Origin of the sequence: Methanoregula sp., from assembly GCF_041645475.1 — an archaeon.
Taxonomy (GTDB): Archaea; Halobacteriota; Methanomicrobia; order Methanomicrobiales; family Methanospirillaceae; genus Methanoregula.
Genome location: NZ_JBAZQA010000005.1, coordinates 112,831 through 163,407 on the forward strand (window position 1 = coordinate 112,831; position 50,577 = coordinate 163,407).

Below are 50,577 nucleotides of genomic sequence, written 5' to 3' on the forward strand. Positions count from 1 at the left end.
AGCGTTCAGAAGTCGAAGCTGCGCTGCGCAACAACCAGGATGGGGCTATTCTTAAGGTAAATACCGGCATCAAGAGCCTCAACCAGCAGTTCCGGAATACCGTCAGCGATTACCGCACCAGCCTGGAGATCCAGATGAAGGGTGCTGCAATCCTCGCGATGAACACATAAATCGGTTCTTTTTTCTATAACCAAGCCTCTTCCGATATCCTCTTCTCCCACGGTACTGACACTTGTGTATGCAGCAACAGGATGGGTCTGGAAACCGGATCTCCTTCTCTCCTATCGGAATAGTCCGTTCACCCTTTCACGATATTGCCGGGATGCCGATCCAGCCGAACGGTGCCCGGGGTGTGCGGGGAACCGTGGAAATTGCAGACCGGTATGTTGACGGCCTGCGGGATCTTGACGTGTTTGCCCGGATAATCCTGATCTATTCCTTCCACCGGTGTACCGGTCACGATCTGCACGTGAAACCGTTCCTGGACACAACCCTGCGGGGGATCTTTGCCACCCGGTCCCCCCGGCGCCCCAATGCAATCGGCCTCTCGGTCGTGCGCCTGGTTTCGGTGAACGGCTCAACACTTGTTGTGGAGGACGTGGATGTTCTTGACGGCACCCCGCTTATCGATATCAAGCCGTATGTGCCTGCGTTTGATGCGTATCCGGAATCGTGCTGCGGGTGGCTTGAACCGGTTGCCAAAAATGCCGGGTCTGTCCGGTCGGATGGACGGTTCCGGTGATTAATTGGCATTAAGCACCTGATTCGGGGGCAATCCTTTATCGGGATTCATGGCTGACGCTATGATACCATGACCTCACCATCCCCCTTGACCGGTGTCACCGGGATCCTGCGCCCGTTCAAGGAATATCTCCAGTCACTTGGCCTGTCCCCGGGCGACCAGATCGTCTATTACGGCTGCGTTGGGACCTGCACGCCGTTTGTGGAACTGCTTGCCATCGCTGTACGGGGCCTGCACCTCGAACAGGTATATGTCCCGCTGCTCGATGAGGGAAAGGCAAAAAAACTGTACGAGGTGCCTGATGCAGGTATGCAGGTGAGCAGTGAACCCGCCGTGCTGAACCCCCGGGTTCTTGTCATCATGGGGGGACTTGCAATGCCGTACATGCCGGTTACTAAAGAGCAGGTACGCGATCTTTCCGTCCGCCATAACAATGCGAAACTGGCCGGGGTCTGCTTCCAGAATATGTTCGAAAAAGCCGGCTGGCTGGATACCGTGAAGTTCGATCTGCTGATCAATGCCATGATCGAACCGGTGACGGTGACGCGACGGGAACACTAATCTGAATCACCTGGGTCAGATGACGGCAGGCCAGTTTCTCTCTTCCTTTTTTTATCGCCCGTCTCGGTGCCCATGAACGAACGTTCACACCCGGGCCGTGAAAACCTTCTGATGGAAAAGTTTCCCGCTTCACCGCCTCTCCCGGGGGGTACGGCAGGACAAGGGAGTTTTCATTGGGGGTCACTGATCCGCCGCTTATAACGCCCGTGCGGGTGCGTCATAAAAGATCAAATGGTTTCTCAAAGGAATCCATTTCAATTGGGGTCTGCTGAAATTATTTCAATCAAGGTCTGGTTGATCCGGAATCGGTTTTCAAACGCAATCATGATCGCGATGGACTTTTTGAAATCAAAGCTTGACTGAAAATTAAAAAACCATAGTCCGCTGAAAAAAAATTTGTCAAAGTTTGATGATGAAATGTTAAGTACCTGTACACGAAGGTACACCAACCGTTTACGACGGAGGTCCGTTCACAGGTACGGTTTTCAATCAAACCTTGATTGAAAATAAAAAATCAAAGTCTGCCGAAATTACAAAGTCCATTGTGGAATAAATAGACATTTTCATAAACCCCTACTGCAAATAATCCCGTATGGGAAAAATTGCCGATTACCTGAAAAATTACAGTAATCAAGGAACGGCACAAGGCTACAACTCCGCTATCTTTCGCTTCATCGATTTTATCTATGGAAAACAGCGGGAATTTGTCAAAGTCACCGCCGAAGAACGCGTAAAATACGAGAAACTGGTTGATAAATACCTCAAAGAAAAGCGGAATTATTCAGAGGATATGGCAAACTTCGTCGTATCCCTTCACTCCAGCCCCCCCTTGACAGCTCGACACACATTCATCTACGTAAAGGAGTTTTTCAGTTATTACGACAAGGAATTACCGTCGAAGGAATTGAAATTTATTCGCAATAAATTACCGAAGGGAAACGCAAGAACCGTCGAAAAGGACATGGACATCGAAACAATACGAGTAATCCTTCAACATCTCGACGTAAAAGGGCGCGCGTTAATTCTTACCCTGGCATCATCAGGAATGAGAATTAATGAGGCGCTCTCGGTAACTCTCGATGATGTTGATCTGAAAACTATACCTGCCTGTATCACGGTTCGTGGTGAAACTTCGAAAACCGGAGATACCCGAATATCCTTCATATCATCAGAAGCAACGCAGGCTATTAACGAATGGTTGAAGGTTCGGCCGGATTACATCAAAACCTCTGCAAAACGGAATAACGGCCTTGTAATGAGCGGGAGAGGTAATCTAAAATCGGGAGAGGATGACGGGCGGTTATTCCCGTTCACGGACCAGAACGCCAGCGTATTATGGGAAAATGCGCTGACGAAGGCAGGGTTATTATCACACGATAAAACGACGAATCGAAAACAATTGCACTATCACCAGTTCCGAAAATTTTTCATCAGCCAACTGTCGTTAATTGTCTCCAAAGAAATTCCTGAAATGCTGGCAGGCCATGCTGGATACCTGACAGGCTCGTATCGGCGATATACCAAGAAACAACTGGCCGAAGAATACCTGAAAGGACAGCATTTGTTGACGATTCAAGCCCCCAAGGAATTACAGGAGATTGAATCGGAGTTCAAAGCCAAGATGCAGACTCACAGCGAGATTATTGAAAGCCTCGTGAGGAAAAACATCGCGCTGGAACAATTGGTAATAGCCAATGAGGAGAAGTTTACCAAGGAGATTCGAAAAATCCAAGAAGAAGACCGCATGATGGCTTACTTTAAGGAGTGGTTTGAGGAAAAATGGAAAAACGCATCGCCAGAAGAACGGGATGAATTAATGAATCGGATTATCGAAATCAGTGAACCTGTCGATGAAAAGTTAATGGATGCCATAGACCAATCTGAAGAAAATTACCGGAAAAGCATGGATTCCGAACTGACCCAGTCTCTCATTCCTACGGTTTCCCGCCGCGCCCCAAAGGAACGTAATGAAAAGCCCCATCAGGGGCTATCCTAATGCAGAAAACACCCTGACGGCATCTTTGGGGGCCTTGCCGCCCCCAATACGGGCCGTCTTGGTGTGTTGTTCTGCCGTCAAACTCTTAAATTCACAATTCCTCCCTAGCCTCATCAGAGGGTAGGGGGGCGGGGGGCGGCCCCTTCGGGGCAGTCCCCCCTCCCTCTCGGCTCATTTAGAATAAGTCGTAAAATAAATAAAAATGTCCGACGTGGAATAAGTAAACGAGTTTCCGGAACTACGACGTAATTTACCACTGGGCTCATATAGAATAAGTCACAGCAATTAAAGCAAAACGAACCTTCGATGTATCTATTTAACCTATAATATTCATAATTTATTTTATGCCGCCTGAATTGTTTTATAAGCCGCATCCGTTCAAAGAACAATCAATTACAGTTACACTCAGAAGAAATACTGATGATTCATCAAACTATCTGTATGAAATTATTCATAAATCTGATTCTTCAAAACATTATGAGCGATTTGACACTCAAGAAAGCGCAGAAAAAGCAATTATGAAAATTAACTCTGAAATCAGAAATATAATTGTCGATATGAGGAATAATGAGATTGAAGAAGAGGCATTAACTAAACAAGCAAGAGACAAGATTATTGCTGATAATAAAGAAGAAAAATATTTATAATTTATTTTTCGTTAATCACATTTAATTGTATATTATTAAAAAAATGAATGAGCACATCAAAAATCTGAATAATCGAAATTAACAATTTAATTCCACTACATCAATTTTAGAACATGAGTTTTGTTCATAATTCAAAAATTCTAAAAAAGTCTTAAAATTCACAGTTGATTGTGTATTTCCTGCTGAAATTTTTTTCATCAGGGTTTGATGGAAAAATAAAAATCAAGGTTCGATTGATCCGGATCCGGTTTTCAATCGCGATCATGATCGCGATTGAATTTTTTTTGGCAGGTTTGGTTGAAATGGGGTATTGAAAATCCAATCTGGGATTGGCGTTTACTCGGGGGGATGGTCAGGCACCCTCTCTTGAGAATCCGCAAACAATATGAAAAGGGGATGTCGACAACTCCGCTCACCTCTTTCATGAAATGATGTCATTGTCGTGACGTTTTTTCTTGCCCGGGTATTTTTCAGGCACTTATCGGGAATCCCATTCACGTTCGCCGGTTCCCGGGGCAACTTGTTTTTGTCTCGTTATCCCTCCTTTTGGCCGGGTATCTCGCGGGTTTAGATAAACCCACCGGTGGTTTATTGAACAATTTGGGGTGATAATCTGTTTTTTTATTCCCCCTGAAGAGCGTGTGTCGCCGGGTCCTGGCAATGGGTTTCCCCTCATCCTCATATTCCCTCTGTGGGGACCCACTTATACAACCTAAAAAAAACAGGCCGTTTTGATACGTTTCAAGAACTGTCGTAGTGCTGACCGATCTCATCGGGAACATGTACGCACGCAACCAGGGTGTGATTATACCCTTTATTTGTGATGACTCGGCAACCGGTTTGCCGGGTCACCAGGCACTGCAAATGCCGACAGATCTCATGTATGGGTAGCCTGCGGTATGGCATTTCCACTAAAAACACATTCAGAAATGTAACCGGAAATCGTTCCTGAAATGCACGACTGCCAGATGGTGGCAGACTTCGAAGAAATGGGATTAAAAAAATTTAGAGGTATGGGTTCCTGAGTGCTTTGCCCACACCGAAGGTTGCACGCCCTGCAAGGGTTGCCTTGTTCTTCGTGATCTTCTCGTTTGCGAGCTTGGTCACGAGTTCAAGACCTGGCTTGACCTTTTCGATTGGCTGGGTCTCAAAGACGCCAGCTGCCATTGCCTTGCCCCAGACCGAGTCTCCGATCTTGGACCTGACAAACACCGTTGACCAGCCGTCGGGGCTGCCGACTGAGCCGGTGGAGATGTCACCGAGGTTTGCTACATAGTCAAGGCAGACGTGGCAGCCGGGCTGCTCGTACTTGTGGGTCACCTTGAGCGGAAGCTGGACTACCTGTCCGCGCTTGCCGTATACCCAGAACTTGCCCTTGCCGATCTCCATCTTCTTGACGGACTCGAGCTTCATGGCTGCGTGGTCTTCCACGAGCTGCAGGATGCTCTGGTAGGGGAAGTTCTCCATGCAGAAGATACCTACTGCAAGGGCAATGCTTGCACCAACGTCGCGCATGCCGACGGGGTACAGCTGGGCTTTCCGGACTGCCTGCATCTGGCAGGGAGTACCGACGATACCAACCTTGTCCAGACCGAAGCTGCGGGTTGCCTCCTTGAGGAGTGCAATGTTCGGGCTGATGTTATACTTGGTACCGGCTGCTGCGAGCAGCTCAGCCTTGGTGTTGACGATCGCCGGGATGGGTCTCCAGGGTTCGATCATGTCGAAATTGGAGTTGTCCAGCATGCACTTTGACGGGTTCTTTGCTGCGAATTCCTTGCTGGCTGCAACGATTGCACCGTCAATGATACCCTCTTCAAGGGCATATGCAAACAGCGAGGTAACGATACCGCCATCCTGGGCGTGCTTGAGAAGCTCCTTGTCGGTGCTCCGGGCTGAGATGCATGATTTGTAATTTCCGAGTTCTGCTCCCATTTCAATCACCTTACTGGAGTGCCGCCATTATGGCCTCGTTGATCGCCTCGTACTGGCTGATGACATCAGTGTTGAAGAACCCTCTCGGGCACTGCGCATAGCATGCGCCACACTTGATGCACAGGTCGCGCTCACCGTTGGGCTTGCCGTATTCCATGGTGATGGCGTTGACCGGGCAGGCTGCGGCACAGCTGCCGCATCCCATACAGAGTCCCTGGTTGATGACGTTGGTCATCAGTTCGCAGAAGCATGCGCTGGTGGTCTCGGTCATCTTCATGAGCGGGGTCAGGTATGCCGTTGCAAGGTCCTTCTGTTCCTTGGTTCCCTTGAGGAGCAGGTATGCCATGACGGCAACGTTCCTGATCATCTGGGGGGTCGGTGCGCATCCGGGGATGTACACGTCAACCTTGATCAGGTCGCCGATTGGCAGGTATGCCTCGTGTGCCGGCTGGTTCTGCTGGCCACCGCGGGAGAACCGGGTGATGTTGCCGTAGCATGCGCAGCCGCCGAGGGCGACCACAATTGCTGACTTTTCACGGGTTTCCTTGATCTCTGCAACTGCGAGTTTGTCGTTAATACAAACGGAACCCTCAACGAATGAAACGTCTACCTGCTGAATGTGCCTTGCGTCTGCAAGTGTTGGCATGTACTTCAGGTCGACGTACTTGTCGAGGAGCGTTAACAATCCGGCGTAGTTGTCTGCTAATGCCACAGTACAACCGGTGCACCCACTGAGGTGGGTGTAGCCCAATGTAATCTTGTCTGCCACAGGCTTAACCTCCTTTTTAGTTTCTACTGGCTTTTGTGCTACATCAGCGGGTTTCGATGGTGCCGCCGGTTTAGGCGGTTCCGCGCTGGTGTTTTTCTTGAAGACACTCGATAGTAGTCCCATAATCCACTCCTGTAGTTTCCAGTATTACCCGAATCGCTTTCGGTATGGCTTTCTCGAGTTCATCGGAAAGCCCGAGTTCAAATTCGGGAGCAGTAACCCTTGCCGGCTGGACTCCTATGATCGTAACCTCGATCCGATCCTTGATCCGCTGGAGCGGTTCGGTGAGATCCCACGAATGGGCATCACGGTAGGCGCCCGGTGGTAACTCTTCCGGCCTGAGTTTTGTTATCTGCCCAGGCTCCGCACCAAAGTCAGCAATATCGACGATAATGAGTTTCTTCGTCACTTCCGGGTCGAGCAGGGTAAAAATAAAGTGCGGGCCGCCAAGGCCTGCATCGATTATTGTTACATTGTCGGGAAGCGAGAGATTCTGCATCTCCTCGATTACTGCCGGTCCAAAGCCGTCGTCGGCAAACAGGGGGTTTCCACACCCTGCTATCACGATCTCTGAGAACAGCATCGCGGGTTACTCACTGGATGAGCTTCTGAGCCACTACCTTGTTGTCCTCATCCACGACGATCATGTGGGTTGCACATGATACACAGGGGTCGTACCCGCGCATGATAACTTCTGCGAGCTGCCAGGGTGCACCGGTGAGTGCAGCACTGCAGGTTGCAAAGTTCCATGTGGTTGGGACAAGCATCGAGAAGTACTGGACCTTCCAGTCCTTGACGCGTGCAAGGTGGACATCGGTTCCACGGGGGGCCTCGTTGGATGCCCAGCCGAGGGTTCCGTCACCGTCGGGGATGTAGTCTGCAACGACCTTGCCGGCAGTGTTGAGCTCGTCAAGGCAGTCGATCATCTCGTAGAAGCAGTCCGTGTATTCCATCTCACGGGCAATGTTCTGGCCGACGGTACCCTTCTCGTCGTAGCCCTTGTAGACTGCGAGACGTGCACGGGGACCGACTTCAACGGGCTGGCCGTCGTACATCGGGATACCGGTGCAGGCTTCCATCTGCGGGTTGACCTTGGTTCCCATCTTGGTGGTTCCGCCAATCGGGTAGCGGGGCTCTTCGAGCGAGACTTCCATCTCACCCATGTACCAGTCCCATGGCCGGACTTCCTTGAACCTGCGGATGTCCCAGCTGGGGCACTCGTCGAGGCTTGAAGAACCGTAGAACGCGTGGGTTGCAAGGTAGCCCTGGTTGTGGTAACCGAGGGTCTTGGGCAGTGCGACCTTCATGCCGCCGACGTCCACATGCTCGCGTGCCTGGTAATTCCGGAGGATCGCGATCATGAGGTCCATCTGGGCCTTTGCAAGGGGGAGACCCTCCTTGGCGAGGTCGTACATCTTGGTCTTGGCCTGCTCTGAGACGTTGCGGTACATACCGCCGACCCGGGTGTTTCTCGGGTGGATACAGTCGCCAGCGGCAATCTGGCCGATGGTCTGGCCGATCTCACGGAGCCTCTGGATGCGCTTTGCAACGGTGCGCACCGGCTCTTCTGCCGTGAACGGGTTGATCTTGGTCTCGGTGCCTGGTAAGTACAGGTCGGGCAGGATCAGGATATCGTGCAGTGCAATGCTGTGCAGCCGGTTTGCCAGCTGGAGGATGTGACGGAGCAGAAGTGCGTCCCGGGGGATCTCGCACTTGATGGATGCTTCCATCGCTTCGGTCGCAGCAAGGTTGTGGGCAATCGGACAGATACCACAGACACGTGATGCGATCTTGGGGACCTGCTCGGGCGTCTTTCCGACGGCAAGCTTCTCTACACCCCTGACCGGGGTGATCGAACACCAGTTACCGGTCTCGATGATACCCTGGTCGTTGACCTTGAGCACCATCTTGGAGTGACCCTCATGTCTTGTGGTTGGGGAAATCTCTACAACTTTCGACAATATTATCGCCTCATTTTATGTTGAGTTGTTCGAATTACTGTACAAAATTACTCTATACATCTCTCATCTCTAGAGATAATTGAGCGTACAAAGTACGTTCATGTCTATCTTGTACTAACCATTTTATAACCTTTATGACTTAATCTGATGTCAAAAAAGCTCCCATATTCACCCTTGTTTTCCAAAAATAGTCCGAAATGCTACGCTTTGTCGGGGGATGTATAGATATACCCCGGGATTGTAAAAAGGAAATTATATTTTAACCTGGATTCGGTTTGTGAAAAAAACCGGTTGGGCAGGTCAGTCGTTGGCCTGCTTATCGCCGTTCAATTCATCGACCAATTCGGCAATGGTGGCCCGGCGCTCGGCATACGCATCGTGCTGGTGGATGCTCTCCTCGTTGGTCTGCTTGATCGTGACAACTGAATCCCCGGACAAGTAGTCAAATTCCGCAAGCACTTTCTTTGCCATCTCGCGAACACAGTCCTCTACAAACCGCGGATTTTTATGCGCGTTAAGCACGACCTGCCCCTCATCTCCGCGCTTTAAAAGCTCGTAGATGCCGCTGCTCATTGACTCCTTGAGGATACTGATGATCTCTTCGAGATCGACATGCTGGTCGTCATCAGTCTCTATGCACAGGAATCCCCGGCCGCGCTGGTTGTGGGTTGCCATGGGAACTTCGCTGAAGAACGCGTCAATGGTATCCTTGTTGACATTGAGGCCCTGCAGGACCCGCATGGCCCGCTCTTTCATGATATTCTGGGCACATGGGCATGCGGTCATGCCGGTAACTTCGGCACCGATACTCTTGCGCACGATTGGTTCGCGGAACGTACGCCGTGCAACAGCCCGGGCGTGCACTTTCACTACTTCATGGCAGACCGTTTTACTGACCGGTGTCTCGCGCTTGACCATGAACTCGCTGCGCATGAACACTTCTGTCCGGTCGGCATACTCGTGGCGATCCAGAAGCTTGCGCGCAACAACGCTGCAGAGTTTCTCTATCTGGTTGACATCGCCCTCTATCGCCTGCTGGAGGACTTCGTCAATCACTTCGAAATTGCGGGAAAGGTTTGCCCCTTTGAGGCTGCCGGGGAGATCAACATACACGTCAAAATTGGATATGAAAATTACCGGCCGTTTCTCGTGGCGGTGAACTTCAACAAGTTTTTTAACGTTTTTTACACCGACCCGGGTGAGGTTTATCCGGACATCCGGCGATGTTGCCTGAACGTCCGGCAGTTCCTTACTGAATGATTTATCCGGGGCTACTTCGATATTTTTGGTTTTAATAGGTCATCGCATCCAGATGGTTTTTCACGTGTGCTTCTTTAGTTTTTTCATATAATATTTATGTGCTTTGTTGCTGATATCAAAGGGATCTACTATGTTAAAAAAATATTATGAGGCAGATGCCGATCTGGGCGTGCTGAAAGGCAAGCGCATTGCGGTGATCGGCTACGGGTCACAGGGCCGGGGCCAGTCGCTGAACCTGAGGGACAGCGGGCTTGATGTGGTGATTGGTCTGCGCCCGGGAAAGAGCTGGGATGCGGCAGCAAAGGATGGCATGAAAGTGATGAAGGTCGCCGATGCCGTGAAGGCCGCCGACATCATCCAGATCCTCGTTCCCGACGAGCTCCAGGGTGGGGTGTACAAGAACGAGATTCAGCCTAACCTCACGGAAAACAAGTGTCTTATGTTCTCGCACGGGTTCAACATCCACTTCGGGCAGATCATACCTCCGGCAAATGTGGATGTAATCATGGTGGCCCCCAAGGGCCCCGGCTTCATGGTCCGCCGGCAGTACGAAGAGGGCAAGGGTGTCCCGGCCCTCATCGCTATCCATCAGGATGCGAGTGGTAATGCTCACAAGGTTGCTCTTGCGTATGCCAAGGGAATCGGCGCCACACGGGCGGTTGTTCTTGAAACCTCGTTCCGTGAGGAGACCGAAACCGATCTGTTCGGCGAGCAGGCAGTTCTCTGCGGTGGATGTACCTCCCTTGTTAAGGCCGGGTTCGAGACCCTTGTTGATGCCGGCTACGAGCCTGAGATGGCATACCTCGAAGTTCTCCATGAGCTCAAGCTGATCGTGGACCTTATTTATGAGGGCGGGCTGACGAACATGCGCAAATATATCAGCAACACCGCACAGTATGGGGATCTCACCCGGGGACCCCGCGTTATCGGTCCCGAATCATATGAGGCAATGCAGGAGATCCTAGAAGAGATCCAGAGCGGCAAGTTCGCCCGGGAATGGATGCTCGAGAACCTGGTGAACCGCCCGGTCTTTACGGCGCTCACCAATGCCGATGAAGAACACCTTATCGAAGAAGTGGGCAAAGAAGTGCGCGGCATGATGCCCCAGTTCCGGAAATAATACTCACCCTCATTTTTTCCTTTTTCTCCTGCCAAGAATGACCCGGGTCTCCTGATACCCAGAGCAACTCAAGAATTACTATCTTTTTTAATTATATGCCCCTATTATATCCTGATGAAGGTCTGTATCATTTACCACAGCGAGACCGGTAATACCCGTCATGTTGCACAGCATCTCGCATCGGCCTGCGATGGGAAACTGATCGATATCACCGACAAGGCCAGCTACAACCGTCTCACCCGGTTCCTTGTATGGTGCAAGATGAGCATGGCAGAAGAAAAGACACCCATTGAACCGTCGTCTATTGATGTATCTGATTTCGATCAGCTGGTATTTGGGTCCCCGGTATGGGCTTTCAAGCCGACACCGGCAATTCATGCCGCTATCGACTCCCTGAAGGGCTGTGAGGGAAAGAAGGCAACTGCATTCTGCACCCATGGTGGCAAGCCCGGGCAGACTGCGGAACTCTTCCAGAAATGGATTGAGGCACGTGGAATGAAATGCGTGGGGAATGCAAGCCTCCATCAGAAGGATATCGAGGACGAGAAGAAGACTCGGGATCTGGTTGCAGCCCTGATTAAGAACTGATTATCTCAAACTTATCCTGAACACGAAGGTACGGATCCATTTTCTCTCTTTTTCTCTCGATCCTGTTTTTTCTGCAGGATCTGAACCGGCCCGATCCGGAATCCCCTCTCCTGGGCATCAGTAATACGCCAGGTCTCGGTGACTTCCCTCCGGGGAAAGCCTTTTTGTCGGCAGGCGCCGTTATACTATACTATTATGACGGACCCGTATGAAGACCTCCTCAAACAGGCATATTCCAATATCACGGAAAAAACCGAATCCTCGGAACGTTTTGTAGTTCCCGAGGCAAAGGCATACGTTGAGGGAAAGACCACGGTTCTCGAAAATTTCACCGAGATTGTCGGTAAAGTCCGGCGTGAACCGGATCACCTGATGAAATTCCTTCTCGGGGAACTGGGAACCAGCGGAAAAATTGACGGGAACCGGGCCATTTTCAATGGGAAATTCGAGATCACCCTGATAAAGGCGATCATCAAGAGTTACGTGGAGGATTACGTCATCTGCTCTGAGTGCGGCAAGCCCGATACGCGTCTTGTCAAGGATGACCGGGTCATGCTCCTCCGCTGTGACGCCTGTGGGAGTCACCGGCCGGTACGCAAGCGGAAAGCCAGGACCGAACCGGTATCTGAGAACCTCGAAGAAGGTACCATTATGGATGTCGAGATCCAGTCGATCTCGAAACGCGGAGACGGGGTTGTCAAGATGGGACGGTATATCATGTATGTTTCGAATGCAAAGCCCGGCCAGAAGGTCAGAATCAAGATCTCCCGCATCTCGGGTTCAATTGTCTTCACCGAGCGTGCCCCTGAAGAATAATTTTTGGTCCAGACGTACGGGATCGATCCAGAGCCCGATACCCTCTTTTTTTAATTCCTGAAAAAAGGAATGTCAATACGCGGACATACCTTCCACGAAATTCCTGGCCCTATCCCAGCATTGAGGGATGATATGGCTTAAAAAAGTATAGTATTCCTGAGAAAATCAGCTCTTCTTCAACCCTTTGATGAGCTCATCACAGTGACCGCTGATCCGTTTGCAGGCTTTCTTGATGATAGGAACGGGATTTTTCTTTCCCTTTGTTGTTATGAACAGTTCCGGGTCCGAGAACTGGAATTCTATCATATATCGCGCAACATCTACGTCCGGATCACTCAGGAGCTCTTCGACAAGGGTATTCATAAACGTGTGGCCCTCACCCTGTATGATGAGCCGTGCCTTGTCTTTCTCGAGTTCGAGTACCTTTACAATCATGCACCTATCTTTGGGAACCTGAAAACTATTAAGGTATGGGTAAGAGGTACTCAACAACCTCTTACCCGGCTTCCGACAGATACCGTTGTTATCAGATCATTTTCAGGGGAATTCGAAGGATTCCCCGTCTTTCCCGAGATGGGGGAGATCCCAGGGGAGGAGATGGCTCATGTGGACGCAGCGGAAATCCTTTGGTGATAACTGTGCTGCAAGTGTGCAGGCGTCAAGATAGTTCATGTGTTTCTGGATGGTGATGCTTGACGGAACAATGGCGTCCAGGAAGAGCATATCGAGATCCCGCAGGAGGTCAATGCTTTTTTCCGGGATATCGCTGTTGGTATCGGACGTAAAACCAACCCGCGATACCCCGGTTTCCAGGAGCACGCCGCAGGTGAATGCGGGCGGATGTTTGACCATAAAAAAGGTGACGGTCATCCCGAAGATCTCAAACGGTTCGTACGGCTGTATGGCCCCTTTCTCAAAGGAAAGGAACCGGAATGTATCTGCACAGTAATTCAGGACCTGGGGTGCGGCAAAGACCGGGGGGATCTTCTGGACCCGGTAAAATTCCCCGAATCCGATGAAATGATCATAGTGCCCGTGAGTCCAGAGCACAGCATCGATATGCGGCGAATCCGTACGGAGGAGCTGGGTCCGAAGGTCCGGTGAGGTGTCGATGAGGAGGTGTCTCCCCTCATTCTCTACGAGAATGGACGTTCTCAATCGTGTCAATCCCTCTTTTTTTGCACGGGTGCACTGGGGACATTCACACCCTATACGGGGTGTTCCGACTGCGTCACCCGTGCCAAGAAGGGTTATCTTCATGTTATAACCAGTTCAGGTGGCGGATGGCTTCCCGGGTCCTGACCATGGTGATACCCTTCTCGATATCTTGGCGGTCAATGGTCTTGCGCGAATCCATGAGTGCGGACAGGATTGCCTCCTTGACCATCATGCGGAGATCCGAACCTGAGAATCCTTCTGTTTTTGAGGCAAGTTCCTGATAATCGAGTTCGCAGGGCAGCGAAGCAGTGACTTTTTTTAAGATATTCTTCCTCATCTCCTCGTCGGGAAGGGAAAACTCGACAACTTCATCGAACCGGCGCCATGCAGCTTCATCGAGAAGCTGGGGGTGGTTGGTTGCTCCGATCAGGAGTACACCGTTCTTGATGAGGTTGATCTTATCGATGTTCTTCAGGAGCGAATTCACCGCCCGTTTCATGGCCCCGTGATCATCGGAGGTCCGGCTCTTGGCAACAAAGTCGAACTCATCGATGAACAGGATCGCCGGGGACAGTTTCTTTGTCAGTTCGAAAATACGGTCAATATTCTTGGATGTCTCTCCAAGGTACTGGGAGGTGATCATGGAGAGCCTCACTTCAAGGACGGGCATATGCATGGCCCGTGACATAGCAAGGGCAAGGGAGGTTTTCCCCGTGCCCGGAGGACCCACGAAGAGAAGCTTTCCAATCTCATAAATGCGGTGCTGCTGCAGGAAATCCCGGTGGGTAATGGCGTGCTGGATCTTGCCGATGATCGCGAGTTGTTGGGGGGTGCATACCAGATCCCCAATATGTTGTTCGATCTCTTCGGGAGCATTGATGATGACGAGATCCAGGGCACCCCTGAGTTTCTCGTCTTCCCCGATAAGTTTGGACAGTCGGGCATCAAGATGTGCCTTGGTATCTTCAAAGGGCGGATTTGCGGCACGGACTTCCTTGTACACAATGCCTGTGTTCTCCAGCCGCTCAAAATAAAATGCCAGGGCCGGGTTGATCCCGATGAGGGTTTTCCCACCCTGTTTCAGGAACCACTGCGCGGCCGGCTCGAGAGCCGTTATACGGAGCCGCTGCCCGAATTCCTCGTAGGCAATGAACGGATTTGCGGCAAGTTTCGAATGGGCATCCGCAATCGCGAGTGAACGTTTGATCAGGCCGTCACTGACATAAACCGGTCGTTTGACATCGGATGCGCTGGTGACGCCAAAAATTTCGCGGCACGCAGGCGTCAGGTCATTGATATCAAGTTCCGGGCTCTGGTTGACTATTTCAGCGGTCAGAACTACTTCCATTATACGCAGGATTTCAGAATCACCAGACATGGCTGTAACCTCAATTATTCCTTTCCTCAATGCATAAGGCTATCTCATCGTGTTGTTACGACGCAGCCGTCACTGGTCACGATTATGGTGTGTTCGTGCTGGGAGACAAGCGACCCCGGAATATCGGCAAGTACCGGGTACCCGTGAAGGATCTGGGACCTGACAAGCGACGGGAAGGTGATATCCAGTTTCTTCTCTCCCATCCATCTGCGGGCAAAGGGCAGGCCGCGACGGTCTTTGATCTTCTCCATAACCGCCCGCGCTGACGGGATTCGCACCGGTTTCTGCGAGATCTGGGAATAGATCTCAACCCTGGTCTTCTCGCCAACGCGCCCGCTGCCGGTGGTTGCGAATGGCTCGATGGCAAATACCATGCCTTCTTCGAGCACAACGCCCCCGTCCATACCCACGTTAGGGATTGTCGGCGAACAGTGTTGGACATACTGGTCCAGACCGTGCCCGGTCAGGTTGGAGATGGGACGATATCCCCTCCCCTCGATTTCCTTCTGGACTGCCGCCCCGAGTTCTCCTGAAGTAACCCCGGGCCTGATGATTTTTATGGCGGATTCCAGTGCCTGTTCTGATGCCTGGAGGAGAAGGGAATTGCGGCCAAGGTCAACCGTTGTTGCCGTGTCGGCAATGTATCCTTCTATCTGGACCCCGAGATCCAGTTTTACTACGTCTCCGCTTGCAAATATCCGCTCATCGCCATAGGATGCGGTGTCATGCGCGGCATCCTCGTTTACAGAGACATTGAGGGGAAAGGCGAGGCCTGCCCCGCTCTCAAGGACTTTGGCCTCTATGGATTCAACGAGATCCAGGTACGATGCTCCAATCCGGATTGCCAGTGCACCTTCCCGGCGAATTCCCGCTGCAATGATCCCCGCATCGCGGTATTTGTCGAAGATCTCGTCCTTCATACAACCAGATCCTCGGAAAAGTTCGTAAATTTGTCAAAGCCCTTTGCCGTAACCGCCCCGATATCCTCCAGCCGTACCCCGCCAATTCCCGGGTAGTACAGCCCGGGTTCTATGGTGATCACATTGCCCTTCTCCAGGGCTTTTCCTGCGGGACCTACTGTTGGCGATTCGTGGATGTGCAGGCCGACACCGTGGCCGAGGTTATGAACAAATCCTCTCGTATTGCTCTCATACCCGCAGTCCTTGAAATAATCAACAACCTCCTGATAGATATCGGATCCTGCTACCCCCGCCCTGACGCGGGAGATGCCCAGGTGTTTTGCCTCACGCAGGGCATCATACATATCTCGGATATCCTGTGATGGCTCCCCTTTCACAACGGTCCGTGTCATGTCCGCAAAATAACCCGTCTTCTCTTCCACCGGGAAGAGATCGATAACAATGGGCTCGTCTGCTTTGAGCGGCCCGGTACCTGTCATATGGGGAATCGCGGTATCCTCCCCGCAGGAGACGATCGTATCCACGGCACTGCATTCATGCTCGAGAAGGTGGCAGTGCATGACGAATTTCACATATTCCGACGTCAGTGGCGCTCCTTTGTAATGCAGGATTCCTTTTTTTACGGAAGAATTCCTGATAAGGTGAACCGCCTTTTCCATGGCAGATTCTGTAATTTTCTGGACCCGTTTCATGGTAGCTATTTCAGCCCGGCTTTTCCTGGCTCTCATTGACAGGACGGTCCCCGTATCAACGGAAACCGAGCAGTAATCCCCAAGCACCGCGGCAAGGCCGTGGGGGAACTGGGGTGGGACAAGGATCTTTTTCCCCGCCACACCGGCAATCATCTTCGCGGTTGCCCGGAGGGGATCTTTTTCAGTCTGCAGGATCTCGGGAAGCCCGGCCTGGGTCCGCGTCATCACTGCCGCTGTTGATTCGCGTGACGCGCGTCCCGTCTCCATCTGGGAGATGATGATCGTACCCCTCTCACCCGGCTTTTGGAAAAAGACAAACGGATCACTGGTTGTGAACTGCGTCAGGTAACGCATGTCGGCATCCCGTGAAGAGGCATACATGACATACGCATCGGTGTCATGTTCCGTGATTGCTGCTGAAATGGGATCCATCTGTCCATACTATATGCAGTGAAACGTCAAGTACTTTTATTCCGGGGTTGACTTATCGGGTAATGGATTCCAAGGCCAAAGACCAGTTCCGATGGAAATTTTACCGGCTAGCCGTGCAGCTGAACGCGATTATCCTTCTCGTTGCACTCTCCGCTCTTGCCCTGTTCCTCTTCCCTGAGCAGTTCCGCATACCTGCCATCGTCATCATGCTCGTACTCGCACTGGTTCTTTCCATCAATTTCCGGAAAAAATACGTTGAGACAAAAGCATGGCTTCATGAACAACCGGATGAGAATAAACCTGAATAATCCGGATCAAAACCCTGATTTATTATGCTGGAAAAAATGAAGGATGAGATCGAACTCCTGAGCCGGCATATTGAAGTTGCCCGCGCTGTTGTAGATCACCAGCCGATCGGGATCATGAAATTATCGGAACTCTTAAGCCTCCCCTCTCACCGGATCCGGTATTCCCTTCATGTGCTCGAGCAGCTGGGCTATATCCGCGCATCCCAGGAAGGCGCAGTCGCCACCCCGCGCACGCTCGAATTATTCACTCACCTGGATGGGGATCTGGATGAACTGATCCGGATGCTGGAATCCATGAAACCGGGGATAAAAGGGCGCTAGGGTGTTCACCCGCGATCCTTCAAACCCTTTCACCTATAGTTACCTTTAAAAGTACTCGAAAAGAATCTAATAAGGCGCATTAACGCATAGAAGCTGCCTCCCTAACTCAGTTGGTAGAGTGTCGGACTGTTAATCCGAATGTCACAGGTTCGAGCCCTGTGGGGGGCGTTTTGGGGGCCCGTAGCTCAGTCCGGTTAGAGCGCCCGGCTCATAACCGGGCGGTCATGGGTTCGAATCCCTTCGGGCCCACTGTTTTTTTGATTGCTTTTCTGCCCTATTCTCCCGCTCTTGAAAAATCGGTTTGAAAACCTTTGTATCCCAAAACATTCATAGGGAGCAACATGAAATGTCCCGTGTGCGAGATGGATTGCGTGAAGTCCGCAAAAGATATTCTTGCCACGCTTCCCTCGCTATTCCTTCCGTGCCCGAACTGCACGATGAGGGCCCTGGACAAGCGCGCCCCCCTGCCCACGCTCGAATACGCCGCCACGTGTTCGTGCGGCAAACGGTTCATCGATGAGGTTTTTGCTCACATTTATGTGGTCATGGTAGAGGAGGGTGATCTTCGGATAACAGATCCGCTCATTGCTGTGGGATCCCCTCTCGTTCACCCGGGGTATGCTATGGATCGGCCCCCGTTCCTACCGGCAAAGTCCCTTGTTCTGCTCACCATGAAAGCCTCCAAAAAAACCGCGGAGAGGCTGATCGAAGAGGTTCCGGAACTCCGCGGCGTTGTTAAAACCGGGAGTTTTATCCCGGGTATTGCAAGTCCCGACCTGAACTCTGTTCCTCGGGTGTATGAATTGTTGGCCGGATGCGATGTCCGTGCTGACATATTCCCTCTCCGGACCGGGCCTCTGGTAATATACAAGCAGCAGTCGCTGATTCACATCGAGTTCCCGAGGAGCGGGTATCCTAAGATTCGCTCCGTGGAGCAGCACGTGGGTAATCCCCCGGCACAGCTTTTTGTGGATGCCTGTTGTGGTGTGGGGACGCTGGGGCTCACCGCAGCGTGTCTTGGGGCGCCCCGCGTTGTTATGAATGATGCCTGGTATGCCTCGGCCTTCTGGTCAGCATTCAATCTCGAAGTGAACCGTGAATACCTGAAAATCGATCGTGTCAAGATCTTTGAGCAGCTGTCGGACATGCAGAAACACCCGGTTGTTCGCGATCCCATCAAGATTGCCGAGGCATGCGGTGATCAGGTTGTCGAAGTCTACCAGGGTGATTTCCGGGAACTTCCCTCTGTTCTGCCGAGGGGAATTGCACCGGTCACCGCACTTGACCTCTTCGATAAATCTGATGTTTCTGCAACCAGGATGATCCAGCGCGAATGGATTGAGCGGGCCGGTGGCGAAGTATTTATTCCCTGATCCTCTTTTTACCCCGCCCTCCCATGAATTGGTCTGCGTTTTTTAACCCCCCTCAGGTAAAAAGCCTTTATTGGCCGGTGCACAAAGGTATATGGGGACTAGCCCGGGTGGCTCGGCGTCACTTGTAACCCGAAACCGTCGGTACGCGGGGGGCGAAGTTTGACTGAGGCTGCAACGGCCTGCGGGATCCTGTGTATTCTGACGTTGAAACCTCGTCCTGTGAGGTCGATGGACAGGTATCAATATTCCGGAGGGAATAGCGACCTGCTGCTGCGGGGACTGGTTCAGGCCCGGAAGGGAGCAGACTTACCGCAGACATTCGGCGCCCACAGGGTAACGGGGCGGAGGATGAGTGCTTTGGCAAACGCAGAAACGTACAGTCGACCGAGAACACGTCCCCACTTGCGATTATCATGGCAAAAGTTACTATTATCGGTGCAACCGGCAACGTCGGTACGTTTGCCGCTTACGCAATTTCTGCAATCCCGCATGTAAACGAGATCCTCCTTTATGGCAGGTCGGGTCGTGATGCTCTTTTAAAAGGTATAGCACAGGACCTCGGTGACTCATTTGCAGCGCGGGGGACGGATATCCGGGTCAACTGGACTACTGATCTCAAAGATGCTGCCGGATCCGATATCGTTGTAATAACGGCCGGAGTACCGCGCACACCGGATCAGGACCGTATGGATCTTGCAACCGGTAACGGGAGAATCATTGCCTCTCTTGCCAGGGAGATCGGTGCGATAGCCCCGAACACCCAGATTCTCATGGTAACAAATCCTGTCGATGTCATGACCTCCGTTGCTCTGAAATATTCAGGGCTTTTGCCGAACCAGGTCTTTGGTCTTGGCACACACCTGGATTCTATGCGTCTCAAGTCACTCATTGCTTCTTACTTTCAGGTTCATGTCAGTGAGGTCCACACACGCATTATTGGCGAGCATGGCGAAAGCATGGTCCCGCTCTGGTCCGCGACCACTATTGGGGGCATTAAAATTTCGAACCTGCCGGAATTCTCGCACCTGCCGGTACAGGATATTATCAAATCGGTTAAATGCAGCGGGCAGTCAATTATCCAGAATAAAGGGTCCACGGTCTATGGGCCGGGTGAGGCAATTGCATCACTCGTCAGGACGGTTCTTTCCGATGAAAACCGTATCCTTACGGTATCTGCGTACGTCCGGAGGGAGGTGCACGGGATCGGGGATATCTGTATCGGTGTTCCTGCCCGCATCAACAGCAAAGGAGTCTTCCCCGTTGCGATCCGGCTCGATGAATCGGAAATAATTGCCTTCCGCGAATCCGTTGAGAAAATCCGGGAACGTACGAATGCAGTATTCGAAGTGCTGGATGCCAAACCCATTTGACATCAGGATCAATAAGAAAAATTAAAGAAAAAGAGATTGCCTGACCGGTTTTATGTCAGGGTCACTTCTAGGATCTCTGCCCGCTCGACGCCGGGAATTGTGCTGAGAGATTTTTCGAGCATATCGGTTTCGCCACCGGCATCGTTCACGATTGCGGCAAACTTGATCGACTTGAGCCCAAACCCTATCGGCTCTTCCCGGATGTCCTGGATGCCCGGCAGTTTCTCCTTGAGCGCCTTTTTCAGCTGTTCAAGGTCCACTTCGGGTGATTCGGGCATGACCCGCATGATGACGGCTACACTGCCCATGCTTCACGGTCCCCCAAATCCACATTTCGGGCAGACGTAGGGAATGCTCTGTTCCCGGCACCGGTAGCACCGGCTGATCTCAACACCGCACGCGGGGCAGCCGAATTCGGTAGCACCCTCTTCTGCAAGCGGAGCTTTGCAGGATGTACACTTTTTATCTGACATTAATACTCCTCCAAGGATTCCTATAGTATCTCTTTTAGTACCTTTAAAAGGTTGTACCAATTATGGTGCCAGGAACGGGCACCCCTTTTAAAAAATCCCGGACTCTTTCCGGGTCAGATCCATTGATAATCGTTGAATGGATCTTGTTTTCCAGGACATACGAAATAAAAAACGGGTCAACGACATCCGTTTTCATGGATTCCGATACCTGCTCTTGTAGTCCATCTTCTCCGGTTATGCCATCTGTTGATTTGAGCAGGAGAAGATCAACGTGGAGCGCTCCTGCAACCCATGCCGCGATCGAGTCTGACGTAATATCCCATGTGTGGGGGAGGGGATCGCTCTCTTTGAGGCAGGTATATGGCAGAAAAACTGTTGTGCATGAAGGAATCTTAAGCTGTGCGGTAACTGTCAATCCCTGCGAGGAGAGAAGCCACCCGTACTGCTCCATTGCGGCGATTGCCATCCAGTGGGCTGCATCATCGTCCACCTTTATCCGCCTGACCGCGTCAGCGAATATGCCCCCGCCCGGGACAATGAACAGGGTCCGGCGCGAAGCCTTTAGCACCGGTATGAGATCCGGGACCCGGGTCAACAGGCTTCCGCCAATCTTGACAACCAGAGCTTTTTCACCCATCTCCCTTGTGGATAGCGGCATTCGGATCATATTCTCCGAATATTATATCGCCAGATTATAAAAGGTGCGCGGAGAAAACGAACACTATGCGTACCTCCCTCCTGCTCTTCATCCTCCTGGTGTTGGTGATGCATGCAGGGGCTGTTGTCCAGATATCAGAATTTTGTCCCGACCCTTACCTTCCCGATGATGTGGATGAGTATATCGTATTTTCCGGTAATGGTTCTCTCGATGGGATTGTGGTATCCGACAACCATGGTGGTTTCCGCTTCCCCCCGGGCACATCCCTGGGTGGTACCATAACCGTTGCCCGCAGCGGGCCGGCCTATGCCCGGACCCATGGGCGCAATCCGGATTTTGAATGGCTGGACTATTCCCCCTCGATCCCCAATGTGATCAACGGCGATCCGCTCCGGCTTGCCAATACCCGGGATGAACTTCTCCTGTATGAAAACGGGAATTTGGTTCAGAAGATTGCATGGCCCGGTGATGTGAAACCGCGCGAAGGACAGATCCATTTCCGGAAAAACGGTGTGTGGGACCCCCGCCCGCTCATGATCGGCCAGTCCCGTTTTTCACCTCAGGCTTATCCCAATGTGACCGTGACGGCATTTGTCCTGCCTGACAGCTCCGATGAACAATTCTCGTACGCGGTTGATCGGGCGTCTGACGAGATCCTTCTCAATGTGTATGAATTTTCCAGTCCCGCAATGGCTGATTCCCTGATTGCTGCCCGCGCGCGCGGAGTGGATGTCAATGTCCTTGTCGAGGGAGGGCCGGTTGGGGGAATCTCTTCTGCAGAAAAGGCAATAATTGCACACCTCAACCAGAGCGGAATCGTAACCCAGCAGATGGCTGCTCCCAAGGGTGGGCATGCCCCCTACCGCTACGACCATGCCAAATATCTGGTCATCGATCGCAAATCTGTTTTTTTAACCAGTGAAAATTTCAAGTTCAGCGGTTTTCCCCCGGCGGGAATGAGCGGAAACCGTGGCTGGGGCGTATATCTCGAAGACCCCGGACTTGCTGCGTACTTCTCTACCGTATACACCTACGATATCAGCCATGGCTCTGTGTTCCCCATTACCGGCACGCCCGGAAATGCCGAGCAGGCATCTGCTGCAATGCACAAGGCTGAATTTCTCCCGCAGCAGTTTACGGGGGCTACGGTTGTTCCGGTAATTGCCCCGGATACCAGTGACCAGATAATCCTCCTGCTGGATTCTGCCCGGAGTACGGTTGAGGTTGAGCAGGCATACATCACCAATGAGACGCCCACTGCCCTGAACCCGTACCTTGCAGCCGCCATCAATGCCTCACGGAGGGGAGTCCATGTACGAATCCTGCTGGATTCTTACTGGTATAACACTGAAGATACCAATGACAACGACGAGATGGTCCTGCTGATTAACCGAATCGCCTCATCCGAACACCTTCCCCTTGAGGCACGATGTGCCGATCTCCGTATCAGTGAGATTGAGAAAATTCACAACAAGGGGGTTATTGTCGACGGGCGTCGCGTTCTCGTCAGCAGTATCAACTGGAACAGCAATTCTCCGAACTTTAACCGTGAAGCCGGAGTCATCATCGACCACCCCGGAGTTGCCCGGTATTTCACTGAGGTATTCGAAGATGACTGGAATCCCTCAGCAACTATTCCCGGAACGCCGGTAGATTACCTGAAGTACATTGTAGTAATTGCAGTTATCGTGCTTCTCCTGATTGTCTACTACCGGCGACACCGGTATTGATCAGGAATCCGATAAAAACACACGGTTTCAGGTGATTACCGTGCAGATAAAAGAGTCAGAACTTCAGCACTTTTTTTCGCGCACTGGCAGACATCGCATAAGTTGATGTCACTTTCACCGGTAACGACTGCAAGTGCCCAACGGTCGATCATAGCATCCATCTCGGACGATATCATCACTTCACCCGCACCCCGCTTCCTGCTCAGGTACTGTGATACCGCTGCCCTGGTCACGCCAAGGCGTTTGGCTGCATCACTCTGGCTGAGCCCCTGTTTCTGAACGAGCCTTGAGACCATCTCTGCTCTCATGGGGGGTAACAGAACCCTGACCATGGAATCGCAGTGCATAAGGGTACAGGTATGTTTTGTCATACGCAGGCCGGCTGGGGCTTATTCGTAGCCTCTGCCCGGTTCTGGTAGATGATCTGGCGGGCATCGCGGAAATTGAACTTCTCGATGATGAGCTGACGCTCCTTGAGTTTCTTTAACGCATAGCGAACTGTCCGGGGTGCAAGGTGGCTCTTTTGTACAAGATCTTTGTGGGTCATTGCCCCACCCGCATCCAGTATCTCGAGCACCGTCTTTGAGGACGGTGGCAGTTGTGTGGGATACATGTTGGTAATGTTAACACTGTTAACATATCAACCTGTCGGTAATTTAAACCCCCCTCTCTCAATATCTCATCATGTTCGAGCGACAGGAGCGCCTGGCAATCCTGCTTCTTGTCGGTGTTGCCATTGCCGTCATCTCGGGACATCTTGTTCTCACGTATATCGGAAAACAGCCATTTGCCCGCCCGTTCTCTGCATCCTCTTCCGATGGGGAACTGGTCCATGCTGAAGGTCAGATCGATCAGATAACAATTACAAAAGAGGGGGATTATGCCCTGATTAAGATGAATAATACAACCCTTTTCACACAATCGCAGCATGTCCGGACTCTCGGGCTTCAGAAAGGTGATCGGGTATCCGTATATGGGATTGTCCAGACCTATCACGGAAAAAAAGAGCTGGTGGTTGATACTGCCGGGGATATCCGGCGTATCCCGGCAGATACGCCCCTGCAGGGATAGCGGGGATTAGGGATTACTTGCGCAGATACATTTTCTGATATTTTCAGGTTGCAGGCAGGACTTCAGGGCTTTTTTCCGGATGCCTGCTTATGATCGATGCAATTGCCCGCTGAATCGTGTCCCGGACCTCTTCGTCCGGATCTTCTGATGCTTCCCTGAGGTGTGGCAGAGCACCCTCATCGCCAATTGTGCCGAGTGCCCAGGCCGCTTCTTTCCGGACCTGTTTTTTTGTATCCTTAAGCAGGGGAATGAGGGCGGGAACCGCCCGGGTATCCCGGAGTTTTCCAAGGCCCCAGGCGGCCCCGGTCCGGAGCCACTTATCCTTGGACCCCAGCGCAACAATCAGCGGCTCAACGGCTCTCCGATCCCCGATCTTCCCAAGGGACTTGGCGGCCAGCCACTGTACGTCCACGAATGGATCGTTCAGGGCTGCAATAAGGGGCTCAACCGCAGACTCATCACCTTCGGCTCCCAGTGCCTCCGCAGCTTTCCAGCGGAAGTTGAGATTGGAATCTTTGAGAAGGGCGATAAAACCTTTGACCCGTAGTTTCCGGTACTCTTCCAGAGCAGATCTCTCTTCCGGTGTCAGCTCCCGGGGCTTTCCTGCACGGGGAACCGGCACTTCATCGTCTCCCATTTATAAAACCCTCTAGCAACCCATAGGCGATATCGGACCATTAACTTTTCCCGGCCCTTTATCGTGAGACGGACTCCCGTTTGAAAAAAAATCCCCCGGAGTGGGATTATCAGAAATAAAAAAACGGGTATTGAAGGAACGGCTCAGTGGTGTCTTCCTATGGCTGGATTTCCAAAGTAACCGAGAAGTTCTTCACCGTGTGGGTGAGCGCGCCCATGCTGATGGTATCAACGCCGCAGGTTGCATACGAGGGAAGTGAATTCTCATCAACGCCCCCGGAAACCTCAAGGATCACCCGATTACGGAGATTACTGGTTTTGAGGAGTTCAACTGCTGTGCGGATCTGCGCCGGGTTCATGTTGTCGAGCAGGATGATGTCCGCTCCTGCCGTTGCAGCTTTTTGTGCATCTTCCGGTGTCTCGACTTCGGCCTCCACGATCCGGTAGGCCGATACCGCCCGCGCCTTCCGGATTGCGGTCTCCAGCGGGACGAGGACAAGGTGGTTGTCTTTAATCAAAATCCCGTCGCTCAGGCTGGTCCGGTGGGGATCTCCTCCCCCGAGAAGGACCGCCTTTTTATCCAGTGCGCGGGAGCCGGGTGCGGTCTTTCTGGTGCCCGCGATCCGGCACGACTGGCTGACGGATGCGACAAGATCTGCCATCTTCCGGGTCTGGGTTGCGATCCCGCTCATGCGCCCGATGATGTTGAGCGCCGTACGTTCAACGAGGAGAATCTTCCGTGCATTCCCGGATAGTGCGAGAATAACATCTCCTGCTCTGACTTTTTCCCCATCGCGTACCCGGCATGTTGCAGTAACGTGAAAGTATTCGAACAGCTCTGCTGCCTCTTCAAGGCCTGCAATAGTCCCGTCCTGCTCGGCCCTGATGACCGCCGAACAGCTGACTTCGGGAATAACGGCCTCTGAAGTCACATCTCCAAACGGGGCATCCTCCTCGATATAGTGCAAGAGGTTATGAATCGAGACCATGGTTTTCCCGTACCGGTACTCCTATGTTCCCACGACGATCGGATCCGTGATCTTCTCCAGGAGGGAGAGAATGGACAGGGCAGCAAGAAAACTGGTTGCCGGGTTGTCCGGGCTGGGGAAATTGGTCACTTTAATGTAGGTCTCCCCAAAGTCCCCCTCGAAGAACAGCTCGTGGACATTGCGGTCCACGGCCGGGTCGACCCACAGCTCCACGTCAGTATCCTGCCCTGCGGCGAGACTCATAGCTACGGAGACATTGACATTTTTCGGGAATGCCTTGATGCACTCGTTGGCTTTTCCCGAGAAGATCTGCTTTCTTGTTGTGGCCTCAATGCCCAGCGAAGACGGACTCTTGGTTGTCCTGAGAAGCAGGCGGCTGATCTTCGAGATCCTGCCTATCTTAAGATTGTCCAGGCCAAAGATCGCGCCGCTTGGAATGTAGATCTTCTTTCCCTGGAGAAGGGCGGTCCTGCGGCACTCGTCCCGGAAGGTCAGGTCCGTGAGTGCCCCGACGCTCATGATAATGATGTCTTTTTTATGCGAGAGCACGTTGATTGCATGTGCCCGTGCAGCGCTGACCGATGCCGCTTCGACAACGATATCGATATCCGATGTAACGAATGACTCAAAATCCTGGTATGCCCGGGCTCCGCATAAAGCTGCGATCTCCTGCGCCCGGTCGAAAACCTGATCGTAAACCGCGGAGATCACAAAACTGCCGGCGTGGTGTGCAATAATGTGACCGATATTGCCACAGCCAAGCAGCCCGATTTTTATCATGATAAACAGATTACGGGTTTAATCGGTTAAGCATTGTGATGAATAGGGCTGTTTTACGGCACAGTCCCTTCGTTTATCCAGCCCGGCAGGAGCTCGTTTTGTTCAACACTATTTAGTCACCTGGCCACCTAGGAAATAATAACTCTGTGTGGCGGTAAGAATGAACCCGATCCTCCCGGCCGAACCCTGCGGCAGCGATGCGCTGGACTCGTTGCGCAACCAGCGTGTCTTTATCGAGACCTACGGGTGCCGGTATAATTTTGGCGATTCCGCAAAACTTGCCGAGATTCTCAAACACCATGGCAACACCCTCGTGGATGCGGAAGATGAGGCCGATGTTATTATCGTCAACACCTGCACGGTTGTCGGACCGACCGAGCGGCGGATGCTCCGGAGACTGTCCCGGTTCCGAAATCGCCCGCTCTACGTGACGGGATGTATGCCCGAAGTCCAGCGTGAGGCAATTCTTGCGGTCTGCGATCCCGTGATCATCCCCCCGGATACGATCCAGGAGAAATATCGCAGTGTCCGGACGGTATCCGGTGAAGGAGTGGGCATCGTCCAGGTGGCCCAGGGTTGTCCGGGTGCATGCACATACTGCATAACCCGGTTCGCCCGTGGTCCCCTCAAAAGTTTCCCCCTGTCGGAGATCCGCGATCAGGTCCGGGCATTTGCCAAACTCAACACCCCGGAGATCCAGCTCACGGCCCAGGATGTGAGCGCCTGGGGCATGGATACCGGGCAAACGCCTGCAGAACTCCTCACGGATCTCGATTCAATTCCGGGTACATACCGGCTGCGGGTGGGTATGATGAACCCGGCAACCGTGATGCAGGATCTGGATGCTCTTATCGCAGCGTTCTCCGGTGAACATATCTTCAGGTTCATCCACCTGCCCGTGCAATCCGGTTCGGACCGGATCCTCCGGAAGATGGGGAGGAGATATACGGTCCAGGATTTCGAAGAGATTGTCTCGGCTTTCCGGAAGGCCTATCCGAATCTCACTCTTATGACCGATATGATCGTGGGGATACCCGGTGAGGCTGAGGACGAGTTCCACCAGTCCCTTGACCTGATTGGTCGTGTCCGCCCCAACAAAGTGAATGTCACGCGGTATTCAGCACGCCCGTTCACCCCCCTTGCCTTGGAAAAAGACTTCCCGGATTCTGTCAGGAAAGACCGGTCCCGCGCCATGAATGTTCTGTCAGAGCAGGTTTATACTGAAATCAACCGTCCCTGGCTCAACCGAAACGCCTCCATAACCGTAACGGAAAAGATCCGGGACGGGTCGGTGATGGCCCGGACACGGGAGTATACCGGCGTTGTGATCAACGAAGACCTCCCGATAGGTCATGAGGGCATTGCGGTTCTTAAAAAAGACCGGAAATACTTTTTTGTCGGGGAACTGGTGAAGTAACGGCGGAAACTCTCGCCCCGTCACTCTGTATCCGCTGTGGCATGGATGGCTCGCCCGGAAACGAGCGGTTTAATAGCCGGGGCATCAACAACTCTTATCCTGACAATTACGACGAGGTAATGAGCACATGGACGAGATAGAAAACGGTTTTGAAAAACTGATGCAGAAGATCGATGAGATGCAGGGCAAAGAGAAAGAACTCTCCGATGAGATCAAGAATAATGACGCAAAGCTGCTTGCCCGGATGGCAAACTCTGCAATACCCGTTGTCAAGATTGTCGGCCTGAACATGCTCAAGATGGGCAAGCAGGATACCAAGGGGGAGATCTATGACCCCATGTATTATCCCGCGAAGATGATCATCCTCGGCAAGAGCGAACCCGCTGCGTTCCGTCCCGACAATCCCGGAAAGCAGGTAACCGACCAGTTCTGCGTCCTCTCTGAAGATGGTGACTTCTTTGAACTGATGTACAGTTTCGACGGGTTCCTCACGGACTCCTATCTCAATCCCATTGATGCAAAAAAAGCCATCGACCACTATGGCTACGATATCATGTTCATGTTATACCGGGCACTCCACGATTACCTGGATGGAGAAGAAGCCCTTGTTGCGGCGCTCGACAAAGTGATCGGGTACGTATTTGCCCGCAGCCAGTAATCTGCCGGAATATCTCCCGGCAATCTTTTTTTAGAAAAATTTACTCCGTTTCATCCCTGTGTTTTGGGAAGAGCCGGAACTATCCTGCAGGAATCGGATAAAACAAGAAATGCTGGATGGGCCCGATGTGATTCGAACACATGACCTCCCGGTTATCAGCCGGGCGCACCACCGGACTATGCTACGGGCCCAGATTGCTACCTAGAATTTACCCTAATAACTACTCCATTGGAGTTTTTATAAGTTTGTGAATCCCCCGGAAAGATCGGGATCCATTCAGATAGGGATATGTGTAAAAAAACCACGGTACATATACGGAGCCGGAATATGGAACAGAATTATCTCCTCGGGAATGAAGCGATCGCCCATGCCTGCGTAGAAGCGGGTGTGGATTTTGTCAGCGGCTATCCGGGTACGCCTTCGTCGGAAGTGATCGACACCCTGCGCCTGCGGCCGGAGCGGTCGTATTATGTGGAATGGTCGGTGAACGAGAAAGTCGCGCTGGAAAATGCCCTTGCTGCTGCATGGTGCGGTATCCGCGCACTCTGCACCATGAAGCATGTCGGGCTCAATGTCGCAGCCGATCCCCTGATGACCAGCGCATATACCGGCGTTACGGGCGGTCTTGTGATCCTGAGCGCGGACGACCCGTTCGCCCACAGCTCCCAGAACGAACAGGACACGCGCTGCTATGCCCATTTCGCCCGGATCCCCTGCTTCGATCCCGCGAGTGTGCAGGAAGCCCACGACATGATCCGTGACGCGTTCGAATTGTCCGAGGAGTTCCACCTGCCCGTCCTGTTCCGCCCGACAACGCGCATCTGCCATTCGAAAGGGGATGTGCAGCTCGGAGACGTGCAAAAAAGCACGCGTGTCGGGGAGTTCCATAAGGATCCCCGCCAGTATGTCGTGATTCCGGTGAACACCCGGGTCCTTCACAGGAAACTCAACGAGAAGCAGCCGGCAATCAGGAAGCGGCTGGTCGAGAAGGGATTCAACCGGTACGAGATCCGGGGCAAGACCGCGATCATCGCAAGCGGTATCGGCGCATCCTATGTGCAGGAACTGCTCCCGCCCGGCGTCTCGTTCATGAAGATCGCAGCGTACCCGATCGATGAGGAATGGCTCGGGGACTTCGTGCAGAAGCACGAGAAGGTACTCGTGATCGAGGAGCTTGCCCCGGAAGTCGAGGAGATTGTCCGGCAGGTTGCCGGGTGCGTCCCTGTCTTTGGGAAGAAGAACGGGTATGCCCCCTACGAGGGCGAACTGTCCCCTCTTGCCGTGGCAGGTATCATGGAGAAGGCCGGTTTCCTGAAGAACCCGTTCCCCGCAATAGAACCGGTACAGAATATTCCCCCGCGCCCCCCGATCCTCTGTGCGGGATGCCTCCACCGGAGCGCATTCTATGCCATAAAGAAAGTGTTCCGGGATGCCATCTACCCCAGCGACATCGGGTGTTACACGCTGGGGCTCCAGCTCGGGGCCGTTGATACCACGATCTGCATGGGTGCATCCATAACGGTCGCGAGCGGCATAGCTCATTCCGGCGAACCCCGCGACGTGGTCTGCACGATTGGGGATTCGACATTCCTGCACACGGGTATCCAGGGCCTCCTGAATGCGGTCTATAACGGGGCGAACATGACGGTTATAATCCTCGACAACCGGATCACCGCCATGACCGGTCACCAGCCCAACCCGAATACCGGCCAGACCGCCTGCGGCGTGGAATCGCCCCCGGTGTCGCTCGAAGCGCTCTGCCGTGCCTGCGGGGTAAGTTTTGTCGAGGGGATCGACCCCTACGATTTTACCGGCATGGTGCATGTGCTCCAGGAAGCTAAGAATCGAAAAGGCGTCAAGGTCATCATCGCCAAGCAGATGTGCGTTATCTCGGCCCGCCGCGCAGGAGTAAAGCGCGGGCGGTATACGGTTGATCCCGAGACCTGCAACGGGTGCGGCACCTGCGTCCGGTTCGGATGCCCTGCCATCGAGTTTGTGAACGAGAAAGCGCAGATCAACGAGCTGTGCAGCGGCTGTGCGGTCTGTGCCCAGCTCTGTCCTGCCGGAGCTATTATGCGGGAGGCGAAGAAATGAGCCCCGGTTTCGATATCCTGATCGTCGGGATCGGGGGGCAGGGAACCATTCTTGCCTCGAATGTCCTAGGCGAGGCCTGCCTGATCGAAGGCCGGCATGTCAAGGGCGCCGAGACCCACGGCATGGCCCAGCGCGGGGGTTCTGTTGAGAGCCATATCCGGATCGACGGGGAGTTCGGCCCCCTGATCGCGCCGGGACAGGCGGATCTCCTGATATCGTTCGATCTTCTCGAAGCCATCCGGTATTCCCATTACCTGAAACCTTCGGGAAAGATGGTGGTCAACCGTCACCTTGTCCTCCCGACATCGGTGTACACCCAGAAACTTGTGGCGCCTTCAGAAGAGGAGATCATAACCGCGCTCAAAAAGTACGAACTCTGTCTTCTCGATGCCGATAAAATCGCAACCGATGCGGGAAGCCCGCTCTCCCAGAACGTGGTGATGCTCGGCGCAGCCTCCAAGTGGATGCCCCTGAAGTCTGCAACACTCCTCGAGTCCGTCCGGAAACTTGTGCCAAAGAAGACGGTCGAGATCAACACAAAGGCCTTCGAGATGGGCAGGGACGCCGGCGGGAAGAACTGAATGAGGCGGAGGTCAGGCGCTCCCGAAGTGGACCGGATCTACGAAGGGGACGCGCTCGAACTCCTGCCCGCCGTTCCGTCGGGAACCGTTGACCTGATCATCACGGATCCCCCGTTTGCCATTGATTTCAAGGCGCAGAGGCTCAACTACAACCGGAAAGGGTCGAATGTCATTGAAGGTTACCAGGAGATTCCGGAAGGGGAGTACGGCTCTTTTACCCGCAGCTGGATGGCAGAAGCTGCCCGTGTGCTCGCCCCTTCGGGAAGCATGTACGTTTTTTCCGGCTGGAACCGGCTCCGGGATATCCTGGAAGGGCTGGATGCAGCCGGGCTTACTACGGTCAATCACCTGATCTGGAAGTACCAGTTCGGGGTGTTTACGAAGAAGAAGTACGTCACCAGCCACTATCACATTCTCTTCGTGGTGAAAGATCCAAAGCACTACACGTTCAACAAGATAGATCATTATCCCGAGGACGTCTGGGTCATCAGCCGCGAGTACTGGAAGGGCAGGAAAAAGACGCCCACCAAGCTCCCCTCGGAACTGGTGAAAAAGATCCTCCTGTACTCCAGCAACCCCGGTGATCTGGTGCTCGATCCGTTCCTTGGTTCCGGGACGGTTGCTTACGTTGCGAGGCAGGAAGGGCGGCATTTCCTCGGCTTTGAGGTTGTTCCGGAGTATTGTGCCTTTGCCCGGGACTCCCTCTCCGGTACAACCGGCAGGCGCTGATCTCTGCCGGCACTGGATTTCCGGAAATCACGTTAGGTGTTTCGCATGGGGGGGGTCTGTTCCGGTCTGAACCATAATGAGTGGGGGGGTTACCCCCATGTGAAAAAAAAGTGGAGGGGGGGTCTGCGCCATACCCCCCACCTCAATTATGAGTAATGTGCATTGCATCCACTTGCCGCAATGCCATTTCACCTGGAAATTCAGACGTGATGAAAATCTTTCCCGGCTACTCACTGTTGAGTAGGGGAAGTGCCCGGGCCCGGTGGGGTGGGGGGGTCTCCCGTATACTTCCCCCCTCATAGGGCAGGGGGGTCCGATCGTTTTAAAAAAATAATGATGGGGGGGTCAGCAGTTGACCCCCCCTGCTTTCCTGATCCTGCCCGGACGAAAAGCAGGAAAAACCAGAAAAACAAAGAAACGCTGAGGGGGGGAATTGAACCCCCGAGGCACTTTCGCACCACAGGCTTTCCAGGCCTGCGCCCTACCGCTAGACTACCTCAGCAAAAAGTGTATCCTATGTATATGCAGGGTATTTTTTTAATGCTATCTCTTTCTCCAGAACCGGTTGCCCTGCTTTCCGGGTGAATCCCGCCTCTGGGAGTATGCCGGTTTTGTTCCCGGTGCCTTTGATGGACCTGAACCCTTCGGCGCCTTTGGTTTTTTATCGCGGGGTACGGCGTTTTCCGATTTCGTCCATCGCCGGGGATACGTACCCGGGGCCATAAAGACGGTTGTCGGGGCGATGACAAGGCCGGTCTGCCCGGGTGTGAATCCCGTGGATGGCACCAGTGCCCGGCCAAGGCCGATGAACTCGTTCTTCTGCGAGAGAAGTACGACCGTGTGGCCCCGTTCAAACGGCATGCAGGAAAGGACGCCGACCCCGGCGAGAACCGCGCCGTGGCAGACGGCATCGATCGCAGTGTCCCGGACGGTGACCGTCGGGATATCGGGAATGGACCGGTCCACCGGGAGGATCAGGGAAACGAGGGCCGCGCGATCCCCCGCTTTGGCGGCAACGGCAGCATCCTGGACTTCGTGGAGGGTGTGCATATCTGCTTCCACAAAGGTCCCGGAGCGGGTACGGCGCAGCTCCTGCATATGCCCCCCGACACCCAGGGCGAACCCCATGTGGTGGCAGAGCGACCGGATGTACGTACCGGCATCGCATTTTGCCCGGAAGAGGACGAGCCGTCCGTCAATACCCAGAACCTCCATCTCCTGGATGGTCCTGATGCGGAGGTTGCGTTTCACGGCACTCTTCCGGGGCGGGCGCTGGTAGAGGCGGCCGGTGAACTCTTCTGCCACCTGACGGATACGCTCCTCTTCGGCATCCCCGTGCAGCCGCATCAGGCAGACGTATTCCTTGTCGTGCTGGAGCAAAAGCGGGGCGAGCCGGACTGCGTTCCCGAGCATGATCAGGAGCAGGCCCGAGACCTGCGGGTCGAGCGTGCCGGAGTGGCCCACCGGGCAGCCCAGCATCTTTCCCACCCATGCGGCCACCTCATGGCTCGATGGTCCCTTCGGTTTGTCGAGAACAATGATCCCGGATCCGCTCCACAGGTGGACTTTTTCCGGCCCTGCCGGATCAACTGCGTCTGTCATGATATCCTCCCTTTTTTTGGTGAGATAGGCATTGAGTGCTCCCAGGGTTCCTTCCAGCGATCCATCCCCCACAACTGCCGGGGGAACACCTGCCGTCTGCATCACGCCAGCCGTTATCTCCCCTATTGCCATGACCAGAAGGTCCGGGCGCGGGGTCCAGGTGGCTTTCGTAAACGACATGGCGCTCGTGAACAGGATCGCGCTGGCAGGTTCGAGATCAAGGTGCGCACCCGTTGGCTCAAGACCATAGCACCGGAACTCGCGGACTATGCCGCCTGCCGCCGTAATGGCATCGAGAAGTACGGGGTTCGGGACTGCTGCCCGGGGGATGCCGATACGTTTGCCGGCAATCCAGGTTCCGAGGTAGGGTACGAAATCCTTTGAATAGAAACTCGGGAGGGTTTCGGTCTCGATCCCGTGCGCCTGGAGCTCCTTTGCCGTCTGGGGCCCGATAGCAATGATCCGGGCTCCCGTCACCTTGCCCATCCGGGGAGCGATCAGTTTTGCCGGCAGTGCGCTTGTGAAAAATATCGCATCGAAGTCCCCGTGTTCAGCTGCGGTTACAAACTCCGCAATCACGTCCTCACGGATCTCTGACCGAAGCGGGTGCACGCTGTAACCGGTGTGCCCGAAATCTGCACACCGCGCAGCGTCGCCTGATTCCTTTCCGGAAAGCCTGGTGATTGCTATCTTCATTACGAACTTGTCGCCCCTTGATGGATATGATAGTTGTTATGTTGGTATGCATTTCGGTTGATTTATGTCCGCGCTCCCGGATCACTACTCAATGATAGAGATCCTGCTTGGTGTGCTCATCGGCGTAGCGCTCGGTACCGTCAGCGGGATCATCCCCGGGGTCCATGCCAACACGCTTGCCGGCGTTCTCTTAAGTCTCCAGCTGGTGCTCCTCTCGCTCCTTGGCCCTGTTGCTCTCGCAGGGGCGATGTTTGCCGCCCTTATCACGCATACCTTCGTGGATGCCATCCCAAGCACGTTTCTCGGTATCCCGGAAGCCGACACCTCCCTTGCAGTATTACCTGCCCACGCGCTCTGCATGGAAGGCAAGGGGGAGGAAGCGGTGCGGATAGCTGCTCTCGGGAGTGCCTGCGCCATGGTGATTGCGGTTCCGCTCTCGATCCTCTGCTTTCTTGCCTTACCGGCGCTCCAGCCGTATTTCGACTGGTGGATCGGCATCCTGCTGGTTGCTTCGGTGGGGTATATGATTGTCACCAGTGAAGCGCCCGGGTGGGCATTTGCCATCTTTCTCGTCTCCGGGATGCTGGGTGCCTTTGCGCTCCACTATGCGTTTCTCGGGTGGCATACTCTTGCCGGGGGAAGTGCCATCCTCATGCCGCTGCTCACCGGGCTGTTTGGGATTGCGGTCCTCCTCACGGCATCCCGGGGAGTACTGCCGGAACAGCATTTCAGGGGACTGCGGGTAGAAGACAGGACAGTCGTGAAGTGTTCGGTGCTCGGGACGCTTGCCGGTGTTGCCGTGGGGTGGCTCCCGGGGCTTTCGACTGCCTCGGCAAACGGTGTGCTGGCATCGATCATCGGCTATGAAAAAGATCGCCGTGCCTATATTCTTGCCACCAGTGCGGCCAATACTGCCAATGCGTTCATCGGCCTTGCTGCGCTCTTTGCCCTCTCGCGGATGCGCAACGGGGTCATGGTTGCCCTGTCGGAACTCCCGCTGCCCACAATGAGCGAGCTTATGGTGGTCGGGATTCTCGCGGCCTGTGCTGCCTACCTTATCACGGTAGGACTGTCCCGCTTTGCGTACCTTCTTCACGGGATTGACAGTCACCTGCTGAACCGGGCTGTGATCGTTTTTGTTGTTTGTCTTAGTTTTCTCCTCACCGGCCCCTTCGGGATGCTCATCCTTATCCTTGCGATCGCGGTCGGTCTTGTTCCTCATATCGTGAATGTCCCGCGAATGTACTGTATGGGGGCGATCATGGTTCCTGTCATGCTATGGTCGTTTGGTCTTGCGTGGATCTGAATGGGATTTGAAACCTCCAGCAAAGCTGCTTTCGTAAAACCCCTGATTCCGCTGCCGTGATATGCGATCTTTATACTCCCCGGCATCCTTACATTTCTGATATGCGGTCCTACTGGTTCGGCGATATGGATAATGGGGTATGTACACCCTGCCCGGGGGATCTTCCTTTGCGGGCAGGCAGGGTTGCCACTATCCATACCCGTCTTGAGGATTTTGTTCCCCTCTCCTGGGAGGATGCCGTTTCATGCGGGATTTGCACCACCCGGGCCGAATACATTGCTGCCCTCCGGGAAGTCTGCTTTTTTGCTGCCGAACAGGAGATACGGGAACGGTATGCCGGTAAGGATGCGGAACTGCTCCAGATGGTCAGGACTCTTGACGAGATGGATACGGTTATCAACCTGCTATCCGAGCGGGTTGTGGAATGGCACCAGGTACGGCACCCCACGTTCTCCCGCAAGTACCGTAAGACTCCTGCCCACGTCATGATAAAAACCATTGCAATGAAAGGACGGGGAGCTCTTGGCAGGACTGCCAGCCAGGTTGAACAACTGTCCGTTGCGAGGACCGATCTCGCCCGGGAAGTATCAGACCGGGCAAACCGGGTGATGCCCAACACCAGCGCGCTTATCGGAGGGCTGGTTGCCGCCCGGCTCATGGCAATTGCCGGCGGCCTCCTTCCGCTCTCCCGTCTCCCGGCGAGCGTGATCCAGGTACTGGGCGCCCGTACGGCAATCTTCGCCCACCTGCGGACCAAATCCCCCTCTCCCAAGCACGGGATCATCTTCCAGCACCGGAGGGTCCACAATGCCCCCCGGGAGGTCCGCGGGAAAGTTGCGCGGGTTCTGGCAGGGAAACTCGCGATTGCGGCAAAGCTCGATTATTTCCGCGGTGTTGCGGTACCGGAATTCCTTGAGACCGCCCAGGCACGAATCGATGCCACAGGAGCGGGGACCACCCCGAAGGAGCAGCCATGATCCGAATTGGCGATGTACTCGTCTCCCGTGGGGAAGGGGGAGTCTATGGTGAACGAACCCTTGCCGGCGCCCGGGTCTGGGACCCGTACCGGAGCAAGCTTGCGGCGTTGTACTACGTTGGAACCGGTGTGGAACTGACGCCGGAGATGCGGGTACTCTACCTTGGGGCCGCAAACGGCACGACCGTATCCCATGTTGCGGATTATACGGAAGTGGTCTATTCTGTAGAATTTGCCCCCCATCCCATGCAGGATCTGCTGGAAGTTGCGCGGCGGCGCAGGAATATCGTCCCGATCATGGCCGATGCCTGCCGCCCGGAACTGTACGCCCCTCTTGTGGAAGCCGTTGACCTGCTCTACCAGGATGTTGCCCAGCCTGACCAGGCCGACATTGCAATCAGGAACTGCGTGTTCCTGAAAAACGGGGGAACGCTGGTACTCATGCTCAAGACGCGGAGCGTTGACGTGAGGAAAGAGCCGGGAGAAGTCTTTCAGGATACGGTTGCCGCTCTTGAGGCAGCGGGTCTTCAGATCAGGGAGCAGGTCTGGCTTGTCCCGTACCACCAGGACCATGCTGCGATCGTCTGCACGAAACCCGGGCCGGTATACCTGAAGGGGGGAACCTGCAATGAGTGACGGTATCCGGGTTTACACCGGCGTGGGGGCACTGTCGGTGTTTGCCATCATCCTTCTTGTCATCCTCGTCATCATCCTGATCCCGCTCATTCTCCTCGGGGTTATTGGTGCAGCATTCACCCGGCTCGGTTTCTCCTGGATTGCTGCGATAGCGGTTGTCTTTTTGATGTTGTTTGGGAGTTTCATCAACATCCCCGTTTACCGGGTAAAGCGCGATATGATCCGGGTCTCCCCTGAAAATCCCGCCGGGTTTGATGTACCGACTCCATTCATGTCGCAGCAGGTCTGGGAAACCCTGATCTCGGTCAACCTCGGGGGCGCGGTCATTCCCGTGTGCATAGCGTTGTATCTTCTGTACCAGGCGACCCTGATTACCGGCTCTTCCCTCCTCCTGCCCACGACCGTTTGTTTTGTGATCGTTGCGGGAGTATCCTTCGTTGCAACCCGGATGATCAGCGGATATGGTCTCAAAGTATCCCTGATTATCCCGGCACTGACTGCGCTTCTCGTTGGTCTCCTCATATCGGGCGGGACTGGCCTTTCAGCAGCGGTGACTGCCTGTGCAGGGGGTATACTTGGCACCCTGATTGGAGGAAATATCGCTCACCTTTTCAGGATAAAAGAGATCGAAATTTCCGAGGTAAGTATCGGCGGTTCAGGAACGTTTGGTGCGATATTTCTCTGCTGCATCCTGCCGGCGCTGATAGCGTAAACCGCGATTCACCTTTTTTTTAACCGTACAAATCCTGCGGTATTGAGTGAAACGCGAAGAAGAAGTAGCCCGGAGCAGATTCGAACTGCTGTCGGGGGATCCAGAGTCCCCCATGATTGACCGCTACACTACCGGGCTATGTGCCTCATACTTTTTGCCGCTGTTGCCTAATTAAGGTGACGGAACACGGACCCGGAAAGGTCAAACGGATCCGGCGCGGTCACAGCGTTTGCAGGCGAGACAGACTTCCCTTACCGGCTGGATGAGGCTGCCTTTGCCGCAGAATGGTTCGATATCGTGAGCGTCCCGGATGTAATAGATGTGCGGGACCAGGGAGATGTGGGTATAGGTCCCGCAGGGAATGCCAAGCTGGTCCGCAATGGATTTCTGGAGCTGGACAAGGGCATACATGTTGGCTCCTGCGGCCGTGAGCATGTCATTTGACCGGAAGATCACCCGCATATCCAGTTTTCCCTTCCGGATGACGCACTGGACAAGCTGAAGGCAGGGGCAGTCGTCGAGTTTTTCATCAATAACCGGGTTCCAGGTAATGGCTATGGCCCGCCGGGTCTCCGGGGACGACCGGAGTTTTTCGACAATATAGGCAATCTGGTCTACATGTACCGGTTTTTCTTCAGCAACCAGCCGCTCGCCCCAGTCAAAGAGCCTGCCGTGATAATCGTATTCAAAGGAAGCATGCGAGCCCAGAAGAAGATCCTTTGCGTACTGCTCAACAAATCTCTGCTGGAACCGGGAGCTCGGGCTTGTCATCGGTTCTGCGAGAGGAGTATCAACCTGCAGGGCGATCTCTTCGAATTCCACCGTTGCTTCGGCATCTTCGGTCCGGAGGAGCCAGCCTTTCTCAAGGATCATTTTGACGACCAGCTCGTGAGCCCTGCCGATGCTGGGTGCCCGGATGATTCTCATGCAGATAGGTGTGTTACGGTATATTGTATATTTGTTGTATTTGCAGGAATTTTCCAGGGATTTTCAGTGCGTATATATCTGAGTAAACTGGCTTTGAAGGTTTTTTGGTAATGTACAATACAAACACATTGATTGTGGAATTAATAAGAAAATTAATAATGGGCCTTTTAATAATGGGATTTCCCGATAAATACCGGTCAAATTATATTGCTCCGGTAAGAACTATTTTATTATAACCAGATGAATTTTTAGTGCATCCAATGGAAGATATCCGGATTCGATTGCAAAACTGAATGCGCGACATATATACGATCTTCAAAGAATGTCATGAACGGATTATCTCCGGGGAGCTTGCTGAATTGTATCGGGAAAATCAAATTATCTGCCTTTAATCTGCAATCGGACTCGATTTTTGGTCAGAATCGGCTGATAAAATCAACCACAAAGGATATATTAGCTCTTTTACAAATACTCTTCCATATTCCGTCAAAACGGAGTATGGGGCTCGTAGAACCGTTATTCGGCATTTGTCGAAAGTGGTTTACGGCTTGAATTGTATGATGTAATCTTTGGAGGAATTGAAAACATGACTAAGCGATTTACTATCGCACTGGTTGCACTCGCGCTCTTTGTGCTCGTTGCAGTAATGCCGGTATCGGCCGCTTACTACCACACCGCAGCGAACATCAGCCGAGGTGGAACCGTGTTTATTGGAGAACAGGGACTTAACGTCTCTGCCGCACAGATGCAGGTAGCGTATTCGTCGTACGACGGATCCTTCACTGCAGCTGCAGGTGGAGTAGATGCAACTGCCGGAACAATCGGCTGGTGGGCATCTGCAGCAAACCTTGGCAGCAGCAACCCGTCTACCACCTTCCAGCTGGCTGGACAGAACATGTCGTTCACCGTTGGAACTGGCAGCTTTGTTGGTTACACCGGTAACTGGTACATTGTCAACCAGTCCACGCAGCGCGCCATGGTGCCCGCTATCTTCACTGTTGCAGACCCACAGATCACTCTCAAGATCTGGGACTTCTCCCAGAACACTGATATGACTGGAAAGTCTGTCCCGCAGGGAGAAGCACTCGGTTTCGCTATCGAGACCAACCTGCAGAATGCACTTGACGCCCGGTACCGTGCACCCGTGTACAACACCCGTGCCTCACAGGGTACTGATGCAAACGGCAACACCTTAACCGACGGTTTCATTGATATCAAGGTCAAGGATGAGTCAGGAACGACATATACCAGCCTCTGGAACTCAAACGTTGCAACTGGTTGCGTTACTGCTGCTGTTCCGATCACCATGCAGAACGTCTCCACCCAGCCATGGACCTGGGGAGCATTCACCAACCCGACACAGGTTGGACTGAACTGGTCAACAGCTTCACTGTTCAACGGCCAGTATGCATACCCGGTAGGAACCTACACGGTATCCGTTGAGTCCAAGCTCAACAACATGAAGGACAACTACAAGAATGCAGGTGCAGATTACACCGGCAAGACTGTATCCGCTACCCAGACCGTCACCCTTGTCTCTGACACGCTGAAGGTTGAGGCAAACAAGGATTCAGTTGTCCGCAGCAAGCCGTTCTCGGTAACTATCACCGGCAAGCCCAACACCATCTACCACATCTGGGTGAAGGGTTCCAGCACCATGACTGGCGGTTACGACAACCAGCCCCCGGTAATTTCCCCGAACCAGGATGGCGTCAAGTTTGACCCCCTCGTCTGGGATGCATCCGGCCCGACCGCCTACGCCAATGCGAATGTAGCCCCCGCAGGTACTACTCCGTCCTCTGGTGGATACAGCTACCAGAATGCAGGGTCCACTGCAAGAAGAGTCTGGGATGATGTAGCTCACGGCAGCGCAAATGCACAGGCTCTCTCTACGCTCGGTAACGGTTCTTATGTGAACGCAAACATCACGACTTCCGTATCCGGGACGAGGACTGTTGAGTTCATGACCACCAACTGGACCAAGGCACAGAAGTACACTATCCATGTCGAGAAGTGGGACAGCCTTAACCAGTACAAGAGCGATGAGGTTGATGTGAAGGTCGAGAAGGGCGCAGTCACTATCGTGGCAGCCGGCGACCAGAGCTACTACCTTGGAGAGGAGATCAAGTTCTCAGGTACTAACACTGAGACCTACAAGACCTACCTGTTCCTTATCGGACCCAACCTGGACACGGATGGTTCAGACATATCTGACCCGAACCCACGTCAGAATCCAGTAATTAACGGCGACGCAACTACTTTCCAGAACGTGGATGTCCAGGGTGACAACACATGGTCCTGGAAGTGGGGAACTGCAAACTACGCACTTGATGCAGGTTCATACACCATCTACGCAGTAAGCCAGCCCAACGACAAGACCAACTTAGGCTCTGCAGCATATGGCACGGTTTCCATCGTTATCAAGAAGCCGTTCGTTTCTGCAACTGCCTCACAGTCGACTGTAGCACAGGGTGACAAGGTATTCATCACCGGTATTGCAGAAGGCCAGCCCCCAGCAGGTGTCAAGATCTGGACTCTCGGTAAGAACTACCCCAGAGTAGCAGAAGATGTCAAGACTGAAGCAGTCAACTCTGACGGCTCGTTCAAGTACGAGATCACCAGGGCAACAACCACCGATCTTTACCCCGGCCAGTACTTCGTCGTTGTTCAGCACCCGATGCAGAACACCATCTTTGATGTTGACGCAGTAGCTGGAACCGGCACTGATACTGGTAAGACGGTTGTCTTCAACATGCAGCTCGGCACAGCCGGTACTGGAACCAAGGTCTTCACGCTCCTCGGAGCAGGAAGCCTCCAGGGATCCGATGCAGCTGAAGCACTTGTCCAGGGAATCAACGACCCCAATGTCGATGATACCTACACCAAGCTCCAGTTCATTGTCGAGACCCCCAAGATCACCATCGCACCGATCAGCGACAAGCACGTTGGTGACAAGTTCACCATCACTGCAACCACCAACCTTGCAGTAGATGACGACGTACTCGTCCAGGTCGTTTCATCATCATTCAAGCCGACCCAGAAGTCCCAGAGCGGAGAGTTCAGCGGTGTCGGTCAGACCATCAAGGTCAAGAAGGGTGACAGCGGTCTCAACGCGCTCTCTGTCGATGTTGATGCATCCGCATACAAACCCGACGAGTACCTTGTAACCATGCAGGGAGTACTCGTAACCGGTGCCAGCGACTCAGCACTGTTCAACATTCTTGAAGGCGCTGCCCCAACGGCAGTTCCGTCAGTTGTTGCAACCACTGTAGCACCCGTTACAACTGTAGCAACCAAGGTCCCAACAACAGTCCCGACCACCGTTCCGACTACCAAGTCGCCCGGTTACGGTGCACTGATTGCGCTCATTGGTCTCGGTGCAGTTGCATTCATTGTTGTGCGCAGGCACTAACACCAAAATCTAATTTTTTTTCTCAATTCACGGGTAATCCCGACGCTTTTTTCTTTGCTTTTCTCACCCTGCACTGGCATCTTTATATTATTCAAGGGGTCAAGGTAGATGTGTAAAAGAACCTCCCCCTGCGGGGTGTTTGCACACGGGTGATACCTGATATGAAACTGACCGCTAAAATTCTGGATATCGCAACAAGAGGCGTACTTCTCAACCGGCTTGATGCACGCAGTATCGGTGTATTAAATGGTGATCGTGTCCAGATCATCAACCCGAAAAATGGCGTGTCCGTTGCTGCGTTTGTGGAAACCACATCAACCATAGCCCAGCAGGGAACCGGTGGGATTTACCGGATAACCAATGAACGACTGCACCTTGAGGATGGGGCCGATATTGAGATCCGGGAAGCCGCCAGACCCGCGTCCCTTGATTTTATAAAAAAGAAGATGGATGGCGGAAGACTCTCCAAAGAGGAGACGCTGACTATCATCAGGGATGTGGTAAGTGACGATCTATCGCCCGCTGAACTTACGGCTTTTATAACCGCGTCCTATATCAATCCCCTTGACATGGATGAGGTTGAACATCTCACCCGCGCAATGGTGGAAACCGGGGAACAGATCAAGTTCCCATCCCGCCCTATTGTGGATAAACATTCGATCGGGGGAGTACCGGGCAACAAGATCTCGTTTCTTGTAGTCCCCATCATCGCGGCAAGCGGCCTGAAAATTCCAAAAACCAGTTCGCGTGCCATTACCGGGGCCGGGGGCACTGCTGACCTCATGGAAGTTTTGGCATTTGTTGAATTCTCTGCATCGGAAGTCCAGCAGATGACTGAGAAGATCGGTGGGTGTATTGTCTGGGGCGGTGCCACGAACATTGCTCCTGCCGATGACCGGATCATCATCCAGGAATACCCGTTCAAGATCGATGCACGGGGCCAGATGCTTGCCAGTGTCATGGCAAAGAAATTTGCCGTTGGGGCAAATCTCGTAGTCATCGATATTCCCGTAGGCCAGCATACCAAGGTTTCAACCATGCAGGAGGGACGAAAGCTTGCCCGGGAGTTCATCGAACTCGGCGAACGTCTCAATATGAAAGTTGAATGTGCTCTTACGTATGGGGACATACCTGTGGGTCACAGTATCGGTCCCAAGCTCGAAGTCATTGAAGCATTGCGCGTGCTGGAAGGTGCAACCGAACCCAATTCCTTCATCCAGAAAAGCCTCTCCATAGCGGGTATCGCCTTCGAGATGTCCGGAAAGGCGCCGCGTGGCGGCGGTACCGCCATGGCACAGGAGCTCCTCACGAGCGGAAAAGCGCTTGAGAAATTCCGTCGGATCATTGAGATCCAGGGTGGAGATCCCAACATCAAGTCCTCCGATATCAGCCCCGGCGAACACCAGTATGTGATAAAATCACCGGCATCAGGGTACGTGATCGAGATGAACAACACCTCCCTCATCACCCTTGCGCGAACTGCCGGAGCACCCCATGACCGGGGAGCCGGTATCCTCCTTCACGCGAAAAAAGGCAAGCTGGTCAAAAGCGGCGATCCGCTCTTTACGATCTATGCAGACCGGAGCTGGCGTCTCCAGAATGCAATTGAGGAGGGAAGACGGCTTATGCCCATCCTGGTTGAGGGTATGCTGCTTGACCGGGTTCCGTCAATTACCGAGATTTAGACCGATGTCCTGATATATGAGCAGATGTCGATATTTTAGCATGTATAGTCATAGACATCGTTTCCTTTTTGCTCTGCTGTGTCTCCTCCTTCTCTGCAGCGCAGCACAGGCAACGACGAACCTCATGATTACTGTGCAGGACAGTCTCGATAACTCTACCATTCAGCACGCAACGGTCTTCCTCAATGGCGGGAATTACGCCAGAACCAACGCGAATGGACAGGTGTATATCACTCATCTCGGAGAGAATGATCAGGATGTCCTGATCTCCCTATCCGGCTACAACGACTGGCATCAAACTGTCAGTAAAAATGCGACATCAGCGTTTGTGCAATTGAACCGTAAAACGCTCACCCTCAAAGTGAACCTCTATGATTCGGATACGCTGAAGACCGTATCCGGCGCTTCAGTGAATCTCTCCGCTGAAAATGTGACCCTGGGGAGGGTGACCGATAATGCCGGTTCTGCAACGTTCGGTGTTAATGCAGTAACCCTCTATACCATTGCCATCGATGCCAAAAACTACCAGCCACGAAGTGGTATCATTGAGATGGCAGCGGAAAACCGTGAAGTCCAGTACTGGCTTCTTCCCGGGAACCGCTTTTCATTTATACTGATTGATAAAGATACCAAAGAGGCTGTTCCGGATGCGGAGATCCGCATTGACAGTGTTCTTGCCGGAAAAACAGATTCACGGGGGATCCTGAATACCCCGGTCACCCGGGGCCGATCGTACTCTGTCGAGATAAAGAAGCTTGGTTACCAGACCCTCACCGAGTCCCGGCTTATAAGCGATGCGGATGCCTTAACCACTATGGAAATATCAAAGGCCCCGATCGGAGCATTTGTTTACGTTTTTGATGAAGCTCGGAGTCCTTTGAGTGGTGCCGAGGTCTATATTAATGGAAGCCTGTCAGGAACAACGAATGAATACGGGCGGAGTAATTTCCCGAATCTGGTTACCGGCGCATACCTTCTGGAAGTTAAAAAATCCGGATATCTCCCTGTCAGCAAGGCAATAACCGTAGTTGATCAGGGCAAGGACTATACCTTTGCTCTGCCCTATGAAAGCGCCGCGCTGTCAATATTTGTTCAGGATAAAGACCAGAAAGTAGTGCCGAATGCATCAATCAGCCTGAATGGAAATACTGCCGGCAGGACCGATGATAACGGCCAGTATACTACCCGCGTGAAATTCAATTCAGTTTATAATATTACCGCCTCTAAAGACGGGTATCAGCCGGCTTCAGTCAAGAAGCAGGTAATCCAGGGCAATGCTACGGATACTGCGAACCTGGTGATCGATAAGAATCTTGACTTCGGGCTGATATTGACCGTGATACTGGCTGCTGTCTTAGTCCTGGTTCTGTTCCTGATCATCCGTCGGATCGGTCATAAGAGACGGCGGCATGTGATGCGAAGAAACGAGATCTAATTTTTTTCTGTTATATTTCCCGTGTTTGGTCTGTTCCCGAATTGGAGGGAGCGCAGATGTGCACGCTTTTTAGAACCGGTGAGTGATTCCTGATTTTCAGATTTTTTGTGGAGGATTACTTGTCGGAGCATGATTCCCGGCATCTATCGGGCTTCCGGGAGAGACCCAGTCATCAATCCATACGTCAAACATCAGCACCGCAATTCAGGAAAAACCCCCTTCCGGGGCATTGTTTCCGTGCTGTAATTTCCCATCCCCCATTTAAAAAAAAGCGGACCCAGCGGGAATCGAACCCGCGTCCTTGGGTTCGAAGCCCAAGAGGATGTCCTCTACCCCATGGATCCTTCTCATCTTCTTTACATCAAAAGATATTAAGTATTTTCTACCGATACTTTACTGAATGATTCTCTCTGCATCAGAGTTTGCCCACCGGATCGATAAACCATCTCCTGAAGAAAAACTTGTTATCAGTCCCTACCATGCCTCATGCCAGCAACCGGCATCCTATGACCTTCGGGCTGCATCCGACATGACACTCCCCCGGGGAACCTGTACCCTGGTGCCAACTCTTGAGTGGATAGAACTCCCGATGGATCTTGCAGGCACCCTCCGTTGCCGCTCCTCATTCGGCCGGCGCGGTGTTCTTCTGGGTGCCGGATTTGTGGATCCTGGATTTCGGGGTCAGCTGACGCTCTGTCTGACAAATCTGGGGAATGAAGAGATTACCCTGCATAAAAATGACCGGGTGGTGCAGATGATCCTTCACGAAGTCCGGAACAGCGACACGGTCTATGCCGGCCGATATCAGGACAGTTTGGGTGCTGTGGAGGCCAGATAACCATGCTCCGGACCGAGCGCAAATATGTTGAGATTTTACGGATTCTCAAGGAACACCAGGATCCGGTAGGTGCCAAACGCTTATCTGAGCTGATGGCGGAACGTGGTTTCATCCTGAGCGACCGGGCAGTGCAGTATTACCTCAGTTATCTCGATACCATGGGGTTTACTGAAAAGGTCGGGAACCTGGGGAGAATTCTGACGCCCCAGGGGATAACTGAGACCGACAACGCCCTCGTGGACGACCGTATTGGGTTTATTATCTCGAAACTTGAACGTCTTGCTTACCGGAGTACCTTCGATCCGTCGACCAGTACCGGTGACGTGGCATATAATCTTTCCATGGTGCGAAAAGAGATGTTTGAACCGGCGAAAGCCGCGTTCGATGATATTGTCAGGAGCGACTGCGGCTTTTTCAATTCTTACCGGATTATTGAACAGGATCCCCGCATTCCCCAAGGCTATATCGGGTTTATCACGATCTGCAGTATCTCCATGGATGGTGTCTTCCAGCGGAAGGGCATCCCTGTCAAGATGGCGTTCGGCGGGAGACTTGAGATCGAAGATGGCAAACCCTTAGGATTCCGGGACCTGATCGGATACCGGGGAACAACCATCGATCCTCTTGAGCTGTTCATTGCATCCGGGCTCACTTCTATTGGCAGTTACACCCGATCTAAATCCGGTATTGCGCTGGCAAACGTAAGAGAAGTGCCCTGCTCCGCGAGAGATTCGGTTGAGGAGATCATACAGCTCATGAACACCTGCGGATTTGTATTTCCCGTCACTATGGGAAATCAGGTATTCAATCTCCCCTCTAATCCCAATCGTCTCTCGATCGTTGCATTCAGCGGGCTGAATTACATCGGGAACACGGTTGAAAAAGGCATTGAGATTAAAACTGAGATAGGTGCGGGAAATATCAGTTTCTCTAAAATTATGGAGACAAATTAACTATATCCAGGAGATATCATCTTTCTTTTTTATTGATTTCTCTTTTTTCTTTGCCTCGGTTTCATCCTGCATCTGCAAATTGGGATCCGATCCGGATTCAGGATTGGTGGCTCGCGGGGGTTTTTTGCCCATGTGCAGGTTGCCTTTGAGCAGTGTTGAATCCCGGGGCAGGGGAACAAATCCTTTCTGGACGGTTTTCCCCTCAAATACCCTGTCTTTTGCCCGGAAGGATGGATCTTTAAGATCTATTGCAGGCTCGTCAGATCGTGATTCAGGCCTGTGCTCTTCCGGTATTATCTCTTTTGGATCGGCTTCATCCGCAGCAATGTACTTCTCCTGTTTGGGGACCGGTGAGGGTTCCGGAACCGGGGTGGGTGGGGGAGGGGATGTCACCTTTTTTCTTGAGATAAGAACGGTTCTGGTTTCAGATGTCTTTCCCCCCGATTCGGACGGTCCATGTTCTCCATGTGGTGCCATCGTGTTCCCGGGCTGAGGATGTGAGGACATAATCCGTGGTCTGATGAGTGTCGGGGCGCCCTCTTTCCGGGATGCCGGCGCGTTGTCACTCTTTATCACCCGTTGCGGGGTTGACAGGATACGCTGCCGTTCCAGTTCTCGTTCGATCCTTTGTCTGGCTGTTTCCTGTAAGGTTGTTTCAGGAGACCTGCCCGGGGGTCTCACAATAGTTCTGCCAGCATCGAACGGCGTTGTGGTTTCCTGTCTTTCCACCGGGGAGAGTTCCGGTCTTTTTAGCGGCGGATATGCGGTCTCTCTTTGCTGCGGGGGGATCTGGCCCTGCCGGGTGATTACCGGACGTGCGTGCGTTGCCGGTGGAATACTTTCATCATGCGTCCTGTTTTCTCCCGTAATATTTCGCAATGGCACAGCAGGTCCTGCCAGCGTTGGTTTTATCGCTGTATTGACATCCGGTCGTGTCGGTGGTAGTTCAACGGCCGGACTCTGAACTGATGGTTGCGGTTTTTTCTGGATCGGAATCTCTCTCTCTCCGGCTCGGGGAGCCTCCGTAACCGGTTTTGGGGACTCCTCACCTTTGCTTCTCTGCATCCCGGGGGGCAGAACAATCATCTCATCTGATATATCCCGGTGATGACGGGAAGATTGCCTCGCAGAGCCTGATTCGGCGGTTTCCTCACTTACTCTCCGGATGGACGGGTGCCGGTAATGTTCCCGGATATCCCGAAGCTCTCCGACCCTCGGGATATTCTCAAGACCCGTGAGCATGATGATGATTGCGACATTCTTCGTATTCACCACCGGATAATCGCCGGATCTGGTCTCAAGGCCTGCTATGCTCCGGTCAATCCATTTCCTCACGGTCATGAATCCCATCATGGACAGTTCGTGAGTGGGACCTGCCACAAGGATGAGTGCCTTATGGGCACTCGTCATGTCGCAGGGAGTTGAAATCTCGTTATAGATTGCCTGTTTGGCAAGATCGACGATCCTTGAGGCTTTCTTTTTATTTTCATCATCAAAAATCCCCTTTGGCCGCCACTGGCTGAGAAAACCGAGCGGTTTCTCCGGAATATGGTCCACCGCATACCCAATCGTGATGAAACCCATACCCTTCATGGTATTGATGACTTCACCGGAATCAAGAACAACCTCTGCAAGATCGATTCCCCCATCAGCCCTGAACTCCCCGGCCCTCAGAATGAGACTTATCCTGCGGACAATGGAGTCATTCAGGAGACGATAGGTGACCATCTGTGGTGACATTTCCGGCTCCTGTTTCCCAAAACCGAGCCGTTCTGCAAACCCTTTCTCGCGGTGCAGTATCTTCTCTTTCAACGCGGCGGTCTTTTTATACCAGGTCTCGTTGTCAAAGAGGATCATGCCGTCAAGGATGGGTGAGAGGATGTCGATGTTATCTGCCGCTTTTGCGGATCGTTTCTCCCCTTCGGCAAGGCAGGGGAGGGTGACAAGCCCGAAGATGGGTTCAACAATGGCAGACCGGAGGCCGGCAATGACATGCGGGGCAACATCCGTCAGGGAACCCCCGAGGCCCGAACAGATGAAAACAGCATCAATCTCCCCGGATTCAAAGGTCTGGATTTTGGCAATAATCTCACTGATATCGATTGTTGACGTTGGTCCTTCCGGCTCGTTGCGTACCGCTAACTGCTGATCCAGCGGAGGGAAATACAATTTAGCGGAATCGGGAAGATTTTCAAGTTTTTTAAGACTATCTTCGTCCACATCAATTGCCAGTCCTTGGACACATGCAACTTTACTGCTCTTCCTGTCAGTTGCATAGAGGCGGTCCACAATCCGGGAACCTGCCCCCCCCAGTCCAATCGCCACTATTCGCATGTGGTCAGCCTGTAAAACCGATCGGGTTCATAGTCACTTGTGAGGTACAATAACACTGGAATAGAATTCCCTGCCGAAGTTCAATATCTTATAGGATCATTGTCTCCCTTAAAAAAAATATGTTCTTTGAAGCAGTCAGGATCGTATGGAGTGAACTGCCGGAAACCCCAAATGGCGCTTTAAAGGGTCGGATCCTCCTGCGTTCATCTCCGCTGGGATGGGCATATATCGGGGCATGCTCCAAACAAACGCCAAATCACCTCGTTTCAGGGGAAATCCTTCAGCGGGAGCAGCATAAAATCATAATTTATTTAAACGCGTGTACGGTAATACTCAATAAGGTGAACAAACCTTGACATATGGAATTGAATTTGTACCAGGAAATGTCAATGTAAAGCAAGTTGTTAACTTCTGTAAACTTGCTGAATCCAAAGACATTGATTTTGCATGGATCACCAACCACTACAACAACCGCCACTGCTACCCGGTTCTTGCCGCCATTGCGCAGGCAACCACGAGCCTTAAGATGGGCCCGGGTATCATGAACGCCTTCACGGACACCCCCGCTGCAATGGCATCCTTTGCCTGCACGCTCAACGAGATTTCCGATGGACGCGCAGTCCTCGGTATCGGTCCCGGTGACCTCTCAACCCTCCCGAAGCTGGCAATCAACCCCGAGAAGCCGGTTGGCCGCCTCGAGGAAGCCGTTGTGCAGATCCGCAAGCTCACTGCCGGTGAGGAAGTCAAGAAGTCCGGCATGAAGTTCTTTGACTACGATGGTGCCAAGCTTACCGGTGTAACTCTGCCCGGAAAGAAGGGTATCCCGATGTACATCGGTGCACAGGGCCCCAAGGTTCTTGAGCTCGCCGGAAGAATCGGTGACGGTGCACTCATCAACGCATCCA

At 53.0% G+C, this 50,577-nt stretch carries 50 protein-coding genes, 6 tRNA genes and 1 other RNA gene (1 of these 57 only partly in view); 32 read left to right on the forward strand and 25 right to left on the reverse strand.

Going from position 1 to position 50,577, the window contains the following annotated elements; genetic code table 11:
- The 5 genes from WC598_RS06330 to WC598_RS06350 form a co-directional block, all read left to right on the forward strand.
- Positions 1-170: the 3' end of a hypothetical protein gene (locus tag WC598_RS06330; protein WP_372960635.1), read on the forward strand. Its footprint begins 631 nt before the window's first position; only the last 170 of its 801 coding nucleotides appear in the window; its start codon lies beyond the left edge, outside the window; it ends in the stop codon at positions 168-170.
- A gap of 68 nt (positions 171-238) precedes the next feature.
- Positions 239-742, forward strand: a complete 504-nt coding sequence (gene tsaA, locus WC598_RS06335; protein WP_372960636.1) for a tRNA (N6-threonylcarbamoyladenosine(37)-N6)-methyltransferase TrmO — start codon at positions 239-241, stop codon at positions 740-742.
- 69 nt (positions 743-811) lie between these two features.
- Positions 812-1,303 (forward strand): DUF2124 domain-containing protein, encoded by a 492-nt coding sequence (locus WC598_RS06340; protein ID WP_372960637.1) that lies wholly within the window; start codon positions 812-814, stop codon positions 1,301-1,303.
- Positions 1,304-1,895: 592 nt separating this feature from the next.
- Positions 1,896-3,299 carry a tyrosine recombinase XerC gene (xerC, locus tag WC598_RS06345; RefSeq protein WP_372960638.1) on the forward strand — a complete coding sequence of 468 codons (1,404 nt, stop codon included), beginning with the start codon at positions 1,896-1,898 and terminating at the stop codon, positions 3,297-3,299.
- Positions 3,300-3,643: 344 nt separating this feature from the next.
- Complete coding sequence (locus WC598_RS06350; RefSeq protein ID WP_372960639.1) at positions 3,644-3,946, forward strand: hypothetical protein; 303 nt, start codon at positions 3,644-3,646, stop codon at positions 3,944-3,946.
- A 1,005-nt stretch (positions 3,947-4,951) separates the two neighbouring features.
- Here the strand turns inward: WC598_RS06350 and frhB are convergent.
- The 5 genes from frhB to mptA form a co-directional block, all read right to left on the reverse strand.
- Positions 4,952-5,878 carry a coenzyme F420 hydrogenase subunit beta gene (frhB, locus tag WC598_RS06355; RefSeq protein ID WP_372960640.1) on the reverse strand — a complete coding sequence of 309 codons (927 nt, stop codon included), beginning with the start codon at positions 5,876-5,878 and terminating at the stop codon, positions 4,952-4,954.
- A gap of 10 nt (positions 5,879-5,888) precedes the next feature.
- Positions 5,889-6,647, reverse strand: a complete 759-nt coding sequence (gene frhG / locus WC598_RS06360) for a coenzyme F420 hydrogenase subunit gamma (protein ID WP_372960641.1) — start codon at positions 6,645-6,647, stop codon at positions 5,889-5,891.
- 70 nt (positions 6,648-6,717) lie between these two features.
- Positions 6,718-7,230 (reverse strand): coenzyme F420-reducing hydrogenase, FrhD protein, encoded by a 513-nt coding sequence (gene frhD / locus WC598_RS06365; RefSeq protein ID WP_372960642.1) that lies wholly within the window; start codon positions 7,228-7,230, stop codon positions 6,718-6,720.
- Positions 7,231-7,240: 10 nt separating this feature from the next.
- Entirely contained in the window at positions 7,241-8,608 is a 1,368-nt protein-coding gene (gene frhA / locus WC598_RS06370; RefSeq protein ID WP_372960643.1) for a coenzyme F420 hydrogenase subunit alpha, read from the reverse strand.
- A gap of 300 nt (positions 8,609-8,908) precedes the next feature.
- Entirely contained in the window at positions 8,909-9,889 is a 981-nt protein-coding gene (mptA, locus tag WC598_RS06375) for a GTP cyclohydrolase MptA (RefSeq protein ID WP_372960686.1), read from the reverse strand.
- Between the two features lie 109 nt (positions 9,890-9,998).
- On the opposite strand from mptA, the gene ilvC reads away from it, so the two are divergent.
- The 3 genes from ilvC (at position 9,999) to WC598_RS06390 (ending at position 12,392) form a co-directional block, all read left to right on the forward strand.
- On the forward strand, positions 9,999-10,988 hold the full coding sequence (gene ilvC, locus WC598_RS06380) for a ketol-acid reductoisomerase (RefSeq protein ID WP_372960644.1): 990 nt from the start codon (positions 9,999-10,001) through the stop codon (positions 10,986-10,988).
- Between the two features lie 114 nt (positions 10,989-11,102).
- Positions 11,103-11,576, forward strand: coding sequence for a flavodoxin family protein (locus tag WC598_RS06385; protein ID WP_372960645.1), 474 nt, complete (start codon positions 11,103-11,105; stop codon positions 11,574-11,576).
- 195 nt (positions 11,577-11,771) lie between these two features.
- The gene (locus WC598_RS06390) at positions 11,772-12,392 is read left to right on the forward strand and encodes a translation initiation factor IF-2 subunit beta (protein ID WP_372960646.1); all 621 of its coding nucleotides are present in this window, start codon (positions 11,772-11,774) and stop codon (positions 12,390-12,392) included.
- Between the two features lie 165 nt (positions 12,393-12,557).
- Here WC598_RS06390 and WC598_RS06395 read toward each other — a convergent pair whose 3' ends face one another.
- The 5 genes from WC598_RS06395 to WC598_RS06415 form a co-directional block, all read right to left on the reverse strand.
- On the reverse strand, positions 12,558-12,827 hold the full coding sequence (locus WC598_RS06395) for a DNA-directed RNA polymerase subunit L (protein WP_372960647.1): 270 nt from the start codon (positions 12,825-12,827) through the stop codon (positions 12,558-12,560).
- Positions 12,828-12,929: 102 nt separating this feature from the next.
- Positions 12,930-13,652 carry an MBL fold metallo-hydrolase gene (locus tag WC598_RS06400; protein ID WP_372960648.1) on the reverse strand — a complete coding sequence of 241 codons (723 nt, stop codon included), beginning with the start codon at positions 13,650-13,652 and terminating at the stop codon, positions 12,930-12,932.
- Between the two features lies 1 nt (position 13,653).
- Positions 13,654-14,928, reverse strand: coding sequence for an ATP-binding protein (locus WC598_RS06405; protein ID WP_372960649.1), 1,275 nt, complete (start codon positions 14,926-14,928; stop codon positions 13,654-13,656).
- 44 nt (positions 14,929-14,972) lie between these two features.
- Positions 14,973-15,848, reverse strand: coding sequence for a type II methionyl aminopeptidase (gene map, locus WC598_RS06410; protein WP_372960650.1), 876 nt, complete (start codon positions 15,846-15,848; stop codon positions 14,973-14,975).
- Positions 15,845-16,972: a M24 family metallopeptidase gene (locus WC598_RS06415; RefSeq protein WP_372960651.1), complete on the reverse strand. Its 1,128-nt coding sequence runs from the start codon at positions 16,970-16,972 to the stop codon at positions 15,845-15,847. Before WC598_RS06415 ends, map begins: the two co-directional genes overlap by 4 nt.
- 62 nt (positions 16,973-17,034) lie before the next feature.
- Between WC598_RS06415 and WC598_RS06420 the strand changes: the two genes are divergently transcribed.
- From WC598_RS06420 to WC598_RS06450, 7 genes are all read left to right on the forward strand, one after another.
- Positions 17,035-17,280 (forward strand): hypothetical protein, encoded by a 246-nt coding sequence (locus WC598_RS06420; RefSeq protein ID WP_372960652.1) that lies wholly within the window; start codon positions 17,035-17,037, stop codon positions 17,278-17,280.
- A 24-nt stretch (positions 17,281-17,304) separates the two neighbouring features.
- A complete protein-coding gene (locus tag WC598_RS06425) occupies positions 17,305-17,601 on the forward strand; it encodes a hypothetical protein (protein ID WP_372960653.1) in 297 nt (98 codons plus the stop codon).
- 95 nt (positions 17,602-17,696) lie between these two features.
- Positions 17,697-17,769: transfer RNA gene (locus WC598_RS06430), tRNA-Asn, on the forward strand.
- Positions 17,770-17,775: 6 nt separating this feature from the next.
- A tRNA-Ile gene (locus WC598_RS06435) sits at positions 17,776-17,850 on the forward strand.
- Positions 17,851-17,942: 92 nt separating this feature from the next.
- The gene (locus WC598_RS06440) at positions 17,943-18,974 is read left to right on the forward strand and encodes a hypothetical protein (RefSeq protein ID WP_372960654.1); all 1,032 of its coding nucleotides are present in this window, start codon (positions 17,943-17,945) and stop codon (positions 18,972-18,974) included.
- Positions 18,975-19,065: 91 nt separating this feature from the next.
- Positions 19,066-19,376: signal recognition particle sRNA (gene ffs / locus WC598_RS06445), an RNA gene on the forward strand.
- 11 nt (positions 19,377-19,387) lie between these two features.
- Positions 19,388-20,344: a malate dehydrogenase gene (locus WC598_RS06450; RefSeq protein WP_372960655.1), complete on the forward strand. Its 957-nt coding sequence runs from the start codon at positions 19,388-19,390 to the stop codon at positions 20,342-20,344.
- A gap of 50 nt (positions 20,345-20,394) precedes the next feature.
- On the opposite strand, the gene WC598_RS06455 is transcribed toward WC598_RS06450, so the two are convergent.
- From WC598_RS06455 to WC598_RS06465, 3 genes are read right to left on the reverse strand one after another with little or no spacing between them, the layout of a single operon-like run.
- Positions 20,395-20,652: an elongation factor 1-beta gene (locus WC598_RS06455; RefSeq protein WP_372960656.1), complete on the reverse strand. Its 258-nt coding sequence runs from the start codon at positions 20,650-20,652 to the stop codon at positions 20,395-20,397.
- A 3-nt stretch (positions 20,653-20,655) separates the two neighbouring features.
- Complete coding sequence (locus tag WC598_RS06460; RefSeq protein ID WP_372960657.1) at positions 20,656-20,817, reverse strand: zinc finger domain-containing protein; 162 nt, start codon at positions 20,815-20,817, stop codon at positions 20,656-20,658.
- A gap of 43 nt (positions 20,818-20,860) precedes the next feature.
- Complete coding sequence (locus WC598_RS06465) at positions 20,861-21,454, reverse strand: uridylate kinase (RefSeq protein ID WP_372960658.1); 594 nt, start codon at positions 21,452-21,454, stop codon at positions 20,861-20,863.
- Positions 21,455-21,540: 86 nt separating this feature from the next.
- On the opposite strand from WC598_RS06465, the gene WC598_RS06470 reads away from it, so the two are divergent.
- A complete protein-coding gene (locus WC598_RS06470; RefSeq protein ID WP_372960659.1) occupies positions 21,541-23,205 on the forward strand; it encodes a phospholipase D-like domain-containing protein in 1,665 nt (554 codons plus the stop codon).
- A gap of 35 nt (positions 23,206-23,240) precedes the next feature.
- On the opposite strand, the gene WC598_RS06475 is transcribed toward WC598_RS06470, so the two are convergent.
- Positions 23,241-23,576 (reverse strand): transcriptional regulator, encoded by a 336-nt coding sequence (locus tag WC598_RS06475; protein ID WP_372960660.1) that lies wholly within the window; start codon positions 23,574-23,576, stop codon positions 23,241-23,243.
- A complete protein-coding gene (locus WC598_RS06480) occupies positions 23,573-23,818 on the reverse strand; it encodes a MarR family transcriptional regulator (protein ID WP_372960661.1) in 246 nt (81 codons plus the stop codon). The genes WC598_RS06475 and WC598_RS06480 overlap by 4 nt, the downstream gene beginning before the upstream one ends.
- A 71-nt stretch (positions 23,819-23,889) precedes the next feature.
- Between WC598_RS06480 and WC598_RS06485 the strand changes: the two genes are divergently transcribed.
- A complete protein-coding gene (locus WC598_RS06485) occupies positions 23,890-24,276 on the forward strand; it encodes a hypothetical protein (RefSeq protein WP_372960662.1) in 387 nt (128 codons plus the stop codon).
- A 43-nt stretch (positions 24,277-24,319) separates the two neighbouring features.
- Here WC598_RS06485 and WC598_RS06490 read toward each other — a convergent pair whose 3' ends face one another.
- The 3 genes from WC598_RS06490 to nadX form a co-directional block, all read right to left on the reverse strand.
- The gene (locus WC598_RS06490; protein ID WP_372960663.1) at positions 24,320-24,913 is read right to left on the reverse strand and encodes a HEAT repeat domain-containing protein; all 594 of its coding nucleotides are present in this window, start codon (positions 24,911-24,913) and stop codon (positions 24,320-24,322) included.
- 157 nt (positions 24,914-25,070) lie between these two features.
- Entirely contained in the window at positions 25,071-25,901 is an 831-nt protein-coding gene (gene nadC / locus WC598_RS06495) for a carboxylating nicotinate-nucleotide diphosphorylase (RefSeq protein ID WP_372960664.1), read from the reverse strand.
- A 21-nt stretch (positions 25,902-25,922) separates the two neighbouring features.
- Positions 25,923-26,681: an aspartate dehydrogenase gene (nadX, locus tag WC598_RS06500; protein WP_372960665.1), complete on the reverse strand. Its 759-nt coding sequence runs from the start codon at positions 26,679-26,681 to the stop codon at positions 25,923-25,925.
- A gap of 160 nt (positions 26,682-26,841) precedes the next feature.
- Here nadX and WC598_RS06505 point away from each other — a divergent pair, with 160 nt between their 5' ends.
- Together WC598_RS06505 and WC598_RS06510 are read left to right on the forward strand one after the other, a co-directional pair.
- Entirely contained in the window at positions 26,842-28,098 is a 1,257-nt protein-coding gene (locus tag WC598_RS06505; protein ID WP_372960666.1) for a radical SAM protein, read from the forward strand.
- A 127-nt stretch (positions 28,099-28,225) separates the two neighbouring features.
- The gene (locus WC598_RS06510) at positions 28,226-28,756 is read left to right on the forward strand and encodes a hypothetical protein (RefSeq protein WP_372960667.1); all 531 of its coding nucleotides are present in this window, start codon (positions 28,226-28,228) and stop codon (positions 28,754-28,756) included.
- A gap of 117 nt (positions 28,757-28,873) precedes the next feature.
- Here the strand turns inward: WC598_RS06510 and WC598_RS06515 are convergent.
- Positions 28,874-28,947 (reverse strand) — tRNA-Ile (locus WC598_RS06515).
- Positions 28,948-29,083: 136 nt separating this feature from the next.
- On the opposite strand from WC598_RS06515, the gene iorA reads away from it, so the two are divergent.
- The 3 genes from iorA to WC598_RS06530 are packed head-to-tail and all read left to right on the forward strand — an operon-like array spanning position 29,084 to position 32,160.
- Positions 29,084-30,850 (forward strand): indolepyruvate ferredoxin oxidoreductase subunit alpha, encoded by a 1,767-nt coding sequence (iorA, locus tag WC598_RS06520; RefSeq protein ID WP_372960668.1) that lies wholly within the window; start codon positions 29,084-29,086, stop codon positions 30,848-30,850.
- Positions 30,847-31,431: an indolepyruvate oxidoreductase subunit beta gene (locus WC598_RS06525; protein ID WP_372960669.1), complete on the forward strand. Its 585-nt coding sequence runs from the start codon at positions 30,847-30,849 to the stop codon at positions 31,429-31,431. Before iorA ends, WC598_RS06525 begins: the two co-directional genes overlap by 4 nt.
- Positions 31,432-32,160 (forward strand): site-specific DNA-methyltransferase, encoded by a 729-nt coding sequence (locus tag WC598_RS06530; RefSeq protein ID WP_372960670.1) that lies wholly within the window; start codon positions 31,432-31,434, stop codon positions 32,158-32,160. It abuts the gene before it with no gap.
- Between the two features lie 418 nt (positions 32,161-32,578).
- Here the strand turns inward: WC598_RS06530 and WC598_RS06535 are convergent.
- Positions 32,579-32,662 (reverse strand) — tRNA-Ser (locus tag WC598_RS06535).
- 41 nt (positions 32,663-32,703) lie between these two features.
- The gene (locus WC598_RS06540; protein WP_372960671.1) at positions 32,704-34,458 is read right to left on the reverse strand and encodes an RNA-guided pseudouridylation complex pseudouridine synthase subunit Cbf5; all 1,755 of its coding nucleotides are present in this window, start codon (positions 34,456-34,458) and stop codon (positions 32,704-32,706) included.
- Between the two features lie 64 nt (positions 34,459-34,522).
- Between WC598_RS06540 and WC598_RS06545 the strand changes: the two genes are divergently transcribed.
- The 4 genes from WC598_RS06545 to WC598_RS06560 all read left to right on the forward strand — a co-directional run bounded on the left by WC598_RS06545 (position 34,523) and on the right by WC598_RS06560 (position 38,088).
- Positions 34,523-35,764: a tripartite tricarboxylate transporter permease gene (locus WC598_RS06545; RefSeq protein WP_372960672.1), complete on the forward strand. Its 1,242-nt coding sequence runs from the start codon at positions 34,523-34,525 to the stop codon at positions 35,762-35,764.
- A gap of 101 nt (positions 35,765-35,865) precedes the next feature.
- On the forward strand, positions 35,866-36,741 hold the full coding sequence (locus tag WC598_RS06550; protein ID WP_372960673.1) for an RNA-processing protein: 876 nt from the start codon (positions 35,866-35,868) through the stop codon (positions 36,739-36,741).
- The gene (locus WC598_RS06555; RefSeq protein ID WP_372960674.1) at positions 36,738-37,376 is read left to right on the forward strand and encodes a fibrillarin-like rRNA/tRNA 2'-O-methyltransferase; all 639 of its coding nucleotides are present in this window, start codon (positions 36,738-36,740) and stop codon (positions 37,374-37,376) included. The genes WC598_RS06550 and WC598_RS06555 overlap by 4 nt, the downstream gene beginning before the upstream one ends.
- Positions 37,369-38,088 (forward strand): DUF1614 domain-containing protein, encoded by a 720-nt coding sequence (locus tag WC598_RS06560; protein ID WP_372960675.1) that lies wholly within the window; start codon positions 37,369-37,371, stop codon positions 38,086-38,088. Before WC598_RS06555 ends, WC598_RS06560 begins: the two co-directional genes overlap by 8 nt.
- 65 nt (positions 38,089-38,153) lie before the next feature.
- Here the strand turns inward: WC598_RS06560 and WC598_RS06565 are convergent.
- Together WC598_RS06565 and WC598_RS06570 are read right to left on the reverse strand one after the other, a co-directional pair.
- Positions 38,154-38,226 (reverse strand) — tRNA-Gln (locus WC598_RS06565).
- A gap of 63 nt (positions 38,227-38,289) precedes the next feature.
- A complete protein-coding gene (locus tag WC598_RS06570; protein WP_372960676.1) occupies positions 38,290-39,015 on the reverse strand; it encodes a thymidylate synthase in 726 nt (241 codons plus the stop codon).
- Between the two features lie 586 nt (positions 39,016-39,601).
- Between WC598_RS06570 and WC598_RS06575 the strand changes: the two genes are divergently transcribed.
- The 3 genes from WC598_RS06575 to WC598_RS06585 all read left to right on the forward strand — a co-directional run bounded on the left by WC598_RS06575 (position 39,602) and on the right by WC598_RS06585 (position 45,547).
- Positions 39,602-42,427 carry an MEMAR_RS02690 family S-layer glycoprotein gene (locus WC598_RS06575; RefSeq protein ID WP_372960677.1) on the forward strand — a complete coding sequence of 942 codons (2,826 nt, stop codon included), beginning with the start codon at positions 39,602-39,604 and terminating at the stop codon, positions 42,425-42,427.
- Positions 42,428-42,588: 161 nt separating this feature from the next.
- On the forward strand, positions 42,589-44,112 hold the full coding sequence (locus WC598_RS06580) for an AMP phosphorylase (protein ID WP_372960678.1): 1,524 nt from the start codon (positions 42,589-42,591) through the stop codon (positions 44,110-44,112).
- A 40-nt stretch (positions 44,113-44,152) separates the two neighbouring features.
- Positions 44,153-45,547: a carboxypeptidase regulatory-like domain-containing protein gene (locus WC598_RS06585; protein WP_372960679.1), complete on the forward strand. Its 1,395-nt coding sequence runs from the start codon at positions 44,153-44,155 to the stop codon at positions 45,545-45,547.
- A gap of 272 nt (positions 45,548-45,819) precedes the next feature.
- Here WC598_RS06585 and WC598_RS06590 read toward each other — a convergent pair.
- Positions 45,820-45,891: transfer RNA gene (locus tag WC598_RS06590), tRNA-Arg, on the reverse strand.
- A 56-nt stretch (positions 45,892-45,947) separates the two neighbouring features.
- On the opposite strand from WC598_RS06590, the gene WC598_RS06595 reads away from it, so the two are divergent.
- Both WC598_RS06595 and WC598_RS06600 read left to right on the forward strand, forming a co-directional pair.
- Positions 45,948-46,385: a dCTP deaminase gene (locus WC598_RS06595; RefSeq protein WP_372960680.1), complete on the forward strand. Its 438-nt coding sequence runs from the start codon at positions 45,948-45,950 to the stop codon at positions 46,383-46,385.
- A 2-nt stretch (positions 46,386-46,387) separates the two neighbouring features.
- A complete protein-coding gene (locus WC598_RS06600) occupies positions 46,388-47,338 on the forward strand; it encodes a DUF128 domain-containing protein (protein WP_372960681.1) in 951 nt (316 codons plus the stop codon).
- Here the strand turns inward: WC598_RS06600 and WC598_RS06605 are convergent, their stop codons facing one another.
- The gene (locus WC598_RS06605; protein ID WP_372960682.1) at positions 47,339-49,672 is read right to left on the reverse strand and encodes a hypothetical protein; all 2,334 of its coding nucleotides are present in this window, start codon (positions 49,670-49,672) and stop codon (positions 47,339-47,341) included.
- 352 nt (positions 49,673-50,024) lie between these two features.
- Here WC598_RS06605 and WC598_RS06610 point away from each other — a divergent pair.
- A partial coding sequence (locus WC598_RS06610) for an LLM class flavin-dependent oxidoreductase (protein ID WP_372960683.1) occupies positions 50,025-50,577 on the forward strand: 553 nt, incomplete at its 3' end.

What these genes read in the sequence shown, in the direction of transcription:
- tsaA (WP_372960636.1), top strand. Translation starts at nt 239, where the DNA reads ATGCAGCAACAGGATGGGTCTGGAAACCGGATCTCCTTCTCTCCTATC.
- WC598_RS06340 (WP_372960637.1), top strand. Translation starts at nt 812, where the DNA reads ATGACCTCACCATCCCCCTTGACCGGTGTCACCGGGATCCTGCGCCCG.
- xerC (WP_372960638.1), top strand. Translation starts at nt 1,896, where the DNA reads ATGGGAAAAATTGCCGATTACCTGAAAAATTACAGTAATCAAGGAACG.
- WC598_RS06350 (WP_372960639.1), top strand. Translation starts at nt 3,644, where the DNA reads ATGCCGCCTGAATTGTTTTATAAGCCGCATCCGTTCAAAGAACAATCA.
- frhB (WP_372960640.1), bottom strand. Translation starts at nt 5,878, where the DNA reads ATGGGAGCAGAACTCGGAAATTACAAATCATGCATCTCAGCCCGGAGC.
- frhD (WP_372960642.1), bottom strand. Translation starts at nt 7,230, where the DNA reads ATGCTGTTCTCAGAGATCGTGATAGCAGGGTGTGGAAACCCCCTGTTT.
- ilvC (WP_372960644.1), top strand. Translation starts at nt 9,999, where the DNA reads ATGTTAAAAAAATATTATGAGGCAGATGCCGATCTGGGCGTGCTGAAA.
- WC598_RS06385 (WP_372960645.1), top strand. Translation starts at nt 11,103, where the DNA reads ATGAAGGTCTGTATCATTTACCACAGCGAGACCGGTAATACCCGTCAT.
- WC598_RS06390 (WP_372960646.1), top strand. Translation starts at nt 11,772, where the DNA reads ATGACGGACCCGTATGAAGACCTCCTCAAACAGGCATATTCCAATATC.
- WC598_RS06395 (WP_372960647.1), bottom strand. Translation starts at nt 12,827, where the DNA reads ATGATTGTAAAGGTACTCGAACTCGAGAAAGACAAGGCACGGCTCATC.
- WC598_RS06400 (WP_372960648.1), bottom strand. Translation starts at nt 13,652, where the DNA reads ATGAAGATAACCCTTCTTGGCACGGGTGACGCAGTCGGAACACCCCGT.
- WC598_RS06405 (WP_372960649.1), bottom strand. Translation starts at nt 14,928, where the DNA reads ATGTCTGGTGATTCTGAAATCCTGCGTATAATGGAAGTAGTTCTGACC.
- map (WP_372960650.1), bottom strand. Translation starts at nt 15,848, where the DNA reads ATGAAGGACGAGATCTTCGACAAATACCGCGATGCGGGGATCATTGCA.
- WC598_RS06415 (WP_372960651.1), bottom strand. Translation starts at nt 16,972, where the DNA reads ATGGATCCCATTTCAGCAGCAATCACGGAACATGACACCGATGCGTAT.
- WC598_RS06420 (WP_372960652.1), top strand. Translation starts at nt 17,035, where the DNA reads ATGGATTCCAAGGCCAAAGACCAGTTCCGATGGAAATTTTACCGGCTA.
- WC598_RS06425 (WP_372960653.1), top strand. Translation starts at nt 17,305, where the DNA reads ATGCTGGAAAAAATGAAGGATGAGATCGAACTCCTGAGCCGGCATATT.
- WC598_RS06440 (WP_372960654.1), top strand. Translation starts at nt 17,943, where the DNA reads ATGAAATGTCCCGTGTGCGAGATGGATTGCGTGAAGTCCGCAAAAGAT.
- WC598_RS06450 (WP_372960655.1), top strand. Translation starts at nt 19,388, where the DNA reads ATGGCAAAAGTTACTATTATCGGTGCAACCGGCAACGTCGGTACGTTT.
- WC598_RS06455 (WP_372960656.1), bottom strand. Translation starts at nt 20,652, where the DNA reads ATGGGCAGTGTAGCCGTCATCATGCGGGTCATGCCCGAATCACCCGAA.
- WC598_RS06460 (WP_372960657.1), bottom strand. Translation starts at nt 20,817, where the DNA reads ATGTCAGATAAAAAGTGTACATCCTGCAAAGCTCCGCTTGCAGAAGAG.
- WC598_RS06465 (WP_372960658.1), bottom strand. Translation starts at nt 21,454, where the DNA reads ATGGGTGAAAAAGCTCTGGTTGTCAAGATTGGCGGAAGCCTGTTGACC.
- WC598_RS06470 (WP_372960659.1), top strand. Translation starts at nt 21,541, where the DNA reads ATGCGTACCTCCCTCCTGCTCTTCATCCTCCTGGTGTTGGTGATGCAT.
- WC598_RS06475 (WP_372960660.1), bottom strand. Translation starts at nt 23,576, where the DNA reads ATGACAAAACATACCTGTACCCTTATGCACTGCGATTCCATGGTCAGG.
- WC598_RS06480 (WP_372960661.1), bottom strand. Translation starts at nt 23,818, where the DNA reads ATGTATCCCACACAACTGCCACCGTCCTCAAAGACGGTGCTCGAGATA.
- WC598_RS06485 (WP_372960662.1), top strand. Translation starts at nt 23,890, where the DNA reads ATGTTCGAGCGACAGGAGCGCCTGGCAATCCTGCTTCTTGTCGGTGTT.
- WC598_RS06490 (WP_372960663.1), bottom strand. Translation starts at nt 24,913, where the DNA reads ATGGGAGACGATGAAGTGCCGGTTCCCCGTGCAGGAAAGCCCCGGGAG.
- nadC (WP_372960664.1), bottom strand. Translation starts at nt 25,901, where the DNA reads ATGGTCTCGATTCATAACCTCTTGCACTATATCGAGGAGGATGCCCCG.
- nadX (WP_372960665.1), bottom strand. Translation starts at nt 26,681, where the DNA reads ATGATAAAAATCGGGCTGCTTGGCTGTGGCAATATCGGTCACATTATT.
- WC598_RS06505 (WP_372960666.1), top strand. Translation starts at nt 26,842, where the DNA reads ATGAACCCGATCCTCCCGGCCGAACCCTGCGGCAGCGATGCGCTGGAC.
- WC598_RS06510 (WP_372960667.1), top strand. Translation starts at nt 28,226, where the DNA reads ATGGACGAGATAGAAAACGGTTTTGAAAAACTGATGCAGAAGATCGAT.
- iorA (WP_372960668.1), top strand. Translation starts at nt 29,084, where the DNA reads ATGGAACAGAATTATCTCCTCGGGAATGAAGCGATCGCCCATGCCTGC.
- WC598_RS06525 (WP_372960669.1), top strand. Translation starts at nt 30,847, where the DNA reads ATGAGCCCCGGTTTCGATATCCTGATCGTCGGGATCGGGGGGCAGGGA.
- WC598_RS06530 (WP_372960670.1), top strand. Translation starts at nt 31,432, where the DNA reads ATGAGGCGGAGGTCAGGCGCTCCCGAAGTGGACCGGATCTACGAAGGG.
- WC598_RS06540 (WP_372960671.1), bottom strand. Translation starts at nt 34,458, where the DNA reads ATGAAGATAGCAATCACCAGGCTTTCCGGAAAGGAATCAGGCGACGCT.
- WC598_RS06545 (WP_372960672.1), top strand. Translation starts at nt 34,523, where the DNA reads ATGTCCGCGCTCCCGGATCACTACTCAATGATAGAGATCCTGCTTGGT.
- WC598_RS06550 (WP_372960673.1), top strand. Translation starts at nt 35,866, where the DNA reads ATGCGGTCCTACTGGTTCGGCGATATGGATAATGGGGTATGTACACCC.
- WC598_RS06555 (WP_372960674.1), top strand. Translation starts at nt 36,738, where the DNA reads ATGATCCGAATTGGCGATGTACTCGTCTCCCGTGGGGAAGGGGGAGTC.
- WC598_RS06560 (WP_372960675.1), top strand. Translation starts at nt 37,369, where the DNA reads ATGAGTGACGGTATCCGGGTTTACACCGGCGTGGGGGCACTGTCGGTG.
- WC598_RS06570 (WP_372960676.1), bottom strand. Translation starts at nt 39,015, where the DNA reads ATGAGAATCATCCGGGCACCCAGCATCGGCAGGGCTCACGAGCTGGTC.
- WC598_RS06575 (WP_372960677.1), top strand. Translation starts at nt 39,602, where the DNA reads ATGACTAAGCGATTTACTATCGCACTGGTTGCACTCGCGCTCTTTGTG.
- WC598_RS06580 (WP_372960678.1), top strand. Translation starts at nt 42,589, where the DNA reads ATGAAACTGACCGCTAAAATTCTGGATATCGCAACAAGAGGCGTACTT.
- WC598_RS06585 (WP_372960679.1), top strand. Translation starts at nt 44,153, where the DNA reads ATGTATAGTCATAGACATCGTTTCCTTTTTGCTCTGCTGTGTCTCCTC.
- WC598_RS06595 (WP_372960680.1), top strand. Translation starts at nt 45,948, where the DNA reads ATGATTCTCTCTGCATCAGAGTTTGCCCACCGGATCGATAAACCATCT.
- WC598_RS06600 (WP_372960681.1), top strand. Translation starts at nt 46,388, where the DNA reads ATGCTCCGGACCGAGCGCAAATATGTTGAGATTTTACGGATTCTCAAG.
- WC598_RS06605 (WP_372960682.1), bottom strand. Translation starts at nt 49,672, where the DNA reads ATGCGAATAGTGGCGATTGGACTGGGGGGGGCAGGTTCCCGGATTGTG.